The following is a 44,665-nucleotide window of genomic DNA, read 5'->3' as shown; positions in this document are numbered from 1 at the left end:
CGTCGCCTCCCAGGGCGGCGAAGTGGTCGGCCAGGTGGTCACCACCATGTCCGCCATCGAAGCCTCCTCGAAGAAGATCGCCGAGATCATCAGCGTCATCGACGGCATCGCCTTCCAGACCAACATCCTGGCCCTCAACGCCGCGGTCGAGGCCGCCCGTGCCGGTGAGCAGGGCCGCGGCTTTGCGGTGGTCGCCAGCGAAGTGCGCACCCTCGCCCAGCGCTCGGCCGCCGCCGCCAAGGAGATCAAGGGCCTGATCGACGACTCGGTGGGCAAGGTCGCCGATGGTTCTGCGCTGGTGCACAAGGCCGGCGCCACCATGGGCGAGATCGTTGCCTCGGTGCAGCGCGTAACCGACATCATGGCCGAGATTTCCGCGGCCTCGCAGGAACAGAGCGCCGGCATCGAGCAGGTCAACCAGACCGTGGTGCAGATGGACGAGACCACACAGCAGAACGCCGCGCTGGTGGAGGAAGCCACCGCCGCTGCACGGGCGATGGAGGAGCAGGCCGCGCAGCTGGCCGATGCCGTGGCGATCTTCCGCCTCGACAACCAAGTGGCCGCCGCAGTGAAGGCGGTGGCCGCACGGGTGGAACCAACGGTGACCGCCAACACGGCACGCGCGCATGCGCCGGCCGCGCCGGTCCGCCGCGCCCACACTCCCCCCGTCGTCGCCAGCGACTGGCAGGAATTCTGAGAACCCGCGGTGGCTGCGGCCACCGCCCACGCCGATGGACACGTCCCCCGTGCATAGTCCCAGCCCCATCGTCACCGGTCCGCGCGAGTTCGAGTTCGCCGACCGCGATTTCCGCCGTGTCTGCGACCTGATCTACCAGCGGGTGGGCATCGCCCTCGCGCCCGCCAAGCGCGACATGGTCTATGGCCGCCTGTCGCGTCGCCTGCGCACACTCGGCATGCGCAGCTTCCAGCAGTACCTCGACCATCTGGAACAGGAGGGCGGTGACGAATGGCAGGCGTTCACCAACGCCCTGACCACCAACCTCACCTCCTTTTTCCGTGAGCCCCACCATTTCGACAAGCTGCGCGAGGAACTGCGGCAGCGCTCCGGCCACGCCCCGCTGCTGCTGTGGTCCTGCGCCGCGTCCACCGGCGAGGAACCCTACTCCATGGCGATCACCGCGTGCGAGGCGTTCGGCAGCCTGAAGCCGCCGGTCCGCATCATCGCCACCGATGTCGACACACAGGTCCTGGCCACCGCAGGCCGTGGCGTGTACGCCATCGACCGCGTCGCCAGCCTCGATCCGGAGCTCCGCCGACGGTATTTCCAGCGTGGCAGTGGCCCCAACGAGGGCCAGTGCCGGGTGCTGCCCGCACTGCGCGAACTGATCGAGTTCCGCCCGCTGAATCTTCTTGCCCCGCGCTACGACGTTGGCGGCCCGTTCGATGCGCTGTTCTGCCGCAACGTGATGATCTATTTCGACAAGCCGACCCAACGCGCCATCCTTGGCCGGCTGGTGCAGCATCTCACCGATGACGGGCTGCTCTACACCGGCCACTCGGAGAACTACCTGCACGCGGCCGATCTGATCCAGCCCTGTGGCCGCACCCTGTACCGCCGCGCGCAGGGGGCCGGGGCATGAACGCCTCGCTCCGCACCGACGAGGTGATGCGCTACCAGGACGCGCGCTTCCAGACCCTCGCCGCCAAGCTGTTGCCGACCCAGTACCTGGTGGTCGACGACACCACTGCGCTGACCACCACGCTGGGCTCCTGCGTGGCTGCGTGTCTGCGCGATCCGGTGCTGAAGATAGGCGGCATGAACCATTTCCTGCTGCCGGAAGGCAATGCCGGTGACGGCGCGCCTGCACGCTACGGCAGCTATGCGATGGAGCTTCTCATCAACGACATGCTCAAGCGCGGCGCGCACCGCAAGCGCCTGGAAGCCAAGGTGTTCGGCGGCGCCAACGTGCTCAAGGGTTTCACCAGCAATCCAGTAGGAACCCGCAACGCCGAGTTCGTGCGCCAGTACCTGCAGGCCGAGCACATTCCGATCATCGCCGAAGATCTGTGCGGCATCCATCCACGCAAGATCTGGTTCTTTGCCGATACCGGGCGCGTGGTCGTGCAGCGCCTGCCACATGCCCACGAAGCGGAAGTGGCCGCCACCGAATCGGCAGTGCGTGCCCGTCTGTCCAGGGCCCCGGTCACCGGTGGCGTGGAGCTGTTCGAATGACCCTGACCGGCAACGCCCCCTGCCGGGTCCTGATCGTGGACGACTCCGCCGTCGTGCGGCAGATGCTGACCGAAATCCTCTCCAGCGATCCGGCCATCGACGTGGTCGGCACCGCCGCCGATCCGCTGCTGGCACGCGAGAAGATCAAGCGCCTCGCTCCGGACGTGATCACCCTGGACGTGGAGATGCCGCGCATGGACGGGCTGGCCTTCCTGGAAAACCTGATGCGCCTGCATCCCTTGCCGGTGGTTATGATCTCTTCGCTGACCGAGCGCGGGGCCGACACGACCCTGCAGGCGCTGGCACTGGGTGCCGTGGATTTCGTTTCCAAGCCGAAGCTCGATGTGGCGCGCGGACTGCAGGGCTATGCCGAAGAAATCATCGGCAAAGTGAAGATGGCCGCACGCTCGCGGGTGCGGCCGCTGCTGCGGGCTGCGGCACCGAAACTCACCCTGGATGCGGCACCGGCATCGCGCCCGGTGGCACCACAGTTCCGCACCACCGACCGCCTGATCGCGATCGGTTCGTCAGCCGGTGGCACCGAAGCCCTGCGCGTGGTGCTGGAAGGCCTGCCCGCCGATGCACCGGCGGTGGTGATGACCCAGCACCTGCCGGCCAGCTTCAGCAGCGCCTTCGCCGAACGCCTGGACCGGCATTCGGCCATGGCCGTGCGCGAGGCCAGCGACGGCGAAGCCGTGCTGCCCGGCCATGCCTATCTGCCGCCGGGCGGCAGGCACCTGCGGATCATCCGCGATGGTGCGCGCTGGCGTTGCCGCGTCGATGACGGCCCAGCCGTGAACCGGCACAAGCCTGCGGTCGATGTGCTGTTCCGTTCGGTGGCCCAGAGTGCCGGGGGCAATGCCATCGGCGCCATTCTCACCGGCATGGGCGATGACGGCGCGCGCGGCCTGCTGGAAATGCGCCAGGCAGGCGCTCCGACGCTGGTGCAGGATGAAGCCACCAGTGTGGTCTGGGGCATGCCCGGCGCCGCGTTCAAGCTCGGCGCGGCCGAGGAACAGGTGCCGCTGGAACGGATCGCCGAGCGCCTGCTCGCCCTCGCCCGCGGGCAGTAGCGACGAACGCACGCTCCGCAGTGCATGAAAAAACCCCCGGCTTTCGCCGGGGGTTTTCGTTTCAACGCATCAGGCGGCGACCGTATTGGCCACGTCCTGGTACTCCTCGATCTGGTCGAAGTTCATGTAGCGGTAGATCTCGCTGCCGCTGGCGGCGATCACGCCGACGTCGGCCATGTACTCTTCCTTGGTCGGGATGCGGCCCAGACGCGAGCAGATCGCGGCCAGCTCGGCCGAACCCAGGTACACGTTGGTGTTGCGGCCCAGACGGTTCGGGAAGTTGCGGGTCGAGGTCGACATCGCGGTGGAGCCTTCGCGGATCTGGGCCTGGTTGCCCATGCACAGCGAGCAGCCCGGCATTTCCATGCGCGCGCCGGTCGCACCGAAGGTGCCGTAAACGCCTTCCTTGGTCAGCTCGGAGGCGTCCATCTTGGTCGGCGGGGCCACCCACAGACGGGTCGGCAGGTCGCGCTTGCCTTCCAGCAGCTTCGCGGCCGCACGGAAGTGACCGATGTTGGTCATGCACGAACCGATGAACACTTCGTCGATCTTGGCGCCGGCCACTTCGGACAGGGTCTTCACGTCGTCCGGATCGTTCGGGCAGGCCACGATCGGCTCGTGGATGTCGGCCAGGTCGATCTCGATGACCGCAGCGTACTCGGCGTCCGCATCCGGCTCCAGCAGCTGCGGGTTGGCCAGCCAGGCTTCCATCTTCTCGATGCGACGCTGCAGCGAACGCGGATCCTGGTAACCCTCGGCAATCATCCACTTCAGCAGGGTGATGTTGCTGGTCAGGTACTCGATGATCGGTTCCTTGTTCAGGCGCACCGAGCAACCGGCGGCGGAGCGCTCGGCCGAGGCGTCGGAGAGCTCGAACGCCTGCTCGACCTTCAGCTCCGGCAGGCCTTCGATTTCCAGGATGCGGCCGGAGAAGATGTTCTTCTTGCCAGCCTTGGCAACCGTCAGCAGGCCCGACTTGATCGCGTACAGCGGAATCGCGTTGACCAGGTCACGCAGGGTCACGCCCGGCTGCATCTGGCCCTTGAAGCGCACCAGCACCGATTCCGGCATGTCCAGCGGCATCACGCCGGTGGCGGCGGCGAAGGCCACCAGGCCCGAGCCGGCCGGGAACGAAATGCCCACCGGGAAACGGGTGTGCGAGTCGCCGCCGGTGCCGACGGTGTCGGGCAGCAGCATGCGGTTGAGCCAGCTGTGGATCACGCCGTCGCCCGGACGCAGCGAGATGCCACCGCGGGTGGAGATGAACTCCGGCAGCGTGTGGTGGGTCTTCACGTCCACCGGCTTCGGGTACGCGGCGGTGTGGCAGAACGACTGCATGACCAGGTCGGCCGAGAAGCCCAGGCAGGCCAGATCCTTCAGCTCGTCACGGGTCATCGGACCGGTGGTGTCCTGCGAGCCCACCGAGGTCATCTTCGGTTCGCAGTAGGTACCCGGGCGCATGCCCTGGCCTTCCGGCAGACCGCAGGCGCGGCCGACCATCTTCTGTGCCAGCGAGAAGCCCTTGCCGGTGTCGGCCGGCTGCACCGGCAGGCGGAACAGGGTGGTCGGGGCCAGGCCCAGCGCTTCGCGCGCCTTGCCGGTCAGGCCACGGCCGACGATCAGCGGAATCCGGCCGCCGGCACGCACTTCGTCGAACAGCACTTCGGACTTCACTTCGAACTCGGCGATCACTTCGCCGTTCTTCAGTGCCTTGCCGTCATACGGACGCAGCTCGACAACGTCGCCGTGCTCCATCTTCGAGACATCCAGCTCGATCGGCAGCGCGCCGGCATCTTCCATGGTGTTGTAGAAGATCGGGGCAATCTTGCCGCCCAGGCACACGCCACCGGCGCGCTTGTTGGGGATGTAGGGGATGTCGTCGCCGGTCCACCACAGCACGCTGTTGGTCGCCGACTTGCGCGAAGAGCCGGTGCCGACCACGTCGCCGACGTAGGCCACCAGGTGACCCTTTTCCTTCAGCGACAGGATCTGCTGGATCGGACCGCGCTTGCCGTCTTCTTCCGGAGTGAACGGCGCGTCATCGCGCTTGTTCTTCAGCATCGCCAGGGCGTGCATCGGAATGTCAGGACGGGTGGTGGCGTCCGGCGCCGGCGACAGGTCGTCGGTGTTGGTTTCGCCCGGCACCTTGAACACGGTGATGGTCAGGCTCTGCGGCACCTCCGGCTTGCTGGTGAACCACTCGGCGTCGGCCCAGCTCTGCAGCACGGCCTGGGCATTGGCATTGCCGGCCTTGGCCTTGTCCTGCACGTCGTGGAACGCATCGAACACCAGCAGGGTGTTCTTCAGGCCGTCGGCGGCGATGGTGCCGACGCTGGCGTCGTCCAGCAGCTGCACCAGCGGGGCCACGTTGTAACCGCCCAGCATGGTGCCCAGCAGTTCGGTGGCGCGCTCGCGGCTGATCAGCGGATTCTGCTCGCTGCCCAGCGCGATCGCGGCCAGGTACGAGGCCTTGACCTTGGCGGCGTCGTCCACGCCGGCCGGCACACGGTGGGTCAGCAGGTCGAGCAGGAACTCGGCCTCGCCCGCCGGCGGGTTCTTCAACAGTTCAATGACGTCTGCCGTCTGCTGGGCGGTCAGCGGCAGCGGCGGGATGCCAAGCGCGGCGCGCTCGGCTACGTGGTGGCGATAGGCTTCCAACATGACAACTCCCGGGTAATGCGGTTATGGAACAGTGAAAGGAATGCAACGGGCTCAGGCGTGCGGCACGATCAGCTTCAGGCCCTTGAAGTAGTCGCGGTAAAACGTGTCGTTCCAGGTGATGAGCCCGTCGCACTGCAGCAGTGCATGGGCCCCCACCATGAAGTCGTCCAGGCTGCGGCGCTGGGTACCACGCTGGCGGTGGCGGCGATGCATCTCGCCGGCGCGCAATGCCGATTTGGCTTCCAGCGCGTTGAAGTGGACGCCCATCTCTTCCAGCGCTTCCAGCACCTCGGCCCCGCCACGCAGGCTGGCGCAGACTTCGGCCAGGGTCGCCCCGCACACCACCACCTTGCCGCCGACCAGGCTCTGCCGCAGGCAGGCCTCGACGGCGTCGGCCTGCGGGCCATTGCTCAGCAGTTCGACCAGCACAGGGGAATCGACGGCGATCATCACGGCTTAGTCCTCGTCGCGCACCGCGCGTACGGCGGCGTCGGCGGAATCAAAGCCGTCCAGCGCGAACTTGCCGCGCGCCCGTGAAATCGCGTCGTCGACACTTTTGCGCAGAATGATGCGGCTGCCGTCCAGTTCGACCTTGAGCTGGGTGCCCTTGGTCAGGCCCAGGGCGTCACGCACAGCCTTGGGCAGGGTGATCTGACCGCGTTCGGCGACAGTGGCTTCCATGGGTAGGCCCTCTTCGGTATGTACGAATTATACATACTCAAGGCGTCATACCGCCAGCCGCCCCCCCCCCCCTTACGACAATGCCGGCACGTGGCCGGCATTGTCCGTTCAGCTTGATGCCTTCACTCAGAACGCAACCTGCAGCCGGGTATTGACCGTCGTGCCCTCGTCCTTGCCGCGCACCGCACCGGTGGGGTTGTCGGTCTGCCAGCGGATCACGTCGAGCATCACCCGGCTGTAGTCGTTGAGATACCAGTTGGCACCCACCGTCCACGCATGTCCGGTGCCGCCGGTCGGCAGTTCCGAGTAGTCCACGTCTTCGTAGCGCGCACGCAGCTCCCATGCGCCCCGCCCGCCACGGGTGACCGGATCGGCCACCTTGACCCGGCCCCAGGTGCCGGTCTTGCCCGAGTACGCCGGGCTGGCCCCGCCAAGGAACCAGCCGGCGGAAATGGCCCAGGCCTGGTGATCGAGGTCGTAACGGCCGCTGGCATCGGCACCGCGCAGGTTGCGCGTACCCCACTCGCCCGTGGCCCAGCCCTGGCCAAAGAAGCCCGCCGCCTCCACACCGTAGGCGGTGCTGCGATCGGTACCGACCAGCGTGCCCGGCGTGATCTTGACCAGGTCGTTGAAGTGGCCGGCAATGGCGGAGCTGCGCAGCACGCCCGAGGAGCCTGCGGCGATCTCTTCGTGGAACGCCCACGCTCCCAGATGCACGGTCGCGGCCTTGCTGTCGATCGGGTTCCAGTGAACGCGGGTGGCCCAGGTCCGGCTGTCGTTGTTGTCACCGGCATTGTTGAGGTCGTTGCCGGCCACTGACAGGCTGGCGTGCCAGCCCTTTCCGTACACGCGCTCGGTGAGGCCGACGCCGAACAGCCCCCGCTGCGGCAGCATCAGCGTGCCCACCACGTTGCGGTCCGGGAACGGCGTGTTGGAGGTGCTGCTGGAGCCATCGATGCCGCGGTCGTTGAGGCGGTTGCCCACGGTGAGGTCGGCAGGCAGGCCGAACAGCCTGTGGTCCACGGTGGCATACACCGACTTCCACGCCACCTCGTTGTCAGCGAAGTCGCCCTCCACCACCCAGCCGAGCGTGCCGTAGCGGCCCTCCGCGCCCAGGCGCACCGAACGGATCTCGGTACCGGAGATGTTGCGGTCGCTGCTGGACGAGCCGTCGGTGCTGGAGCCGTCCACGAACAGACGACCGCGTGGGCGGAAGATCATGTTGCCGTCAGCGCTGCTGAATTCCGGCGCGCCCTTCGACCACGACACCTTCGGCGCCTTGGACTGCTGGGTTTCCAGCGCCACAACACGGGTTTCCAGGGCAGACGCAGGAGGGGCAGCCGCCGCGTTGCCGGCGGTCGTACCGACGCCTTCCAGCGCATCCAGTCGCGACTGCAGTTGCTGGATCTGCTGCGCCTGCTGCTGCACCAGCGCGGCAAGTTCGGCCTGGCTCAGCGGGGCCGGTGGGGCTGTGGCGGCCTGTGCTCCGGCATGGCCGCTGGCCAGCAGCAGGCCAAGGGCGACCGTCAGCGCTGCGCGCGGCAGCACGGGATGGCTATGCATGGTGTTCTCTCCAGCCAGCCGGCCCCCTGGCCTGGCGCTGGCCCGTTGCGATGATGCGGGGGAATTACGGAAGGGCGCGCCGCCGGATCATTCCAGCGGCGCGCCAGGCAGGCTCAGCTGGTGGCCTGGGCCTGGGCGTTTGGACGCCAGGTGATGAGCTTGTTCTCGACCACGTCGAGCAGTGCATCGATGACCAGCACGAAGGCGGCCAGGATGATGATGCCGGCGAACACGCCCACGGCATTGAAGTTGCCTTCTGCCTGCGCGATCAGGTAACCCAGGCCCGCCGAGGCACCCAGATATTCGCCGATGATCGCGCCGACCACCGCAAAGCCCACCGAGGTGCGCAGCGAGGACAGGATCCAGCTCGCCGCCGCCGGGAAGTACACGTGACGCAGCAGGTCACTGCGGCTGGCACCGAGAATGCGGGCATTGGCCAGCACCACCGGGTTCACTTCGCGCACGCCCTGCATGGCATTGAAGAACGTAGTGAAGAACACCAGCGTCACCGCCAGTGCTACCTTCGACCACAGACCCAGGCCCAGCCACAGCACGAAGATCGGCGCCAGCACCACGCGCGGGATGGCATTGAAGCCCTTGATGAAGGGATCGAGGATGCGCGCCGAGCGCCGGCTCAGGCCCAGCCACACACCGCCTGCAACGCCCAGCCCGGTACCGATGAGGTAGCCCAGCGCGGTTTCGGTCAGGGTGATGTACACGTGCTGGTAGAACGAGGTATCCGACAACCAGTTCCACGCCTGCTGGGCGATGGCCGTGGGCGCGGGGAAGAAGAACGGGTCAATCCAGCCCAGCGCGATGCCGCCCTCCCAGCCACCGAACACGGCGATGACCAGTGCGATCTGGATGAAACGGTCAGTCCTGGCGTGCATAGCTCTTCTCCACTTCGCCGCGCAGGCAGGCCCAGATGTCGCGGTACAGGTCGGTAAAACGTTCGTCGAGCTTGATCTCGGCAACGTTGCGGGGGCGTTCCAGGTCCACATCGAAGCTGCGCACCACGCGGCTTGACGGACCCGAGGACAGCACCACCACGCGGTCGCCCAGCGCGATGGCCTCTTCCAGGTCGTGGGTGATCAGGATCACCGAGCGACGGTCTTCCTGCCACAGGCGCAGCAGTTCGTTCTGCATCAGATGGCGGGTGTGGATGTCCAATGCCGAGAACGGCTCGTCCATCAGGATCACCTTGGGCTCCACGATCAGTGCCTGTGCCATCTGCACGCGCTTGCGCTGGCCGCCGGAGAGCTGGTGCGGATAGCGGTGCTCGAAGCCAGTCAAGCCGACCTTGGCCAACCAGGTGGTGACCTTCTGCCGGCGCTCGGCTTCATCGACGCCGCGGAACTTCAGGCCCAGTTCCACGTTCTGGAAGGCGGTCTTCCACGGCAGCAGCGCGTCCTGCTGGAACAGGTAGCCGACGGACGCCTGCACGCCATTGACGGCGCGTCCGTCGATGCTCACGTCACCGGCGCTGGGCTTGAGCAGGCCCGCCACGGAATTGAGGATGGTGCTCTTGCCGCACCCGGTGGGACCGACGATGGCGAGGAACTCGCCATCACCGACCTGGATATCGACATCGCGCACGGCGGTGAAGTCACCGAAGGACATGGTCACCTTGTTGATGGCGACCATGGTCTGTGCGGGCTCCAACTGCGGTGCGCCATTGAACTGGCGCACGGTGGCATTGAGGGCCATGGGTTATCTCCGCTTACGGTTGGGTTGCCTGCGTCGCGGCGCTGGCGCGCTCGACGAAGGCATTGGTGTAGGTCCGGGACAGGTCAATGTCCGCGTTGGCCACGTCCTTGTTGAACTCGCGCAGCACCTTCAACGGCGTTTCCAGGTCCGCGGGCGTGAAGTGGCCATCGGTGGTGAAGATGGCGCGGGCGTTCTCCACGGCGCGCGCGTAGGTGGCGCGGTCGCCGGAGACGTAGCTGTCCGGCAGCGCAGCGACGATGTCCTCGGCGCTGTTGTCGGCGATGAACTTCAATGCCATCTGCTCGGCGCGGGCGATCTTCTCGGCTGCTTCGGGACGTGCTTCCAGGAAGCTGCGGTTGGCGTACATCACCGAGGTGGGATAGAGACCGCCGTACACCTGGCGTGCCCCCTCGTCGCTGCGCGCATCAATGATGATCCTGCCGACCTTGCGCTCGGTGATCAGGGTCGCGGCCGGATCGTAGTTGACCAGCAGGTCGATCTTGCCCTGCTCGAGCGCCGCCACCGCCGCCGCACCAGAACCCACGCCGATCAGCGAGATGCTGTCCACCGGGATGTCGTGCTGGGCCAGGAAGTGGCGCACGAAGAAGTCCGATGACGAACCCGGGGCGGTAATGCCGATCTTCTGGCCCTTGATGGTCTGCGGGCGCGCCGGATCGAAGCTGGCATCCTCGCGGCCGGCCATCACCAGGCCCGAATTGCGTGACAGCAGCACGAAGCCGACCACGTCCTTGTGCTTGGCCTGCATCTGGATGGTGTGGTCGTAGAAGCCGACCGCCACGTCGGTCGAATTGGCGACCAGGGCCTGCAGCACCTTGGAGCCGCCCTGCGCGAAGTTCTCGGTCTTCACCTGCAGGCCGACGTCCTTGAAGTAGCCCTTGGCGTCGGCGATGAAGAACGGCAGGTTGTTGAGGTTGTAGGAACCGACGCTGATCCGCACCGGCGCATTGTCGCCGCCGGGCGCCGAGGCCCCGCTGGCATCGTCTTTGCCGCAACCGGACACGGCCAGGCTCGCCGCGCACAGCGCGGCCATGAAGAACTGCTTGTACATCATCCCTCCCAGGAGTGAAGCATCTGCGTTGTAGTGGCCTGGCCACGCGCATCTGCGCGGCCCCGACCGGTTTCAGGTCATGCCGCTGAGGTCCATTGGCGGGCTTCGGTGGAATGGGTTTCGGCAGTGGCAGGCGAAGTCGCGAACACGCGCCCTTCGAACAGGCGGCGCGCGGTACGGACCACGCTGGCAACGACCGGCGCATCGTCCGAGCTGCGGCTCAGGCCCACTTCCAGCAGGCCGCTCGGATGTTCGAGGGTAATGCTGCCCGGCATCGGCAGGCATCCGACGAAAGTGTTGGCCAGGGTGCCGGGCGTGACTGCGGCGGTGGCCAGACCGACCGCGCCGGTAATGGCAAGCGCGGTGTGGCATTGGTGGGGCATGAAGTAGCGCACCTGCAGGTCGCCGCCCTGCTGCGGTGCGGAAAGCAGCACTGGCTTGGGAATCACCTTGCTGCCCGCGTCTGCGATGCCCATGCGCGTACCCGCCTCGATGCGCATCGCTTCCAACCGCGCCAGCAGCGCATGATCCGCGTTCAGTTCCGCCGGCGAGGCGTCACCGCGGACACCCATATCGGTCGCGCGCACCATCATCATCGGCATCGCGCAATCCACCAGGCTGACGGCGATGCCGTCGATCATATCCTGCGGCCGCCCACTGGGCAGCAGCCGGCCGGTACGTGCACCGGCCGCATCTAGGAAGGCCAGGCGGACCGGCGCGGCAGCGCCAGGCGCGCCCGCGATACGCGTGTCGCCCCGGTAGGCCACCTGGCCGTTCGGGGTTTCCACCGTGGCCACGATCAGCTTGCCGGTGTTGACGTTGTGGATGCGCACTTCGGTGCGCGGGTGGCGCGCAGGAACCAGTCCGCGTTCGATCGCGAAGGGACCGACCGCCGCCAGCATGTTGCCGCAGTTGGGGGTGGTATCCACCACCCGCTGCTCGACACGGACCTGCGCGAACAGATAGTCGACATCGGCATCGGCGCGGCTGGCGGGGCTGACGATCGCCACCTTGCTGGTCAGCGCATTGCCACCGCCGATGCCATCGATCTGCAGCGGATGGCCCGAGCCCATCACCTCCAGCAGCAGCTGGTCGCGCAGGCCGGCGTCGGCCGGCAGGTCCGAGGCCAGGAAGAACGGCCCCTTGGACGTGCCGCCACGCATGAGGACGCAGGGGATACTGAGCAGATCGTTCGACATACGTGTGCTAGATTGATGCGTATAGGGGATGAATGACCCCTCTGTGATTCGATACTGGCATGAGCCGGATTGATCTGTGAATTGCTGATTTTTGGATGATTGATACCGTATGAGCATCAATTGCGAAATCCTCGATCTGCGCGCGTTCCTGCTCGTCGCCGAGACGCGCAGCTTCCATCGCGCCGCCGAAACCCTGCACGTCTCGCAGCCCGCGCTCAGCCGCCGGATCCAGAAGCTGGAGCAGGCCGTCGGCTCACCGCTGCTCGAACGCACCACCCGCAGCGTCAGCACCACCGCGGTCGGCGAGAACCTGCTGCCGCTGGTACGGCGCATGCTGGAGGAATTCGATGGTTCGCTGTTCTCGCTGCGCGGGCACGACGACACGCGCGGCGCCACGGTCACCATCGCCTGCCTGCCCACCGCGGCGTTCTACTTCCTGCCCAGTGTCATGGCACGCTTCCACGACGCGCATCCGCACGTCCGCTTCCGCATCCTCGACATTCCCGCCACCGAGGGGTTGCAGGCAGTGGAACGCGGCGAAGTGGAGTTCGGCATCAATTTCATGGGTGCCAACGATCCCAACCTGGATTTCGATGTACTGGCCGAGGACCCGTTCGTGCTGGCCTGCCGCCGCGATCATCCGCTGGCCCGCAAGCGCCGCGTGGAATGGGCCGATCTTGCCCAGCACCAGCTGATCACCGTGCATCGCACCAGTGGCAACCGGACCCTGCTCGATGGCGCCCTCGCCCGTGAGAACCTGAAGCTGAGCTGGCATTACGAAGTGACCCACCTGTCCACCTCCCTGGGCATGGTCGAGGCCGGGATCGGCGTGTCGGTGCTGCCGAAGATGGCGACCCCGGACGGCGACCATCCCATCCTGGTGACCCGGCCGATCGGCAATCCGGTGGTCTCGCGCACCATCGGCATCGTGCGCCGCCGTGGTGCCCTGCTCTCGCCCACGGCCGAACGCTTCCTGCAGATGCTGATGAGCCAGTGGCGGGGCAAGCCGTGACATCGGCACTACATACAGCCATGTAACCTTGCGTCCTGCGCCGAGGACGTTCCCGGCCGCGCCGGCTCCGCCATACTGGCGGGGATCCGGTGGCGGAGAGCCCCGGCATACGCAAGCAGGTCCGTCCATGCACGGGCCACTGCAAGCCATCCGCAAGAAGGAGTCATCCCGCATGAGCGATTCGTTCTCCACCCGCAGCCAGCTGGACGTCGGCGGCAAGACCTACGACTACTTCAGCCTGCCCACACTGGGCCAGCGCTTCGACATCTCCCACCTTCCCTACTCGATGAAGATCCTGCTGGAGAATCTGCTCCGGCACGAAGACGGCGGCGTCACCGTCGGCAAGGAGCACATCGAGGCCGTTGCCCGCTGGAGCCCGGCGGCCGAGCCGGACACCGAAATCGCCTTCATGCCCGCGCGCGTGGTCCTGCAGGACTTCACCGGCGTACCGTGTGTCGTCGATCTGGCCGCCATGCGCGATGCGGTGGTCAAGCTGGGCGGCAAGCCGGAACAGATCAACCCGCAGATCCCTTCGGAACTGGTGATCGACCATTCGGTACAGGTCGATGTGTTCGGCAAGCCGGACGCGCTCGATCTCAATGGCAAGATCGAATTCCAGCGCAACCAGGAACGCTACGGGTTCCTGCGCTGGGGCCAGAAGGCGTTCGACAACTTCAAGGTGGTGCCGCCCAACACCGGCATCGTCCACCAGGTGAACCTGGAGAACCTGGCCCGCGTGGTGATGACCGCGGACAAGGATGGCAGGGCCGTGGCCTACCCGGACACCGTGTTCGGTACCGACAGCCACACCACGATGATCAACGGCATCGGCGTGCTTGGCTGGGGCGTGGGCGGCATCGAAGCCGAAGCGGCCATGCTGGGCCAGCCGTCGTCGATGCTGATCCCGCAGGTGGTCGGCTTCAAGCTCACCGGCCGGCTGCCTGAGGGCGCCACCGCCACCGACCTGGTGCTGACCGTCACCCAGATGCTGCGCAAGCTGGGCGTGGTCGGCAAGTTCGTCGAATTCTATGGCGATGGCCTGCAGCACCTGCCACTGGCCGACCGCGCCACGATCGGCAACATGGCACCGGAATACGGCGCCACCTGCGGCATCTTCCCGATCGACGCCGAATCACTGAACTACCTGCGCCTGTCCGGTCGCAGCGAAGAACAGATCGAACTGGTCGAGGCCTACGCCAAGGCGCAGGGCCTGTGGCACGAACCGGACAGCCCCCATGCCCAGTACAGCACCACGCTGGAGCTGGACATGGGCACGGTGAAGCCGTCGCTGGCCGGACCGAAGCGCCCGCAGGACCGCGTGCTGCTGGAAGACGTGCAGAAGAACTACCGCGAAGCGCTGGTCGGCCTGACCAGCAACCGCGACAAGCGCAGCGACGATGTGGCCTCCTTCCTCAACGAGGGCGGCGGCACCGCGGTCGGCAACGAACAGCTGGCCAAGGGCTTCGCCGACATCGAGATCGAAGGCCGGAAGGTCCGCCTGAAGGATGGCGCGGTGGTCATCGCCGCGATCACCTCCTGTACCAACACGTCCAACCCGGCGGTGATGATCGGTGCCGGCCTGCTGGCGCGCAACGCGGCGGCCAAGGGCCTGGATCGCAAGCCCTGGGTGAAGACTTCGCTGGGCCCAGGCTCGCGCGTGGTCACCGACTATCTGGAAAAGGCCGGGGTGCTGAAGGAGCTGGAGAAGATCGGCTTCTACGTGGTCGGCTACGGCTGCACCACCTGCATCGGCAACTCCGGCCCGCTGCCGACCGAGGTCAGTGCCGGCATCGCCGCCGGTGACCTGGTGGTGACCTCCGTGCTGTCGGGCAACCGTAATTTCGAAGGCCGCGTGCATCCCGAAGTGAAAATGAACTACCTGGCCAGCCCGCCACTGGTGGTCGCCTACGCCATCGCCGGCACCACCGACATCGATCTGACCACCCAGCCGCTGGGCACCGGCAGCGACGGCCAGCCGGTCTACCTGCGCGACATCTGGCCGAGCAACAAGGAAATCGGCGATGTCATCGCCGCCACCATCGGCCCAGAGATGTTCAAGCAGAACTACGCCGACGTGTTCAAGGGCGATACGCGCTGGAACACCATCGCCTCGCCGGACGGCAATCTGTACGAGTGGAGCGATGACTCCACCTACATCAAGAACCCACCGTACTTCGATGGCATGACCATGCAGACCGGCAGCATCGACGACGTGCATGGCGCGCGTGTGATGGGTCTGTTCGGCGACTCGATCACCACCGACCATATCTCGCCGGCCGGCAACATCAAGAAGGATTCGCCCGCGGGGCGCTACCTGCAGGCCCGGGGCGTGCAGCCCGCCGACTTCAACAGCTACGGCAGCCGCCGCGGCAATGATGACGTGATGGTCCGCGGCACCTTCGCCAACATCCGCATCAAGAACCTGATGTTCGGCGGCGAGGAGGGTGGCAACACCCTGTACTACCCGGCCGGCGGTGGTCAGCCGGAGAAGCTGGCGATCTACGACGCGGCGATGAAGTACAAGGCCGACAAGGTGCCGCTGGTCGTGCTGGCCGGGAAGGAGTACGGCACCGGTTCGTCGCGCGACTGGGCCGCCAAGGGCACCCTGCTGCTGGGCGTGAAGGCGGTCATCGCCGAGAGCTTCGAGCGCATCCACCGCTCCAACCTGGTCGGCATGGGCGTGCTGCCGCTGCAGTTCCGCAATGGTGAGAACGCGCAGTCGCTGGGGCTGGATGGCTCGGAAGTCATCGACATCACCGGCCTGGAGGACGGTGCGAGCAAGCGCGCCACGGTCACCGCGACCCGGGCCGATGGCACGCAGAAGCGCTTCGAGGTGTCGGTGATGCTGCTGACACCGAAGGAAGTGGAATACTTCCGCCACGGCGGCCTGCTGCAGTACGTGCTGCGTCAGCTGGCTGCCCGCTGACCCGGCGGGCGGCATCCAGCGGGCGGAAGCCCGGCCCCGGCGTTACCGCCGGGGCGCTGCGGAGGCGCGCGAACCGGTGGTTCGCAACCGCGCCTCCTCGCCCACCACGGCGGCCTGCTGCAGTACGTGCTGCGTCAGCTGGCTGCCCGCTGACCCGGCGCGCGGCATCCGGCGGGCGGAAGCCCGGCCCCGGCGTCACCGCCGGGGCCGAATCGCCCATGAGTCATATTTTTGATATTTTTCACCATTCATGCAATTTGCATGAAACAGGCGTAAGGTGATCGCACAGGTCCCCTGGAGCACCGCCATGCTGCACGCCCCCGTCCGCTTCGACCCGATCAACGAGCTGACCCACACCACCGCCTCGTCGGTGAAGGAACATTGGCGCAAGGTCATGCAGGAAGTGCGCGACCAGCACATGGTGGTGGTCACCAATCACAACGAACCGCAGGCGGTGATCGTTTCCATCGAGCAGTACCGTGCGCTGCAGGCCAAGGTCGAAGCGCTGGAAAGCTCGCTGGAGGAACTGCGTGGGCAGGACCCGGCCCTGGCGGATCTGCGTGCCGGCTTCGACCAGCGCCTGGCGGTGCTGCAGCACGCCCAGGCCGGTGATGCTGCACGCGCGCTGCTGCGTCGCCCTGCCCGCCTGAAGGGCCAGGTCAAGGCGGGCACGGGCCACTGATGCCACGCCCGTTCCTGTATGTGCTTGCCGGCGTCAATGGCGCCGGCAAGAGTTCGGTGGGTGGCCACGTGCTGCGCGAAGCCGGCCTGGAATGGTTCAACCCCGATACGTTCGCCCGCGGGCTGCGCGAGCGGGCCGGCCTGGACCCCATGGAGGCCAATGCCGAAGCCTGGCAGGAGGGTGTCAACCGTATCCGCGACGCCCTGGATCACGCCCGCAACCATGCCTTCGAGACCACGCTGGGGGGCAACTCGATCACCGCCCTGCTGCGTGAGGCCAGCCGCACCCATGACGTGCTGATGTGGTTCTGTGGACTGTCCAGCCCGGAGCAGCACATCGCCCGGGTACGCGCACGGGTGCAGGCCGGTGGCCACCCCATTTCCGAAGTCGACATCCGCCGCCGCTGGCCGTTGGCGCAGCAGAACCTGATCGGGCTGATGCCGGTGCTGGCGCAGCTGCAGGTCTACGACAACAGCGCCGACGCCGCGCCGGGCGAGGCCGTGCCCGATCCACAGCTGCTGCTGCAGATGGAGGACGGCCACCTGCAATGGCCGGCCGCCGATGACCTGCAGCAGCTGCAGCGCACGCCCCCATGGGCGACAGCTCTGCTGGAAGCCGCCCTGCGCCTGTAATGCCAAGGGCCGGCAGTGCGCTCAGCGCCGCGGCGCGTCCGGATCGGTGCGCAATGCGCGCAGCAGGCCCAGCATGTAGAACGCCAGGGTGAACGAGAACGGTAGACCGCACAGGACCACGGCCGTCTGCATCGCGCTGAAGTTGCCCGCCAGCAGCAGGCCGATGCTGGCCACGGTGATGCCCACCGCCCAGAACACGCGCAGCCAGATCGGCGCATCGTGACCATCCTCCACCCCGTCGTCGACACGGCGGGTGCACAGGTTGGCGATCATCAGCGTGCCCGAATCGACCGGGGTCAGGAACAGTACGAAACCGATCACCACTGCGGCACCGGCTACATAGGGTGCGCCGGGCAGGTACTCCAGCAGCTTGAACAGGGTCATCGCTGCATCGTGCTGCGCCACCTGCCCCAGCACCGCCTGGCCATGGTTGAGCACCAGGTCGATGGCGGTGTTGCCGAAGATCGACAGCCACGCCAGCGTGAAGCCGAGCGGTATCAACAGCACGCCCATCACTACCTCGCGGATGGTGCGGCCGCGCGAGATGCGTGCCACGAACAGGCCCACGAACGGCGCCCAGGCGATCCACCACGCCCAGTAGAACAGCGTCCAGGAACCCATCCAGGCGCGGCCCTGCGGATCGTTGAGATACATGTCGAAGCTCTTGCGCACGAATGCGCCGAGATAGTCGCCCGTGTTCTGCACCAGGCCATCGAACAGATGCAGGGTCGGGCCGGTAACCAGCACGAACAGCAACAGCGCGCACAACAGGCGCACGTTGAGGTTGGACAGCCAGGCGATGCCCTTCTCGACCCCCGCCACCACGCCGATGGTGGCCACCACCATCATCACCAGCACGATCGCGACCAGCACCTGCGGTGTGTCCGGGATGTGGAACAGATAGACCAGGCCGGACTGCACCACCAGCGCACCGATGCCGAGATTGGTGACCATGGAGATCAGCGTGGCGAGAATGCCGAAGCCATCGACCATGTCGCCGATGCGGCCATGGATGCGCTCACCGAAGATCGGATACAGCGCCGAGCGCAATGCCAGCGGCAGGTTGCGGCGATAGGCGAAATAGCCCAGCGCCACCCCGACCAGCGCGTACAGCGCCCAGCCATGCAGGCCCCAGTGCAGGAAGGTCAGCACCATCGCCTCGCGCCCGGCCGCCACCGTGCCGCCCGGCTGGCCCGGCGGGTTGAGGAAATGGTCCAGCGGCTCGTAGGCACCGTAGTACAGCAATGCGATACCGATACCCGCCGAGAACAGCATCGACACCCACGCGACGTAGCCGAAGGCCGGCGATTCCTCGTTGTGGCCCAGGCGGATACGGCCATAGGGCGAGAACGCCAGCCACAGCACGAATCCCAGGCACAGCAAGACCAGCAGCATGTACCACGCGCCGAACGCAGCCGAGACTTCGGCCTGCGCCCATTGCAGCCAGTGCTCGCTGGCATCGGGATAGAGGACGGTGAGCAGCCCGAGAATGCCGATCGACACCGAGGAGCTGAGGAAGACAAAGCGGTTCAAGCGCAGGGGCAAACGCTTGGGATGAGCCTGGGAAGACATGGGATCGTCTCATCAGTCCGAAGGAGCACATGGGCGGGGCCGGACCGGGAAACCGGGCCCATGGCGTGGGGCGCGAGCGCATCCTAGGGTTTATTGATTGAACGTTCAATCAATAAAAAGCATACTGATGGCCAACCCGATGCCTCGGGTCGCAATCCGTGGAGAGACAATGCCGAAGAAGGGCGTGGAGCCGGTCCGTCGCGAACAGTTGATCCGGGCCACTTTCCAGACCATCGACGAAATGGGCATGGCCGATGCCACCGTCGCCACCATCGCCAGGAAGGCCGGGCTGTCCAGCGGCATCGTCGCCCATTACTTCGGCGACAAGGACGGCCTGCTCAACGCTGCGATGCGGCAGATCCTGCGCGAATTGCGGGACGCGGTCGCCCGCTGCCGGGCCGGGGTCGGCGACGATCCCCGCGACCAGCTGCGCGCCATCGTCGATGGCAACTTCGATGACAGCCAGATCAATGGCACCGCGATGCGTGTCTGGCTCACCTTCTGGGCCGCGAGCATGCACCAGCCGGAACTGGCGCGCCTGCAGCATGCCAACGACCAGCGCCTGTTCTCCAACCTGTGCCACCAGTTCAACCGCGTGCTGCCACGCCCACAGGCACGCCTCGCCGCCCGCGGCCTGGCCGCGATGATCGATGGCCTCTGGCTGCGCGGCAGCCTGGTCGGCGGCGCCTTCGATGCTGACAAGGCCCGACGCATCGCCTACGGCTACATCGACTTCCAGTTGCAGGCCGACGCGCTATAAGCGCTTTCAGCTTCCCGCCCCCTTTCGAGGAGTACGCCCCATGACCACCCTGCCCGTCCAACAGCTCTACATCCATGGCCGCCGGGTCGATGCCACCAGCGGCAAGACCTTCGCCACGGTCAACCCCGCCACCGGTGAGGTCATCGCCGAGGTGCAGGTCGCCAGCCAGGCCGACGTCGAACGCGCCGTCGAAAGCGCCACCGAAGGCCAGAAGGCATGGGCGGCAATGACCGCCATGGAACGTTCGCGCATCCTGCGCCGCGCCGTGGAGATCCTGCGCGAGCGCAATGACGAACTGGCCCGCCTGGAAACGCTCGATACCGGCAAGGCGCTGGCGGAAACCACCACGGTGGACATCGTCACCGGCGCCGATGTGCTGGAGTATTACGCCGGCCTGGCGACCGCCATCGAAGGCATCCAGCTGCCGCTGCGCGAATCCAGCTTCTTCTACACCCGCCGTGAACCGCTGGGCGTGGTCGCCGGCATCGGTGCCTGGAACTACCCGATCCAGATCGCCCTGTGGAAGTCGGCGCCGGCGCTGGCCGCCTGCAATGCGATGGTGTTCAAGCCGTCCGAGGTCACGCCGCTGACCGCCATCCGGCTTGCCGAGATCTACACCGAAGCCGGCGTGCCGGCCGGCGTGTTCAATGTCGTGCAGGGCCCCGGTCGCGAAATCGGCAACTGGCTCACCGAACATCCGGTGATCGAGAAGATCTCCTTCACCGGCGGTGTGGCCACCGGCAAGAAGGTGATGGCTGCGGCCGCCTCCTCCTCGCTGAAGGAAGTGACCATGGAACTGGGCGGCAAATCGCCGCTGGTGATCTGCGATGACGCCGATCTCGACCGCGCCGCCGACATCGCGGTGATGGCCAATTTCTTCAGCTCCGGCCAGGTGTGCACCAATGGCACCCGCGTGTTTGTGCCGCGCGGCATGCTGGCCGCGTTCGAGGCCGCCGTGGTCGAGCGCGTCAAGCGCATCCGCATCGGCGATCCGATGGCCGCGGACACCAACTTCGGCCCGCTGACCAGCTTCCCGCACATGGAGAACGTGCTGCGCTACATCGAAAGCGGCAAGACCGAAGGCGCGCGCCTGCTGATCGGCGGCGGCCGTGCCACCGACGGCACGCTGGCCCAGGGCGCCTATGTGCTGCCGACTGTGTTCTCCGACTGCCGCGACGACATGACCATCGTCAAGGAAGAGATCTTCGGGCCGGTCATGAGCATCCTTGCCTATGACAGCGAAGATGAAGTGGTCCGCCGCGCCAACGACACCACCTTCGGCCTCGCCGCCGGCGTGGTCAGCAAGGACATCAGCCGCGCCCACCGCATCATCCATCGCCTGGAAGCCGGCATCTGCTGGATCAACACCTGGGGCGAATCGCCAGCCGAAATGCCGGTGGGTGGCTACAAGGAGTCCGGTGTCGGCCGCGAGAACGGCCTCTCGACCCTGGGCCACTACACCCGCATCAAGTCGGTGCAGGTCGAACTGGGCGACTACGCCAGCGTGTTCTGAGCCGCGCCCCTCGTCCGGCCACCGCGCCGATCCGACATTCCGCCGGGATGCCTGCGTGCAGCGTGTCCCGGCCTGAAGGAGAACAACCATGAGCACCCATAACGAGTACGACTACATCATCATCGGCGCCGGTTCGGCCGGCAACGTGCTGGCCACCCGCCTGACCGAAGATGCCGATGTGAGCGTACTGCTGCTGGAAGCGGGTGGCCCGGACTACCGGCTCGACTTCCGCACCCAGATGCCGGCGGCGCTGGCGTTTCCGCTGCAGGGCAAGCGCTACAACTGGGCCTACAAGACCGATCCAGAGCCCTTCATGAACAACCGCCGCATGGACTGCGGCCGTGGCAAGGGCCTGGGCGGTTCGTCGCTGATCAACGGCATGTGCTACATCCGCGGCAACGCGATGGACTACGACAACTGGGCGAGCATGCCCGGCCTGGACGACTGGACCTATCTGGACTGCCTGCCCTACTTCCGCAAGGCCGAGACCCGCGACATCGGCCCCAACGATTACCACGGGGGCGATGGCCCGCTGCGGGTGACCACCCCCAAGGCCGGCAACAACGAACTGTTCGCAGCCATGGTTGAAGCCGGCGTGCAGGCAGGCTATCCGCGCACCGATGACCTCAACGGCTACCAGCAGGAAGGCTTCGGCCCGATGGACCGGACGGTCACGCCGAAGGGCCGCCGCTCCAGCACCGCCCGCGGCTATCTGGATCTGGCCAGGCCGCGCCCGAACCTGACCATCGTCACCCACGCGCTGACCGACCGCATCCTGTTCTCCGGCAAGCGCGCGGTGGGCGTGCAGTGGCTGCGCAACGACCAGCCGCAGCGTGCCACTGCCCGCCGCGAGGTGTTGTTGTGCGGCGGCGCCATCGCCTCGCCACAGATCCTGCAGCGCTCCGGCGTGGGCCCGGCCGATCTGCTGCGCAGCCTCGACATCGACCTGGTGCATCACCTGCCGGGCGTCGGCGCCAATCTGCAGGATCACCTGGAGATGTATCTCCAGTACGAATGCAAGAAGCCGGTCTCGCTGGCGCCGGCGCTGAAGCTGTACAACCAGCCGGCAATCGGCGCTGAATGGCTGTTCCTGGGCACCGGTATCGGCGCCAGCAACCAGTTCGAAGCCGGCGGCTTCATCCGCAGCGATGCCGAGTTCGACTGGCCCAACCTGCAGTATCACTTCCTGCCGGTGGCCATCAACTACAACGGGTCCAATCCGATCAAGGCACACAGCTTCCAGATGCATGTCGGCTCGATGCGCTCGCCCAGCCGGGGCCGCATCCATGTCCGCTCCAAGGATCCGCGCGAGCATCCGAGCATCCTGTTCAACTACATGTCGCACGACCAGGACTGGCGCGAGTTCCGCGCGGCGATCCGCATCACCCGCGAGATCTTCGCGCAGCCGGCACTGGCTCCATACAGCGGCCGCGAGATTTCGCCGAGCAGTGCACTGCAGACCGATGCGCAGATCGACGCGTTCGTCCGTGAGCATGCTGAAACGGCATACCACCCGTCCTGCTCCAACAAGATGGGCCACGCCGATGATCCGATGGCGGTGGTGGACGGCCAGGGCCGCGTGCATGGTCTGGAGGCCCTGCGCATCGTCGACGCCTCGATCATGCCGCAGGTGGTGACCGGCAATCTCAACGCGCCGACCATCATGATCGCCGAAAAGCTCGCCGACGTGATCCGCGGCCGTACGCCGCTGCCCCGCAGCACCGCGCCCTATTACAAAGCCAACGGTGCGCCGGTACGCAGGCAGGGCTGAGCACCGCACGCGTCCTGAAACACCCGCCGGGCATGGCCCAGCGCTGCCAGCTCGGTGGCGCGGGGCCATGCCCGGCGGCATTTGACGCGATCGCACAGGCCGTCGCGCGATGCCCTCTTCGCGTTTCCCCTACGGCGGGGTATGCTGCAATGACCGGCCGCTGTCAGTACGCTCAGGGTCGGACCCAACAATCACGATTCCTGGAGGGGGAATATGAGTCTGGATCGTCCCTGGCTGCAGAGCTATCCGAAAGGCGTTCCCGCCGAGATCGACGTCAACGAGTTCCATTCGGTAGCCTCCGTCTTCGACGCCTCCGTCGCCAAGTACCGCGACCGCCCCGCCTACTCCAGTTTCGGCAAGGTCCTCACCTATGGCGAGACCGATGCGCTGGTTGACCAGTTCGCGGCCTACCTGCTGGGTGAGCTCAAGCTCAAGAAGGGCGACCGCGTCGCCCTGATGATGCCCAACTGCCTGCAGTACCCGGTCGCCACCTTCGGCGTGCTGCGTGCGGGCCTGACCGTGGTCAACGTCAACCCGCTGTATACCGCACGCGAACTCAAGCATCAGCTGGTCGACGCCGGCGCCTCGGTGCTGGTGGTGGTCGACAACTTCGGCGATACCGTCCAGCAGGTCATCGCCGACACGCCGGTCAGGCAGGTGGTCACCACCGGCCTGGGCGATCTGCTCGGCGCGAAGGGCGCGATCGTCAACTTCGTGCTGAAGTACGTCAAGAAGATGGTGCCCAACTATCACGTGAAGGGCGCCATCCGCTTCAAGCAGGCACTCAAGCTCGGCAGCCGCCACACCCTGCCCGAGGTCGAGATCGACCACGACGACGTGGCGTTCCTGCAGTACACCGGCGGCACCACCGGCGTGGCCAAGGGCGCGATGCTGACCAACCGCAACCTGATCGCCAACATGCAGCAGGCCTCGGCATGGCTGTCGACCTCCGGCATCGAGCCGGGCAAGGAAGTGATCATCACCGCGCTGCCGCTGTACCACATCTTCGCGTTGACCGCGAACGGTCTGGTCTTCATGAAGTTCGGCGGCTGCAATCATCTGATCACCAATCCGCGCGACATGAAGGGCTTCGTCAAGGAGCTCAAGGGCACGCGCTTCACCGCCATCACCGGCGTCAACACGCTGTTCAACGGTCTGCTCAATACGCCCGGTTTCGATGAGATCGATTTCTCGTCGGTGAAGTTCACCCTGGGCGGCGGCATGGCGGTGCAGCGCGCTGTGGCCGAGCGCTGGAAGAAGGTTACCGGGGTGACGTTGGTCGAGGCCTACGGCCTGACCGAAACCTCGCCGGCCGCCTGCATCAACCCGCTTACCCTGCCGGAGTACAACGGCTCCATCGGCCTGCCGATCCCGTCCACCGATGCGTGCATCAAGGACGACAACGGCAACATCCTGCCGCTGGGTGAGGTGGGCGAGCTGTGCATCAAGGGCCCGCAGGTGATGAAGGGCTACTGGCAGCGCCCCGAAGAGACCGCCCAGGCGATCGACAGTGACGGCTGGCTGCATACCGGCGACATGGCGAAGATGGATGAACGGGGCTTCTTCTACATCGTCGACCGCAAGAAGGACATGATCCTGGTGTCCGGCTTCAATGTGTATCCGAACGAGGTCGAAGACGTCATCGCGATGATGCCCGGCGTGCTGGAAGTGGCCGCGGTCGGCGTGCCGGACGAGAAGTCCGGCGAAGTGGTCAAGGTGGTGATCGTGAAGAAGGATCCGAACCTGACCGCCGAAATGGTCAAGGAGCATGCCCGGGCAAATCTGACCGGTTACAAGCACCCGCGCATCGTGGAGTTCCGCAAGGAACTGCCGAAGACCAATGTCGGCAAGATCCTCCGTCGCGAGCTGCGCGATACGCCCGCACAGTAAGGGTTTCCACGGTTCGACGCAGCTCAGGGCCCCGCCGGCGACGGCGGGGCCCTTTTCGTTGGCGGCCAGCACGGGCGGCGGCCGCTTGCAGGCGGTTCACGAGCGGTGCATAGAATCACTCGCCACCGCACGTTCCGCCCACTCCCTCACATTCCATCTCTCCGTCCGCTCTGCGGTTGGCCGGACGGTCACTCGGAGAACACCCATGTCTGCAGTACGCCCTATCATCACCCGCCCGTCGCAGCACCCGACCCTGCGCATCACCGAGGAAACCGAACGGGATGTCTACTGGATCCACATGCATGCCAACCTGGTCAACCAGCCGGGCCGCCCGTGCTTTGCCTCACGCCTGGTAGACGACATCGTCGACTATCAGCGTGAACTGGGAGACCGTCTCAGTGCCGCCCACGTTCTCTCGCCTCACGTGGTCCTGGCCTCCGATAGTGACGTATTCAACCTGGGCGGCGACCTGGAACTGTTCTGCCGGCTGATCCGCGAGGGCGACCGTGCCCGCCTGCTCGACTATGCGCAGCGCTGCGTGCGCGGCGTGCATGCGTTCCACGCCGGGCTGGGCGCACGCGCCCACAGCATCGCGCTGGTCCAGGGCAATGCACTGGGCGGCGGCTTCGAGGCCGCGCTGAGCTGCCATACCATCGTCGCCGAAGAAGGCGTGCTGATGGGACTGCCGGAGGTGCTGTTCGACCTGTTCCCGGGCATGGGCGCCTACTCCTTCCTGTGCCAGCGGGTCAGCCCGCGGCTGGCCGAGAAGATCATGCTGGAGGGCAACCTCTTCACCGCCCGGCAGTTGAAGGACATGGGCCTGGTGGATGTCGTCGTGCCGGTGGGCGAAGGCGTTGCGGCGGTCGAACAGGTGATCCGGGACAGCCGGCGCATTCCGCACGCATGGGCGGCGATGCGCGAAGTGAACGAGATCGCCACCATGGTGCCGCTGCACGAAATGATGCGCATCACCGAGATCTGGGTCGACACCGCCATGCAGCTGGGCGAGAAGTCGCTGCGGACCATGGACCGGCTGGTCCGCGCCCAGGCCCGCCGCAATGGCGAGGCGGGCTGACAGACCTCGCGGTCAGGAGGGCGTGCGTTCCCCGTCGTCGCGTTGCTGGATGCCTGCGACGCGGGACGCCAGCGCTTTCCTGCCGATGCGCAGTGCACCTACCAGGCTGGACAGGCGCATTGTCCACTCGGCCTTCAATTGCCAGTCGGCCATGCGCATCATCTCGCCACTGGCGGCAGCAACCTGGACCAGGCCCAGGTTGCTCGCCACGCCGCGCAGGGCGTGGGCGTGTTCGCGGAAGTCCTCCCAGTCCAGCCGCTCGCCACAGGCCTGCATCTGCGCCATGCTCGCGTCCACATCGACCAGGCACTGGTCGATGAACTTGCGTTCGAAGCCATCGCCCATGCCCAGTGACGCCAGCTCGTCCAGCACGGCGGTGTCGAGTACGCCGTCACCGACCTCCATGGCCGGTACCGACTGGATGCCCGGCTCGGTACGCGTGTTGGCGGCCACATCGGCCAACACCTCCAGCAGACGCGTCGCGACGACCGGCTTGGCCAGGAATGCACGTGCACCTGCCTGCTCACAGCGCAGGATGGATTCCGGGGTGACATCGGCGCTGAGCACCATCACCGGCACATACGGCAGGCCACTGGCCTGCATCACCCGCAGCTGCTTGAGCAGGTCCAGGCCGCTCATGCCGGGCATGTGCAGATCAACGATGGCTGCGTCGTAATTGGCCTGCTCGAGAGCGTCGAGCACCTCGACCCCACCATTGACGCATGTGACCTTGTGGCCGGCCTTCTCGAGCAACCGCTGCAGCACCATGCGGTTGGCGGCATGGTCATCGGCAACCAGCACCCGCAGGCTGCGTACACGGGCCCGATGGCGCAGGAATGGATTGGAGAACGCAATGACGTTGCCGCCCTCCGGCAGCTCGCCCTGCACGTCCGGCGTCGGCGCCACGTCCAGCGCGATTTCCACCCAGAACACGCTGCCGCGCGGCGTGTTCGGCAGGTAACCGACCTGCCCGCCCATCGATTCAACCAGTCCCTTGGCGATCGCCGTACCCAGTCCGGTGCCTTCATGGCGGCGGGCGAGGCCGACGTCGGCCTGCTCGAAGGCGTTGAACAGGCGGCTGCGCAGGGCCACGGGTACGCCGATGCCGCTGTCGAGGATCTCGAAACGCAGCCGGGCACGCTCGCTGCCACGCTCGTCATGGCTGCTGACACGCAGATGGACGAAGCCACTGTCGGTGAACTTCACCGCGTTGCCCATCAGATTCAGCAGAATCTGCTGCAGATGGCCGGCGTCGCCGAACAACCGTGGCGGAACGTTGTCGTCCACGTCGACGCGATACTCCAATGACTTGGAACGCGTCTGCGGGGTGAGGATCAGGTTGATCGCCTGCAGCACGTCGGCCAGCGCGAACTCATGCCATTCCACCCGGACCTTGCCGGCCTCGATCGCCGAGATGTCCAGCACCTCCTCCACCAGCGCCAGCAGGCTGCGGGTGGACGCCTGGATGGTACTGAGGCACTCGCGCTGCTCCTCATCCAGCCGCGTGGTGGCCAGCACTTCGGTCATGCCGGCCAGGCCGTTGAGCGGCGTACGGAATTCGTGGCTCATGTTCGCCAGGAAACGGCTCTTGGCTTCGTTGGCCTGGCGCGCTTCGGCCACCGCACGGGTCAAGGCATGCAGCAGCGAATCGAAGTACAGCGGAATCGCGCCCAGGCCCAGCAGCAGGCCCCAGCCGAGGTAGTCGTGGCTGCGCCAGTAGGGCGACAGCATCACGGTACACAGGAAAGCCAGGCACCCCATTGCGGTTGCCACCCGCAGGTAGGTGCTGCCGTAGCGCATGCCGTTGCCGATCGTGACCCACAGCATCACCGCGTACAGCGGAGCTGCCGGCTCACCCTGGATGGTCATGATCCAGGCCATGCAGGTGTAGTCGGTCAGCATGCCGATCACGCGGCGGACGTGTGACACCCCGGGATCGACCAGGATCGCCACCAGCAGGCCCGCCGAGATGGCCAGCTCGAAGGCGAGGATCAGCCACGTCGTGGTCAGCGTCTCGCCACCCGCGCTCAGGTAGCGCCAGCCGAGATAGCTGATGAACAGCGCGGTGATCACGATGCGGATCAGGTTCTGCGCGTGCTCGCTGTCCTCGCGTCCGGACAGCCGTTGCTTCACCCGGGCCAGCAGCGACCGGGCCGGGGAGGATTCAACGGCAGGAGTGTCCATGGGGGGATGTCGCATCCGTCGTCGCAACAGGGAGGAGCAGCACAGCGGAACCGCCACCAGGCCCAGCCACAGGGGCACGGCCAGACTGGGGTTGTCACGCCAGTAGGGTGTCAACAGCACGGTGGTACCGAAGCTGACCAGGGCCATGGCGATCGCCACGCCCAGGTAGCGGTTGCCGAAGCGCAGGCCATTGCCCACCGTGACCCACATCACCACCGCATAGACCCAGGCCAGAGGCTCGCCCATCTGCACCATGCCGACCGTCATCAACCCATAGTCGGCGACCATGCCGACCACCCTGCGCGCATCGGAGCGCCCCGGCTTCCACAGCAACCAGGCGAACAGCAGCAGGGATATCGACAGCCCGGTCAGCACGGTCACGAGCACGCCCTGGTACTGCTCCAGGCGATGCATCCGGGCCCCGGACAACAGTATGTAAACCAGGATCAGCGAGATCAGCGCGATCCGCACGATCACCTGCCCGTGCTCGGAGTCGGGCCGCTGCGACAGCCGGCGCTTCAGCCGTGCGAACAGGTCCTGCACCTCAGCCACCCGGTCGCGTGGAGGCCGTCGAGTGCTGCGCGCAGATGTCCAGCAGTTGCTGGCGGCCCCGCAGCAGCGCATCCACGCAGCGGGGGTCGAACAGGCGGCCACGCTGGGCATACAGATAGGCCAGCGTTGCTTCCATCGTCCAGGCTTCCTTGTACGGACGTGGGGAAATCAGGGCGTCGAAGACATCGGCGACGGCAACGATGCGCGCTTCCAGTGGAATCGCTTCGCCTACCAGCCCATCGGGGTAACCACTGCCGTCGTAGCGTTCATGGTGGCGCAGCGCGATCAGTGCACCGACCTGGATGAAGCGGTTCTGGCTGCCGCTGAGCAGTTCATGGCCGATGCGCGGGTGACGGCGCATGATCGCCAGCTCCTCTTCATTGAGCTTGCCCTGCTTGAGCAGCACCGCATCCGGTATGGCGATCTTGCCCATGTCGTGCAGGGGCGCCGCCATCTCGATCAGCCGCACCTCGTCTTCCGGCAGGCCCAGCTGCTCGGCGATAAGCCCGGCCACGCGGGCCATCCGCTCCAGGTAGGCACTGGTGCCGGCGTCACGAAACTCGATCGCACGAGCCAATCGCGACAAGGTCTCGCGCTCCCGCTCCTCGACCTCGTGCATGCTGGCAAGCAGGCGCTGTTCCAGTGACAGCGCGCGCTGTTTCACGTTCTCGGTCTGCTGGCGCAGCTGCAGCAGGTTGTAGCAGCGCGCCCGCAGTTCGCGCGGGCGGATCGGCTTGACCAGGAAGTCGATCACGCCTGCCTCCAGCGCGGCCTGCCGGATCGGCTCGTCGCCCACCACGGTGATCAGGATCACCGGGATGTCGCGATGCTTGGGCAGGCGCCGGAAGCGGCGGGCGAATTCCAGCCCATCCATTTCCGGCATGCGGTAGTCGAGCAGCAGCAGGTCGACCGGGTGCGATTCGCACCAGGCCAGCGCGGTCAGGGGATCGCCGAAGTCATGCACGCTCAGTTCCGGCGCGATGTCCTCGATGACGTGCCGCAGCATCGTCCGCGCGGAGGTCTGGTCATCGACGATGACGATGTTCAACGTGTACTCCGCCTGGTTTCTCGACCACGCTTGGTCATCAGCAGGCGTGGAAACGCTGCCGCTGCGCACGCTGGCACCCTGCATCGGACTGACTCCCGTGTCATGCGTCCCGGTTCATGATCGTGGTCACATTGTGAAGCGGGCTCTCCACATTGCGCTCTTCCCCGTCACCGATCAAGCCATAGCCGGCGTCAAGGTAGTGCAATTACGATACGCCGAGTGCCAGAGACGTCAATTGCGCCGTCCCGTTTCGGGACGGCGCGCACAAACGGGAGTCACAAAACCCCGGCTCAGTGCTCCGGACGCATGTACGGGAACAGCAGCACGTCGCGGATGGAGCTGCTGCCGGTCAGCAGCATCACCAGGCGGTCGACGCCGATGCCGAGGCCGCCGGTCGGCGCCATGCCGTACTCCAGCGCGCGGATGTAGTCGGCGTCGTAGTGCATGGCCTCGTCATCGCCCCCCTCCTTGGCGGCCACCTGGGCCTGGAAACGCTGGGCCTGATCCTCCGGGTCGTTCAGCTCGGAGAAGCCGTTGGCCAGCTCCTTGCCGTTCACGAACAGCTCGAAGCGATCGGTGTAGCCGGGGTCGTTGTCGTTGGCACGCGCCAGCGGCGAGACCTCCACCGGATGATCGGTGATGAAGGTGGGCTGGATCAGGGTGTGCTCGACGGTGGCTTCGAAGATCTCCAGCAGCAGCTTGCCCCAGCCGTAGGACGGCTTGACCTTGATCTTCAGGCGCTCGCAGTGCCGCAGCAGCGCTTCGCGGTCGGTGCAGTCGGCAGCGGAGATCTCCGGATTGTGGTGCCGCACGGCCTCGTCCATCCGCCAGCGGCGGAACGCCGGGCCGAGATCGATCTTCGCGCCGTCCCACTCCACTTCGGTAGTGCCGTTCACCGTCCTGGCCACGTCCCGGATCACGCCTTCGGTCAGGTCCATGATCTCGTTGTACGTGGCGTAGGCCTCGTACAGCTCCATCATGGTGAACTCCGGGTTGTGCCGGGTGCTGACGCCTTCATTGCGGAAATTGCGGTTGATTTCGTACACCCGCTCCAGGCCACCGACGGTCAGGCGCTTCAGGTACAACTCCGGCGCCACGCGCAGGTACAGGTCCAGGTCCAGCGCGTTGTGATGGGTGGTGAACGGCTTGGCCGCCGCACCGCCGGGGATGTAATGCATCATCGGCGTCTCGACTTCGAGGAAGTCGCGGTTGTCCAGCCACGCGCGCATGGCACGGATGATCTTCGAGCGCTTGATGAACACCGCGCGCGACTCCGGGGTCACGATCAGATCGACGTAACGCTGGCGGTAGCGCTGCTCGACGTCGGCCAGGCCATGCCACTTGTCCGGAAGCGGACGCAGCGACTTGGTCAGCAGTCGGATCGTTGCGGCCTTGACCGACAGTTCACCGGTGCGGGTACGGGTCAGGCCGCCCTCGACGGCGATGATGTCACCCACGTCCCAGCCCTTGAAAGCAGCGTAGTCATCGCCCAGGGCCGCGCCCTGCAGGAACAGCTGGATGCGGCCGGACTCGTCCTGGATCTGGGCGAAGCTGGCCTTGCCCATGATGCGCTTGGCCATCAGGCGTCCGGCCATGCGCACCTGGCGGCCATTGGCTTCCAGGGCCTCGGCGGTCCAGGTTTCGGCGTCGCTGTACTCGTCCTGCAGCTGGCCGGCGAAGTCCTCGCGACGGAAGTCGTTCGGGTACGCGATCCCCTGCCCGCGCAGCGCTTTGAGTTTCTCGCGGCGCTCGGCGATCAACTTGTTTTCGTCGACGGAAGGGGTTTCGGTAGCTTCGCTCATGGATCTGCGGGAATCGTGTAGTTGGGGGAGTCTTGCGCCCGGCACGGCCGGCTGCACAGCATAGCAAAACCACCCTGCCCCGGCCCTGGCCGGCGCCCACGGCCCGGTAGCGCCGGGCCATGCCCGGCGGTCAGTCGGCAGGAATCCCCGGGCGTGGCCCGGCGCTACCTCAGGCATTCCCGGGGAACGCCTGCCGCAATTCATCCACCAGCACCCGCTCGTTCTCCGAATAGTCGATCGGCACCGACACCAGGTGCACCCCGCCTTCGTTGAACGCCGCCTCCAGCGTCGGGATGAGCTGCTCGATGGCCGTCACTTCGTGGCCCTTGCAACCATAGGCCTCGGCGTACCTGACGAAGTCCGGATTGCCGAAGGTCATCCCATAGTCGGTGAAGCCATCCACCGCCTGCTTCCAGCGGATCATGCCGTAGGCACCATCGTTGAGGATCAGCACCACCAGGTTCAGCCCCAGCCGCCGCGCGGTTTCCAGCTCCTGGCTGTTCATCATGAAGCCGCCGTCGCCACACACCGCCAGCACCCGGCGCTGCGGGTACAGGATCGAGGCCATGATCGCCGAAGGCAGGCCCGCGCCCATCGTGGCAAGCGCATTGTCCAGAAGCAGCGTATTGGCTACCTGGGTGCGGTAATTGCGCGCGAACCATATCTTGTACATGCCGTTGTCCAGCGCCACGATGCCGTCGGGCGGCATCACCCGGCGCACGTCGTGGACCAGCCGCTGCGGGGTGAACCGGGCCTCTTCGGCACGGTCGGCGAGATGGTCGAGGATGGTGGCCCGCAGCGGCAGCAGCGCATCGGCATGGGCCACCTGGCCTTCGATGCGGTCGGCCAGTTGGGTCAGCGAGCGGCCGATATCGCCGATCACCTCCACCTGCGGGAAGTAGACCTGCTCGACCGCCGCCTGCGAATAGCCGATGTGGATGACGGTCGGTCCGCCGGGCCGCATCACAAAAGGCGGCTTCTCGGTCACTTCATGGCCGATGGTGACGATCACGTCGGCCTGGTCGATGGCCATATGCACATAGTCGCGTTCGGTCAGCGCGGCAGTCCCCATGTACAGGCCTGATCCGCCCGCCACCGCACCCTTGCCCATCTGCGTGGTGAAGAAGGGAATGCCGGCACGCAGTACGAAGGCTGACAGCGCGTCGCTGGACTGCGGCCGTGACGCCGCGGAGGCGATCATCAGCAGCGGACGCTTCGCATTGCGGATGATCTGCGCGGCGCGATCGAGCGCCTCGGGACTGGCGATCGGTCGATCCACCGCATGCGTCGGGATCAATGCCACATCCTCGACTTCAGTGGCCGCGATGTCCTCCGGCAGTTCCAGCAGAACCGGGCCCGGACGTTCTTCCTGCGCGACACGGAATGCCTCGCGGACGATGGTCGGGATGGTGCGCGCCGATACGATCTGCCGCGCCTGCTTGGTCAGCGGCTTCATCGTGCTGACGATGTCGACGATCTGGAAGCGCGCCTGCTTGCTGGCGACGATGCCCTTCTGCCCGGTGATCATGATCACCGGCCATGCGCCCAGCAGCGCGTAGGCCGCACCGGTGGTGAAGTTGAGGGCACCCGGGCCGAGCGTGGCCAGGCACACGCCCGGCTTGCCGGTCAGGCGTCCGTAGGTGGCCGCCATGAACACCGCCGCCTGCTCATGGCGGGTGATGACCAGCTCGATGCTGGAATGGCGCAGCGACTCGACGACATCGAGGTTTTCTTCGCCGGGAATACCGAAAATACGTTCGACGCCCTCGTTCTCGAGCGCCGCGACAAGCAGATCTGAACCCTTGGACATGGGAATGCCGTCCCTCTTCACTGGACTGGTGGTGGATCGTTACAGGAAGGATGCAAGCCGTGCGTCAACGACGGTCGAACCACACGGTCTGCGCGTTCACGAACTCGCGGATGCCGAAATGCGACAGCTCGCGGCCGAAGCCACTCTTCTTCACGCCACCGATCGGCACGCGCGGGTCGGACGCGGAGAAGCCGTTGACGAACACGCCCCCGGTCTGCAGCCTGCGTGCCAACCGCATCGCGCGCTCGCGATCGCCGCTCCACAGGTTGCCGCTGAGGCCGAATTCGCTCTGGTTGGCCAGCTCCACCGCATGATCGGCATCGCGTGCGCGGCTGATCGAAGCCACCGGGCCGAAGGTCTCGGTATCGAACGCCTGCATGCCCGGCTCGACACCGGCCAACACCGTGGGGGCATAGAAGCTGCCCGGACGATCCAGTTGATGACCGCCGACCAGCAGCTGCGCACCGGCCTCTACCGATGCACGCACCTGCGCATCGAGCTGCTCGAGCAGGTCCTGCCGGGCCATGGGACCGATGCGGTTGCCCGGTTCACGGCCATCACCGACGGTCAGCGCCTGCACCTTCGCGCAGAACTGCGCCACGAAACGGTCGTACACGCCGTCCTCGACGATGATGCGCTTGCCGGCGATGCAGACCTGTCCGGTGTTCTGGAAGCGCGAGGCGAGTGCCGCATCCACCGCCGCGTCGAGGTCGGCATCGTCCAGCACGATGAAGGGGTCCGAGCCCCCCAGTTCCAGCACGACCTTCTTCAATGCCTGCCCGGCCTGCGCGGCAATGCTGCGGCCTGCGCCGACGCTGCCGGTCAGGGTGACGGCTGCGATGCGGTCATCGGCGATGGCACGGCTGGTGCCCTCACGGCTGATGTTGGCGGCGATGAAGGTGCCTTCCGGCAGGCCCGCGTCGCGCCAGGCGGCGTCGAGCAGATGGGCGGTACCGACGATGTTCTCGGCCGGCTTGAGCAGGAAACCATTGCCTCCCATCAGGATCGGCACCGCTGCGCGCATCACCTGCCAGTACGGGAAATTCCACGGCATGATGCCCAGCACCACGCCCAGTGGCAGGTAGGACACGTAGGCCTTGTCATCGGGAACCAGCGTCGGCTCGTCGCGCAGGTACTGTGCCCCGTTATCCGCATACCACTCGCAGAGCACCGCGCACTTCTCGATTTCGGCCAACGATTCGGCATGGACCTTGCCCATTTCAGCGGTGGCCAGCGCCGCAAGCGATTCGCGGTCGCGGCGCAGGACCGCGGCCATCGCACGCAGGGCATCGGCGCGCTGCTCCAGCGACTGCGCACTCCAGGCGGCAAAGCCGGCCTGGCCTCGATCGAGGATCACCTCCAGCTCGGCGTCGGTAACGAAGGGATGGCGGGCGATTTCCTGGCCGGTGGCCGGATCGAGGGAAATCGCAATGGCGGGGGCAGCGGACATGCAGGGCTCCTGTTGTCTCGGCAACGGGCCGATTGCCCGTCTCCTGTCAGGAATGTGGACCCGAAGCTGCCGCGCAACAAGGCGTCTGCTTATCCTGTGACCTGCACTTACCTGCCTGAATGGGGTTGCTGGCAGGGCTGCGCCCTGCCCCCCAAGCCACGCCAAGCCACAGCCAAGCCACAGCAGAAGCTGGTTTCCTGCGGGATGGCGGGGTGGGGCCGATGGCGGAAGACGCCGTGAACCCATCCATGGGGGCTTGGCCGCGGCATCCATGCCGCGGACACTCCCGCCATCGGCCCCACCCCGCCTTCGACAGTTTCCCGCGATCTGTCGGAACGGATCTGGCTCCAAATGAATTTCGATATCTGACAGATGTGTCGACCAAGGTCGACACCCACCCACAGCCGCGGGAAATTGTCAGAGGCGGGGCGGCGTCGGAGTGCGGGGTGTCAGCCGCATGGATGCGGCTGCCAAGCCCCCATGGACGGGTTCACGGCGTCCCCGCACTCCGGCGCCGCCCCGCCATCCCACGGAATGCACGCCGTTGCCGTTGCCGTGGCTTGAAGCCTCTGCGGGTGCAGGGCGCAGCCCTGCCGACCCACCTACTTTCGCGGCAGGTAGGTGACCAACGACAGGTCGTGCCGGCTCTCCGGCACCAGCGCCACGTACTGCAGGTCCAGCAACCCGCGCGTGGGGTGGTTCAGCTTCTTCGCCCCCTCGTCGAAGCGGCGCACATCATGCTCCGGCCACCACTGCCGGAACGTATCGCTGTGGGCAGCGATGTCCTCGGCCAGCGCCAGGAAAGGCGCCTTGTCCTGCGCCTGCGCCATCGCCGCGCGGAAGCCGGCCAGCAGGCCCCGGGCCATCTCCTCCCAGTTGAGGATCAACGTGCGATAAGGCGGATACAGGAACATCAGCCGCAGCGTGTTGCGCTCATGCGGCGCCAGCTGGCTGTAGTCGACGAACAGTTCGGCAATGGCCGGATTCCAGGCCAGGATGTCGAAACGGGTGTTGCGTACGTAGGCCGGGATCGGCTGCATCGCGTTCACCAGCTGGCGCAGGCCATCAGTCACGCTTTCATCTGGCGACTCCAGCGGAACGCCATAGCCGGACAGCGCGAACGCATATGCGCGCTCGTCATCGCTCATGCGCAACACCCGGGCCAGGCGCTCGAGCACTTCCGGCGACGCACGCACTTCACGTCCCTGCTCGATCCAGGTGTACCAGCTGACACTGACCCCCACCGCCAGCGCCACTTCCTCGCGCTTCAGGCCGGGGGTACGCCTGCGCCCGGCCGGCAGGCCCAGCGTGGCCGGGTCGACACGGGCGCGGCAGGCCTTGAGGAAACCGCCGAGCTCCCTGCGTTCACTCTCGCTGCGCATCATCGCCCTCCGTTGCGGAAGGCGATGATATCGGCGCAGGCGTGCGCATCAGGCATCGACGCGCTTGGACCCCACCGCCAGGCCGGCCTTCAGGCTGGCCTCGACGAACTCATCGAGGTCACCATCGAGCACCTTCTGCGTATCGGAACGCTCGATGCCCGTGCGCAGGTCCTTGATGCGGCTCTGATCGAGCACGTAATTGCGGATCTGGCTGCCCCAGCCGATGTCGGACTTGGTCGCTTCCACGGCATCCTTCTCCGCGTTGCGCTTCTGGATCTCGAGCTCGTAGAGCTTTGCGGCCAGCATCTTCATCGCGTTGTCGCGGTTCTGGTGCTGGCTGCGGCCGGTCTGGCACGCCACCACGATGTTGGTCGGAATGTGGGTGATACGCACCGCCGACTCGGTCTTGTTGACGTGCTGACCACCGGCGCCGGACGAACGGTAGACGTCGGTGCGCAGATCGGCCGGGTTGATGGTGATGTCGATGTTGTCGTCGATCTCCGGCGAAACGAACACCGAGGTGAAGCTGGTGTGGCGACGGTTGTCAGAGTCGAACGGCGACTTGCGCACCAGGCGGTGCACGCCGGTCTCGGTCTTCAGCCAGCCATAGGCATAGTCACCTTCCACGCGCAGGGTGGCCGACTTGATGCCCGCCACATCACCGCCGGAAACTTCCATCAGCTCGGTCTTCCAGCCACGCGATTCGCACCAGCGCAGGTACATGCGCAGCAGGATCTCGGCCCAGTCCTGGGCTTCGGTACCACCGGCACCGGCCTGGATGTCGACGAACGCAGCGGCATTGTCCATCTCGCCGGAGAACATGCGCTGGAACTCCAGCTTCTCGACGTGCGACTGGTGCTTGTCCAGATCGGCAACCACGGCCAGCGCGGTGTCCTCGTCCTGCTCGGACTCGGCCAGCTCCAGCAGCTCGGTCGCATCCTTCAGGCCATCGAGCACCGAGGCGATGCCGCCCACGGTCTTTTCCAGGCTGGATCGCTCGCGCCCCAGGTTCTGGGCGTACTCGGCGTTGTTCCAGACGTCGGGGTTTTCAAGCTCCCGCGTTACTTCTTCAAGACGCTCTTTCTTGGCGTCGTAGTCAAAGATACCCCCGAAGCGACAGCACGCGATCGGTCAGATCGGTGATGCGCTGGCGGACAGGATTCAGTTCGATCATGTCGGCGGTCGTGCGTTCAAAAAATGACTGCCAATGATAACGCAGGCGCCCGGCAGGCGGCGAGGCACCCCCAGCGGCCCGGCTGGCGGCTGGACACGGGGCGGGCTGAAGCCGGTAGACTTCCCGGCCGCCGCGGCAACAGGGGGACGCGCGGCCCATCCCAATCCAAGGAGCACCATTTCAATGAAGATCATGCGTTCCACCCTGTGCCTGGCCGCCTGCCTGCTGGCCGCCAATGCCTCGGCCATCGACCTGAAGGGCCTGACCAGCACCGGCCTGAAGGCCGGCAAGGCGCTGACCCTGTCCGACGCAGAGGTCTCGGCGGCCGCCGACCAGGCCTGCGCCTACATGGACAAGGAGAACCAGCTGGCACCCGCCAACGATCCCTATGCCCAGCGCCTGGCCAAGATCACCCAGGGGCTTGCCAACGAGGACGGCCTGAACCTGAACTTCAAGGTCTACCGGACCGCCGATGTCAACGCCTGGGCGATGGCCAACGGCTGCGTCCGCGTCTACACCGGCCTGATGGACATGGCCAGTGATGACGAGGTGCGTGGCGTGATCGGCCACGAAATCGGCCACGTGAAGCTGGGCCACAGCAAGACCAAGATGCGCACCGCGCTGCTCGCATCGGCCGGCCGCGAAGGCCTGGCAGCGTCGGGCAACGGTAACCTGACCCAGCTCAGCCAGGGCCAGCTCGGCGACCTGGCCGAGGGTTTCGTCAACGCCCAGTTCTCGCAGAAGGAAGAGAGCGCGGCGGACGAGTACGGCTACCAGTTCATGAAGCGCCACAACTATGATCCGGCAGCCCTGGCCAGCATGTTCCGCAAGCTGTCCAGCGAAGGCGGCCTGATGTCGTCGCACCCCGGCTCGGAAGCCCGCGCCGCGCGCATCGACGCGATGATCAAGAAGGACAGGAAGTAAGCACGAAGGGGGCGGGCGCTCCGCAGGTCCGCCCGCCCCTATCCTCCCGCCAGCGCCTGCCGCAGCAGCGGCAGCTGGCGCCTGCTGCAGGGAATCTTGGCCCCATCGGCCATGTGCAGCAGGGCCTCGCCGCCATCCAGCGGCTCGATGGAGCGCAGCTGCCCGCGGTTGATCAGCCAGCTGCGATGCGGCCGCAGGAACACCAGCGGATCCAGCCGCAGTTCCAGCACCGCCATGGTGATCCGCAGCGGATAGTCATGACCGCGGACCCTCAGATTCACGTAGTTGCCAGCGGCCTGGGCGTACTCGACGTCCTCGGTGGCGACCAGGAATTCCTTGCCCAGCTTGCGCACCAGAAAGTGCTGCGGGCGCTCGACCGGCTCGACGGGCGGACCGACATCCGGCGCGGCCAGCAGGGATGCCTCACCCTGGCGGCGGCGACCGAACCAGCCGGCAAGGTGCTCCAGCGCCACGAACAACGCGAACGTGCGGACATCCTTCAGGTACTCGTAGGCAAAGCGCTGCAACCAGCCGTCATCGTCCTGGTAGTGATGGCCCAGTGAGGCGTACGCGAGGTGGCGGATCACCATCATCCCCACCACGTGCAGCAGCGACCACCCCACGCTGGCCAGCAGGTACAGCGGCAGCAGGCGCTTCCAGGTGTCGGCATGCAACGGCCAGCGCTCGCACCCCCACCACAGCAGCGGCAGGGTCAGCAGCACCGCTCCGGCGCTGCTGAACTCCCAGACCAGGGGCTCCCACAGGGCCAGGGCGGTGCCGTGGCGCCCGGAATCCATCACTTCCACCAGTGCGTTCGTCACTGCGGTCGCCGACAGGATCGCGGCCCACACCAGCAGACGACTTGACGTTCGCCAGCGCGGCAGTCTGCCCTGAGCCATTGCTGCATCCATCTCGTCGCGGTCCCTCAGCGTGCATCAAGGGAGCGAGCGTAGCCTCCCCGTTGATCCCGGCACGCCCGCCATTGGTCACTACCGCGGCACCGGTGGCCCCCTGCCGCTTACGCCGCCACCTTTGCGGACGCAGTCTGGCGTCACCTTCCTGCCGGTTGCGGCCATGACCCGACGCCATGACATCGACACGCTCCGCGTGCTCGCCTTCGCCCTGCTCATCCTTTACCACGCGGCCATGGCCTATGTGGATGGCTGGGGCTTCCATCTCAAGAGCGCCTACACCGCCGAGTGGCTGCAGTGGCCGATGATCGCTCTGAACCGCTGGCGCATGCCACTGCTGTTCGTGATCTCGGGTATCGCTCTGGGCCTCTCGCTGCCGCGGCACGGGCGGCACCGGTTCGCACTGAAACGCAGCGGACGCCTGCTGCTGCCCCTGTTGTTCGGCATCGTCGCGATCGTCTCGCTGCAGGCCTACTGCGAAGCGGTGGACAAGGGCGATGTGACGCCAGGACTCGGCGCCTTCCTGTGGCGTTACTGGCAGTTCCGGCCGTGGCCGGGCGCACATTTCGACGGCGCAGCCTACGGCTTCACCTGGAATCACCTGTGGTATCTGGCGTACCTGGTGCCCTACACCCTGCTGGCCATCGCGCTGGCCGGTCCGATGCAGGCCCTGTGGGCGCGGCTGCCGTCATGGCGGCCCGATGACCGCCTGATCGCGATCGTCGGCCTGCTGCTGCCGGTGCTCTGGCTGGCCTGGGCCCTGCTGGTGGTGATGCCTGCGTGGCCGCCCACCCATGCGCTGCTGAACGACCTCTACGTGCATGCCGAATCCCTGCCCCTGTTCCTGGCCGGTTTCTGGGCCGCACGCTGGCAACGCGGCTGGGACCTGCTCGTGCGCGGCCGGCGCCTGACGTTGGCGCTGGCCTTGATCGGGCTGCTGGTCGAACTCGGCATCCGCGCCCTGGGCCGGATGCCGGACCTTGGCCAGCTCGATCCATGGGTGCTGTCGCTGCCATGGGCGCAGACCGAGCGCGTCGGCCGGGCCCTGTACACCTGGTGCGCACTGCTGGCGATGTTCGGCTGGGCCCGCGTGCTGGTCGACCGGCCGTGGCGTGGCCTCGACTACTGCCGAGAGGCGGTCTTCAGCTGGTACATCCTGCACCAGACCGTGCTGATCGTCCTGCTCTACTGGCTGCGGCCCCTTCAGCTCGGCCCCTGGCTGGAACCGGCTCTGCTGGTTGCCGGCACCGTCGCCGGCTGCCTGCTGATCCACGAGCTGCTGATCCGTCGTGTCCGCTGGCTGCGTCCCCTGTTCGGCCTGCGCGTCCATCCGCCATCGCCTTCGGTGGCAGGCGCAGCGACGGCACCGTGACACCATCGCGTGGAGCCGGGTCATGCCCGGCTCCGACTCAAGCCTGCCCGAACTGAGCTCGGCGCTATCTGACCTCGAACTCGCCCACCAGCACTGTTTCGGCACGATCCTTCAACCGCATCGTCACCCTCTGGTCCTTCTGCTTCGGCGTGCCCCAATGGGTGGTCAGGCGCAGCATCAGGGTCGTGGCACCGGTCACCAGCTGCTGGCGACTGCCGAAATAATTGGCCTCCACCTTGTACCTGCCCGGCTTGGCATCACGCAGTGAGAACTGCTCGGGTCCATAGCCTCCGGTGAAGTCCTGTGACATCTGTCCTCCCTGGTAGGTCAGACGATTGCCGTAGTACGCGCGCTCGCCGTTCGGGTCGGTCACCCACAGGTCCATGTCGCTGTTGTCCGCATCCCACGACAGCACTACCCGCAGGTCCAGCGGCATCGGCTGCAGCAGGCGCGGGTCGATGGCCGAGGTATCAAGCCCTGGCGTGCTGCGTGCAACCAGTTGGGTCAGCTCGTCCAGCGCGATCAGTGCAATGCCGTTGAACCGGCTGTCCCAGGGCCGCGTCACCACCTGGTACAGCGGCGCCAGCGCCTGCTGTGGCCGGCCCGCCGCCGCCAGGGCCAGGCCGAGATCACGGAAGCTCTGCGGCTCCTCCTCGCCCATCGCCAACACCTGCTCGAACACCGGCACCGCCAGCATCGGTTCGTCGGCCTGCATCAGGCGGTAGCCGAGCACGCGCAGCAGATGACGGTTGTCCAGGTCCATCTCGGCCAGGTTGGACAGCACGCGCAGGGCCAGGTCCCGCTGGCCCTGCTCCAGCAACAGATCGGCCACGTCGAGAAAGAACGCACTGCTGTCGGCATGCGCGGCGCGCTCGGCCAGGTAGCGGTCGTACAGCTGCGAGGACGGCCCCTGGCGCAGGCGCCGGGCAATGGCCGAATCTGGCTGCCATGCGGCCAGTTGGATGCCGAGCGCACCGCTGTTCGCTGCCGCCTCTGGCGCTGCGGCAGCGCCGCTCCCTGTGCTCGCATCGCGTGCGGCTTCCTGTGCAGGTGCCGAGCGACGGGCGCGTGCACGCGACACCTGGACGTCGCGTTCCGCGGCCGCAAGCATCGGTGCGGGCGCGGGAGGTGCGGCCGCCAGCATCGCTACCGGCGCAGCGGCCGAAGCAGAGACGGCAACCCTGTCCAACGCCTTTCCCTGCAACTGCGGCGGTGTGTCTTTCGGCCAGCTGCGGCGCCACCACTCCCGGCGCTCCTGCCACTGTGCGGCGATGTCGTCCAGGCGACGGCGCTCGGCGGCGCTGCGGTCAGCGACCACGCGTGCAAAGCGGGCGTCGTACTCGGTCCGCAGCGCGCCGGCAGGCCGGATCGCGTAGCGCAGGTAATCGTCCAGCGTCTCCAGCACGATCAACGAGGTATCCGGACCGACCAGGCCGAACTGCTGCGACAGGCGCTGCATCGCCTCACGGTTGCCGCGACGGTCGGCGGCCAGCTGCTGCAGCCGCGCCTGCGCCCACAGGCCGGCCAGCAGTTCTCCATTGCCGCTCGTCTGTGTCGCGGGCAGCGCCAGCCATTGGCCGCCGACGCGGACCCGCATCGGCACGCCGTCCGCCGCCAGCCGCGAGTGCAGCCACAGCCAGCCCTGCGCTTCACTGCGACGATCGATCACCACGTCCTGTACACCGCGGCCCGCATCGACCTGCACGTCCAGCGGCGAAGACAGCAGTTCGCGTGCAGCGGCATCGACATCCGTTCCCAGGGCGACGAAGCGACCGCCATGTGATTCGCTCCAACCGCGCAGCTGAACGACATCGGTATGTGCGCCCGCACTGCTGACCGCGAACAGGCGCTGGTCGGCGGCGAGCGTCGGCAACACCTGCGGGCCGTAGGTCAACAGACCGTCGCTGACCAGCAGGTACTCCTTCACGGCTGCCTGCGGCTGCCACTGCGCCAGCGCGCTGGCGCCATCCGGGCGGACGGCCTGCAACGCCTGCCGCAATGCCGACCAGTCACCGCCGCGGATACGGAAGCGACGCACCGGCTCGGCCCGGTCACGCAGAACTGTCAGCGCGACCGTGCCGTTTCCCAGCACAGCAAAGTAACGGTCCAGCAGTGCAAACTCCCGCGAACGGTCACGCCGGCCTGATGAGCCGGAGCCATCCCACAGCAGGCCGATATCGGTCGGCAGCGTACGCGGCGCGTTATCGACCGGCACCGTCAGCTGTGCCAGCAGATAGTGACCGTCCTGCCACGGTGCGACCTGTACCCGTGCCTGACGTGATGCCGGGAGCGTCCACTGCAGCTGCGCCGGCAACAGGGCGCCTCGGCCCTGCCAATGCAGTTGCCCCTCAGTGAAGCGGAACGGCCCTGCGCCCGTGGTCGCCGCCTCCGGCGCCTGCAGCATCAGCTCGACCGAGGCCGCGCCGGCGGCGAACTGCAACGGCAAGGTCCATTGCCAGCCGTGGGCGGCAAACGCCAGCGGTTCGCGCAGCACCAGCTGCACACGGCGGCTGCCGCCGGCGGGCAACGGGTAGACACGCAGGCGGAACTGATTGCCGGCGGTCTGCTCCAGCAGGCCCGGATCGACGCCGCGACGCGCGATGTCCTCGAACACCTGACGCCCCCGGTCCTTCGGCACGGGCACCGCCTCGCGCAACTGGCCATCGATATCCAAGGCGAAGCCGGTGATCTGCTGGCCATCAGCCAGCGGGAACTGCAGCTCGCCCTCCATGACCCGGCGGTTGGGGTTATGGAACTCCAACGTGACGCGGGTCTGGGCGATACCCGCCTGGACCTCCCCTTCGATCGAGGCCCGACTCAGCACGATGGGCTGCTCGGCGCCCGCGACCTGCAGCAACGGGACCGCACGAACCGGGCGGACGGCCGGACGGCCGTGGGTCTGGGCGGCCGTGGTGAAGGCACAGAGCAGCAGCGCCAGCAGGCACAGCACACGACGAAGGACGGGCGACATGGTACGTCTCCAGAGCGAGGACGAACTGTTCAACGCATGGCAGGCCGGATCGGGGTTGATCGGGTGATCGTCCGCGATGGCTCTGGAAGATATTGCTGCCGGACGCCACCCAGTGGTCGTCCGGATTCTGCTGCCCGAATGTCGCCTTACAGGACCGACATCTCAAACAAGGCCATCCTGGATCTGTTCCAGAACAATTGACCACCGTGACCCTTCCGTCAGTGCAGCGGCATCAAGCCTCCTCCACTCCGACACCAGCGTCCTGATCGCCCTACTGCGATCGAATCGCGGCTTTGCAGAGCGCTTGGGAATCTCACCCCGCTCGAATGCCTCCAGCCGGGCCTGCATCTCCGCCTGGGAGTAGACCATCGGACCGGAATCATCCGCCTTTGCCTGGGCCTGGAATGCCTCATACGCTTCGAGAAACCCAAGGAAGCTCGACAGGCGTCCATTCACGATCTGACGTCCGCCATCGCCCACGGCAAGTACCTCGCCACTCGCCGACAGGCACAGCAGCAGATCCTCGCCCCATGGCTCTCGCGCGATAGCCAGAAGTCCGGTGCCATCGATCTCGACCACGTGGGGCACTTCGAACTGAACAAGAGGTACATCGCCCGGCAGCCGTGAAGGAAGCCCCAGCCGAAGCATCAGCTCACTCGTCGACGGTTCCAGTCCGAAATCCCGAAGGACCTGGGCACTCACCTCCAACGAACCCGAGGCATAAACGCGGGAGAATGCAGTTTCAGTCACGCATGAACCTCATGCAGTTTCAGCGGGCAAGGATCGACGCCGCGACGAGCGATTTCCCCGAACACCTGGCTTCCGCGGTCCCCGGGGCACCGGTACCGCCTCGCACAACCCGCCGGATGGTGCGCAGCGGCACCGATCCACCTGGCTCAGCAGACCGGCACCGCACATGCAATGTGGCTAGGTCGTCGCCCCGATGGTGCGCTTCTGAAGCGATTCGATCTTTGCCTGTATTTTCTTCAGACCCACCTTTCCGCAACCCACGAGCGTCAACTCACGAAGCGCGGAAAGATCATTGATGACCTCGATGTTGGCAATCTTCTTGCAGTACTGGATATCCAGTTTCCTGAGCTGCTCG

At 66.4% G+C, this 44,665-nt stretch carries 35 protein-coding genes (1 of these 35 running past the window's edge); 15 read left to right on the top strand and 20 right to left on the bottom strand.

All coding sequences use genetic code 11. From position 1 onward, the window contains the following. From AC5P5M_RS10860 to AC5P5M_RS10845, 4 genes are all read left to right on the top strand, one after another. Positions 1-697 (top strand): methyl-accepting chemotaxis protein (locus AC5P5M_RS10860; RefSeq protein ID WP_495205855.1); only part of this gene is annotated, 697 nt, incomplete at its 5' end. Between the two features lie 34 nt (positions 698-731). After that, a complete protein-coding gene (locus AC5P5M_RS10855) occupies positions 732-1,601 on the top strand; it encodes a CheR family methyltransferase (RefSeq protein ID WP_053519996.1) in 870 nt (289 codons plus the stop codon). Beyond that, entirely contained in the window at positions 1,598-2,194 is a 597-nt protein-coding gene (cheD, locus tag AC5P5M_RS10850; RefSeq protein ID WP_053519995.1) for a chemoreceptor glutamine deamidase CheD, read from the top strand. The genes AC5P5M_RS10855 and cheD overlap by 4 nt, the downstream gene beginning before the upstream one ends. Continuing rightward, positions 2,191-3,267: a protein-glutamate methylesterase/protein-glutamine glutaminase gene (locus tag AC5P5M_RS10845; RefSeq protein ID WP_111186102.1), complete on the top strand. Its 1,077-nt coding sequence runs from the start codon at positions 2,191-2,193 to the stop codon at positions 3,265-3,267. The genes cheD and AC5P5M_RS10845 overlap by 4 nt, the downstream gene beginning before the upstream one ends. Positions 3,268-3,336: 69 nt before the next feature. Here AC5P5M_RS10845 and acnB read toward each other — a convergent pair whose 3' ends face one another. The 8 genes from acnB to AC5P5M_RS10805 all read right to left on the bottom strand — a co-directional run bounded on the left by acnB (position 3,337) and on the right by AC5P5M_RS10805 (position 12,147). After that, positions 3,337-5,928, bottom strand: coding sequence for a bifunctional aconitate hydratase 2/2-methylisocitrate dehydratase (gene acnB / locus AC5P5M_RS10840; RefSeq protein WP_053519994.1), 2,592 nt, complete (start codon positions 5,926-5,928; stop codon positions 3,337-3,339). A gap of 51 nt (positions 5,929-5,979) precedes the next feature. Next, complete coding sequence (locus tag AC5P5M_RS10835) at positions 5,980-6,378, bottom strand: type II toxin-antitoxin system VapC family toxin (protein ID WP_053519993.1); 399 nt, start codon at positions 6,376-6,378, stop codon at positions 5,980-5,982. Between the two features lie 6 nt (positions 6,379-6,384). Continuing rightward, positions 6,385-6,609 (bottom strand): AbrB/MazE/SpoVT family DNA-binding domain-containing protein, encoded by a 225-nt coding sequence (locus AC5P5M_RS10830; protein WP_053519992.1) that lies wholly within the window; start codon positions 6,607-6,609, stop codon positions 6,385-6,387. A gap of 126 nt (positions 6,610-6,735) precedes the next feature. Beyond that, positions 6,736-8,172, bottom strand: coding sequence for an OprO/OprP family phosphate-selective porin (locus tag AC5P5M_RS10825; protein ID WP_495205854.1), 1,437 nt, complete (start codon positions 8,170-8,172; stop codon positions 6,736-6,738). 113 nt (positions 8,173-8,285) lie between these two features. Next, entirely contained in the window at positions 8,286-9,062 is a 777-nt protein-coding gene (locus AC5P5M_RS10820; protein WP_053519990.1) for an ABC transporter permease, read from the bottom strand. Then, the gene (locus AC5P5M_RS10815) at positions 9,046-9,879 is read right to left on the bottom strand and encodes an ABC transporter ATP-binding protein (RefSeq protein WP_053519989.1); all 834 of its coding nucleotides are present in this window, start codon (positions 9,877-9,879) and stop codon (positions 9,046-9,048) included. The genes AC5P5M_RS10820 and AC5P5M_RS10815 overlap by 17 nt, the downstream gene beginning before the upstream one ends. Before the next feature lie 13 nt (positions 9,880-9,892). Next, complete coding sequence (locus AC5P5M_RS10810) at positions 9,893-10,948, bottom strand: ABC transporter substrate-binding protein (RefSeq protein ID WP_053519997.1); 1,056 nt, start codon at positions 10,946-10,948, stop codon at positions 9,893-9,895. A gap of 77 nt (positions 10,949-11,025) precedes the next feature. Further along, positions 11,026-12,147, bottom strand: a complete 1,122-nt coding sequence (locus AC5P5M_RS10805; protein WP_277381788.1) for a 4-oxalomesaconate tautomerase — start codon at positions 12,145-12,147, stop codon at positions 11,026-11,028. 109 nt (positions 12,148-12,256) lie between these two features. Between AC5P5M_RS10805 and AC5P5M_RS10800 the strand changes: the two genes are divergently transcribed. From AC5P5M_RS10800 to AC5P5M_RS10785, 4 genes are all read left to right on the top strand, one after another. Beyond that, a complete protein-coding gene (locus AC5P5M_RS10800; protein WP_053519987.1) occupies positions 12,257-13,159 on the top strand; it encodes a LysR family transcriptional regulator in 903 nt (300 codons plus the stop codon). A gap of 172 nt (positions 13,160-13,331) precedes the next feature. After that, positions 13,332-16,085, top strand: coding sequence for an aconitate hydratase AcnA (acnA, locus tag AC5P5M_RS10795; RefSeq protein ID WP_053519986.1), 2,754 nt, complete (start codon positions 13,332-13,334; stop codon positions 16,083-16,085). Between the two features lie 307 nt (positions 16,086-16,392). Then, positions 16,393-16,767 (top strand): type II toxin-antitoxin system Phd/YefM family antitoxin, encoded by a 375-nt coding sequence (locus AC5P5M_RS10790; protein WP_053520391.1) that lies wholly within the window; start codon positions 16,393-16,395, stop codon positions 16,765-16,767. Further along, complete coding sequence (locus tag AC5P5M_RS10785; protein WP_053520390.1) at positions 16,767-17,399, top strand: ATPase; 633 nt, start codon at positions 16,767-16,769, stop codon at positions 17,397-17,399. Before AC5P5M_RS10790 ends, AC5P5M_RS10785 begins: the two co-directional genes overlap by 1 nt. A 21-nt stretch (positions 17,400-17,420) precedes the next feature. Here AC5P5M_RS10785 and AC5P5M_RS10780 read toward each other — a convergent pair whose 3' ends face one another. After that, positions 17,421-18,971, bottom strand: a complete 1,551-nt coding sequence (locus AC5P5M_RS10780; protein WP_495205853.1) for a BCCT family transporter — start codon at positions 18,969-18,971, stop codon at positions 17,421-17,423. 169 nt (positions 18,972-19,140) lie between these two features. Between AC5P5M_RS10780 and betI the strand changes: the two genes are divergently transcribed. The 5 genes from betI to rpfF all read left to right on the top strand — a co-directional run bounded on the left by betI (position 19,141) and on the right by rpfF (position 25,980). After that, positions 19,141-19,731, top strand: a complete 591-nt coding sequence (gene betI / locus AC5P5M_RS10775) for a transcriptional regulator BetI (RefSeq protein ID WP_053520388.1) — start codon at positions 19,141-19,143, stop codon at positions 19,729-19,731. 40 nt (positions 19,732-19,771) lie between these two features. Continuing rightward, complete coding sequence (gene betB, locus AC5P5M_RS10770; protein WP_495205852.1) at positions 19,772-21,244, top strand: betaine-aldehyde dehydrogenase; 1,473 nt, start codon at positions 19,772-19,774, stop codon at positions 21,242-21,244. 88 nt (positions 21,245-21,332) lie between these two features. Beyond that, on the top strand, positions 21,333-23,015 hold the full coding sequence (gene betA, locus AC5P5M_RS10765; protein ID WP_495205851.1) for a choline dehydrogenase: 1,683 nt from the start codon (positions 21,333-21,335) through the stop codon (positions 23,013-23,015). Positions 23,016-23,228: 213 nt separating this feature from the next. After that, entirely contained in the window at positions 23,229-24,905 is a 1,677-nt protein-coding gene (locus AC5P5M_RS10760; RefSeq protein ID WP_065175618.1) for a long-chain fatty acid--CoA ligase, read from the top strand. A gap of 205 nt (positions 24,906-25,110) precedes the next feature. Next, on the top strand, positions 25,111-25,980 hold the full coding sequence (gene rpfF, locus AC5P5M_RS10755) for a diffusible signal factor synthase RpfF (protein WP_053520223.1): 870 nt from the start codon (positions 25,111-25,113) through the stop codon (positions 25,978-25,980). 12 nt (positions 25,981-25,992) lie between these two features. Here rpfF and AC5P5M_RS10750 read toward each other — a convergent pair whose 3' ends face one another. The 7 genes from AC5P5M_RS10750 to prfB all read right to left on the bottom strand — a co-directional run bounded on the left by AC5P5M_RS10750 (position 25,993) and on the right by prfB (position 37,382). Further along, complete coding sequence (locus AC5P5M_RS10750) at positions 25,993-28,716, bottom strand: response regulator (RefSeq protein ID WP_495205850.1); 2,724 nt, start codon at positions 28,714-28,716, stop codon at positions 25,993-25,995. Next, the gene (gene rpfG / locus AC5P5M_RS10745; RefSeq protein WP_053520222.1) at positions 28,709-29,848 is read right to left on the bottom strand and encodes a cyclic di-GMP phosphodiesterase response regulator RpfG; all 1,140 of its coding nucleotides are present in this window, start codon (positions 29,846-29,848) and stop codon (positions 28,709-28,711) included. Before rpfG ends, AC5P5M_RS10750 begins: the two co-directional genes overlap by 8 nt. Before the next feature lie 206 nt (positions 29,849-30,054). Then, complete coding sequence (lysS, locus tag AC5P5M_RS10740) at positions 30,055-31,566, bottom strand: lysine--tRNA ligase (protein WP_053520221.1); 1,512 nt, start codon at positions 31,564-31,566, stop codon at positions 30,055-30,057. Positions 31,567-31,735: 169 nt separating this feature from the next. After that, positions 31,736-33,376: an acetolactate synthase large subunit gene (locus AC5P5M_RS10735; RefSeq protein ID WP_053520220.1), complete on the bottom strand. Its 1,641-nt coding sequence runs from the start codon at positions 33,374-33,376 to the stop codon at positions 31,736-31,738. A 64-nt stretch (positions 33,377-33,440) separates the two neighbouring features. Then, positions 33,441-34,826: an NAD-dependent succinate-semialdehyde dehydrogenase gene (locus AC5P5M_RS10730; protein WP_053520219.1), complete on the bottom strand. Its 1,386-nt coding sequence runs from the start codon at positions 34,824-34,826 to the stop codon at positions 33,441-33,443. Between the two features lie 602 nt (positions 34,827-35,428). Beyond that, a complete protein-coding gene (locus AC5P5M_RS10725; protein WP_495205849.1) occupies positions 35,429-36,211 on the bottom strand; it encodes a helix-turn-helix transcriptional regulator in 783 nt (260 codons plus the stop codon). Positions 36,212-36,256: 45 nt separating this feature from the next. Next, positions 36,257-37,382, bottom strand: a protein-coding gene (gene prfB, locus AC5P5M_RS10720) for a peptide chain release factor 2 (RefSeq protein WP_111186457.1) whose coding sequence is annotated in 2 segments (ribosomal slippage) — positions 36,257-37,306 and positions 37,308-37,382 — 1,125 coding nt in all. Because the reading frame shifts where the segments join, the coding sequence is not laid out codon by codon here. A gap of 183 nt (positions 37,383-37,565) precedes the next feature. Here prfB and AC5P5M_RS10715 point away from each other — a divergent pair. Further along, a complete protein-coding gene (locus AC5P5M_RS10715) occupies positions 37,566-38,306 on the top strand; it encodes a M48 family metallopeptidase (protein WP_053519322.1) in 741 nt (246 codons plus the stop codon). A 38-nt stretch (positions 38,307-38,344) separates the two neighbouring features. Here the strand turns inward: AC5P5M_RS10715 and AC5P5M_RS10710 are convergent, their stop codons facing one another. Next, positions 38,345-39,205: a LytTR family DNA-binding domain-containing protein gene (locus AC5P5M_RS10710; protein ID WP_193396347.1), complete on the bottom strand. Its 861-nt coding sequence runs from the start codon at positions 39,203-39,205 to the stop codon at positions 38,345-38,347. A 175-nt stretch (positions 39,206-39,380) separates the two neighbouring features. Between AC5P5M_RS10710 and AC5P5M_RS10705 the strand changes: the two genes are divergently transcribed. Next, the gene (locus AC5P5M_RS10705; RefSeq protein WP_197571078.1) at positions 39,381-40,589 is read left to right on the top strand and encodes an acyltransferase family protein; all 1,209 of its coding nucleotides are present in this window, start codon (positions 39,381-39,383) and stop codon (positions 40,587-40,589) included. 64 nt (positions 40,590-40,653) lie between these two features. Here AC5P5M_RS10705 and AC5P5M_RS10700 read toward each other — a convergent pair whose 3' ends face one another. The 3 genes from AC5P5M_RS10700 to AC5P5M_RS10690 all read right to left on the bottom strand — a co-directional run. Continuing rightward, positions 40,654-43,560 carry a DUF2135 domain-containing protein gene (locus AC5P5M_RS10700; RefSeq protein ID WP_495205848.1) on the bottom strand — a complete coding sequence of 969 codons (2,907 nt, stop codon included), beginning with the start codon at positions 43,558-43,560 and terminating at the stop codon, positions 40,654-40,656. 162 nt (positions 43,561-43,722) lie between these two features. Then, positions 43,723-44,310 (bottom strand): SUKH-4 family immunity protein, encoded by a 588-nt coding sequence (locus AC5P5M_RS10695; protein WP_481526382.1) that lies wholly within the window; start codon positions 44,308-44,310, stop codon positions 43,723-43,725. Between the two features lie 177 nt (positions 44,311-44,487). Then, on the bottom strand, positions 44,488-44,665 hold the final stretch of the coding sequence (locus AC5P5M_RS10690) for a hypothetical protein (protein ID WP_495205847.1). Its footprint extends 689 nt past the window's final position; 178 of the gene's 867 nt are visible here — the last part of the coding sequence; its start codon lies beyond the right edge, outside the window — the gene reads right to left on this strand; the stop codon is at positions 44,488-44,490.

The organism is Stenotrophomonas sp. YJH_SMC_106-19 (assembly GCF_059368375.1).
Note: the sequence above shows the minus strand (reverse complement) of the source record. Positions and strands in the feature narration are given on the sequence as shown.

Coding starts and splice junctions, on each gene's coding strand:
- AC5P5M_RS10855 (WP_053519996.1), top strand. CDS start 732: ATGGACACGTCCCCCGTGCATAGTCCCAGCCCCATCGTCACCGGTCCG.
- cheD (WP_053519995.1), top strand. CDS start 1,598: ATGAACGCCTCGCTCCGCACCGACGAGGTGATGCGCTACCAGGACGCG.
- AC5P5M_RS10845 (WP_111186102.1), top strand. CDS start 2,191: ATGACCCTGACCGGCAACGCCCCCTGCCGGGTCCTGATCGTGGACGAC.
- acnB (WP_053519994.1), bottom strand. CDS start 5,928: ATGTTGGAAGCCTATCGCCACCACGTAGCCGAGCGCGCCGCGCTTGGC.
- AC5P5M_RS10835 (WP_053519993.1), bottom strand. CDS start 6,378: ATGATCGCCGTCGATTCCCCTGTGCTGGTCGAACTGCTGAGCAATGGC.
- AC5P5M_RS10830 (WP_053519992.1), bottom strand. CDS start 6,609: ATGGAAGCCACTGTCGCCGAACGCGGTCAGATCACCCTGCCCAAGGCT.
- AC5P5M_RS10825 (WP_495205854.1), bottom strand. CDS start 8,172: ATGCATAGCCATCCCGTGCTGCCGCGCGCAGCGCTGACGGTCGCCCTT.
- AC5P5M_RS10820 (WP_053519990.1), bottom strand. CDS start 9,062: ATGCACGCCAGGACTGACCGTTTCATCCAGATCGCACTGGTCATCGCC.
- AC5P5M_RS10815 (WP_053519989.1), bottom strand. CDS start 9,879: ATGGCCCTCAATGCCACCGTGCGCCAGTTCAATGGCGCACCGCAGTTG.
- AC5P5M_RS10810 (WP_053519997.1), bottom strand. CDS start 10,948: ATGTACAAGCAGTTCTTCATGGCCGCGCTGTGCGCGGCGAGCCTGGCC.
- AC5P5M_RS10805 (WP_277381788.1), bottom strand. CDS start 12,147: ATGTCGAACGATCTGCTCAGTATCCCCTGCGTCCTCATGCGTGGCGGC.
- AC5P5M_RS10800 (WP_053519987.1), top strand. CDS start 12,257: ATGAGCATCAATTGCGAAATCCTCGATCTGCGCGCGTTCCTGCTCGTC.
- acnA (WP_053519986.1), top strand. CDS start 13,332: ATGAGCGATTCGTTCTCCACCCGCAGCCAGCTGGACGTCGGCGGCAAG.
- AC5P5M_RS10790 (WP_053520391.1), top strand. CDS start 16,393: ATGCTGCACGCCCCCGTCCGCTTCGACCCGATCAACGAGCTGACCCAC.
- AC5P5M_RS10785 (WP_053520390.1), top strand. CDS start 16,767: ATGCCACGCCCGTTCCTGTATGTGCTTGCCGGCGTCAATGGCGCCGGC.
- AC5P5M_RS10780 (WP_495205853.1), bottom strand. CDS start 18,971: ATGTCTTCCCAGGCTCATCCCAAGCGTTTGCCCCTGCGCTTGAACCGC.
- betI (WP_053520388.1), top strand. CDS start 19,141: ATGCCGAAGAAGGGCGTGGAGCCGGTCCGTCGCGAACAGTTGATCCGG.
- betB (WP_495205852.1), top strand. CDS start 19,772: ATGACCACCCTGCCCGTCCAACAGCTCTACATCCATGGCCGCCGGGTC.
- betA (WP_495205851.1), top strand. CDS start 21,333: ATGAGCACCCATAACGAGTACGACTACATCATCATCGGCGCCGGTTCG.
- AC5P5M_RS10760 (WP_065175618.1), top strand. CDS start 23,229: ATGAGTCTGGATCGTCCCTGGCTGCAGAGCTATCCGAAAGGCGTTCCC.
- rpfF (WP_053520223.1), top strand. CDS start 25,111: ATGTCTGCAGTACGCCCTATCATCACCCGCCCGTCGCAGCACCCGACC.
- rpfG (WP_053520222.1), bottom strand. CDS start 29,848: ATGCAGGGTGCCAGCGTGCGCAGCGGCAGCGTTTCCACGCCTGCTGAT.
- lysS (WP_053520221.1), bottom strand. CDS start 31,566: ATGAGCGAAGCTACCGAAACCCCTTCCGTCGACGAAAACAAGTTGATC.
- AC5P5M_RS10735 (WP_053520220.1), bottom strand. CDS start 33,376: ATGTCCAAGGGTTCAGATCTGCTTGTCGCGGCGCTCGAGAACGAGGGC.
- AC5P5M_RS10730 (WP_053520219.1), bottom strand. CDS start 34,826: ATGTCCGCTGCCCCCGCCATTGCGATTTCCCTCGATCCGGCCACCGGC.
- AC5P5M_RS10725 (WP_495205849.1), bottom strand. CDS start 36,211: ATGATGCGCAGCGAGAGTGAACGCAGGGAGCTCGGCGGTTTCCTCAAG.
- AC5P5M_RS10715 (WP_053519322.1), top strand. CDS start 37,566: ATGAAGATCATGCGTTCCACCCTGTGCCTGGCCGCCTGCCTGCTGGCC.
- AC5P5M_RS10710 (WP_193396347.1), bottom strand. CDS start 39,205: ATGGCTCAGGGCAGACTGCCGCGCTGGCGAACGTCAAGTCGTCTGCTG.
- AC5P5M_RS10705 (WP_197571078.1), top strand. CDS start 39,381: ATGACCCGACGCCATGACATCGACACGCTCCGCGTGCTCGCCTTCGCC.
- AC5P5M_RS10700 (WP_495205848.1), bottom strand. CDS start 43,560: ATGTCGCCCGTCCTTCGTCGTGTGCTGTGCCTGCTGGCGCTGCTGCTC.